This window comes from Micromonospora sp. WMMD961, assembly GCF_029626145.1.
Classification (GTDB): domain Bacteria; phylum Actinomycetota; class Actinomycetes; order Mycobacteriales; family Micromonosporaceae; genus Micromonospora.
Genome location: NZ_JARUBJ010000002.1, coordinates 2,887,501 through 2,944,994 on the forward strand (window position 1 = coordinate 2,887,501; position 57,494 = coordinate 2,944,994).

Annotated in this window: 50 protein-coding genes, 1 tRNA gene, 2 rRNA genes and 2 pseudogenes (2 of these 55 only partly in view); 40 read left to right on the forward strand and 15 right to left on the reverse strand. The window is 70.6% G+C overall.

The window, feature by feature from the left end; genetic code table 11:
* Positions 1-2,821: ribosomal RNA gene (locus O7614_RS13635) — 23S ribosomal RNA — on the forward strand (it extends 288 nt beyond the left edge of the window).
* An 87-nt stretch (positions 2,822-2,908) separates the two neighbouring features.
* Positions 2,909-3,025 (forward strand): 5S ribosomal RNA (gene rrf, locus O7614_RS13640).
* 90 nt (positions 3,026-3,115) lie between these two features.
* Here rrf and O7614_RS13645 read toward each other — a convergent pair.
* Positions 3,116-5,017, reverse strand: a complete 1,902-nt coding sequence (locus O7614_RS13645) for a hypothetical protein (RefSeq protein WP_278138815.1) — start codon at positions 5,015-5,017, stop codon at positions 3,116-3,118.
* On the opposite strand from O7614_RS13645, the gene O7614_RS13650 reads away from it, so the two are divergent.
* Positions 5,006-5,965 (forward strand): Replicase polyprotein 1ab, encoded by a 960-nt coding sequence (locus O7614_RS13650; protein ID WP_278142253.1) that lies wholly within the window; start codon positions 5,006-5,008, stop codon positions 5,963-5,965. The two genes, O7614_RS13645 and O7614_RS13650, sit on opposite strands and share 12 nt — an antisense overlap.
* Complete coding sequence (locus O7614_RS13655) at positions 5,962-6,993, forward strand: HAD-IIA family hydrolase (RefSeq protein ID WP_278138816.1); 1,032 nt, start codon at positions 5,962-5,964, stop codon at positions 6,991-6,993. The genes O7614_RS13650 and O7614_RS13655 overlap by 4 nt, the downstream gene beginning before the upstream one ends.
* 45 nt (positions 6,994-7,038) lie before the next feature.
* Here O7614_RS13655 and O7614_RS13660 read toward each other — a convergent pair whose 3' ends face one another.
* Complete coding sequence (locus O7614_RS13660) at positions 7,039-7,377, reverse strand: SCP2 sterol-binding domain-containing protein (RefSeq protein WP_278138817.1); 339 nt, start codon at positions 7,375-7,377, stop codon at positions 7,039-7,041.
* A 111-nt stretch (positions 7,378-7,488) separates the two neighbouring features.
* Between O7614_RS13660 and O7614_RS13665 the strand changes: the two genes are divergently transcribed.
* The 5 genes from O7614_RS13665 to O7614_RS13685 all read left to right on the forward strand — a co-directional run bounded on the left by O7614_RS13665 (position 7,489) and on the right by O7614_RS13685 (position 14,122).
* Positions 7,489-8,088, forward strand: a complete 600-nt coding sequence (locus O7614_RS13665; RefSeq protein ID WP_278138818.1) for a hypothetical protein — start codon at positions 7,489-7,491, stop codon at positions 8,086-8,088.
* Positions 8,085-8,360: a hypothetical protein gene (locus tag O7614_RS13670; protein ID WP_278138819.1), complete on the forward strand. Its 276-nt coding sequence runs from the start codon at positions 8,085-8,087 to the stop codon at positions 8,358-8,360. Before O7614_RS13665 ends, O7614_RS13670 begins: the two co-directional genes overlap by 4 nt.
* Before the next feature lie 38 nt (positions 8,361-8,398).
* Positions 8,399-9,265, forward strand: a complete 867-nt coding sequence (locus O7614_RS13675; protein ID WP_278138820.1) for a TlyA family RNA methyltransferase — start codon at positions 8,399-8,401, stop codon at positions 9,263-9,265.
* A gap of 91 nt (positions 9,266-9,356) precedes the next feature.
* A complete protein-coding gene (locus O7614_RS13680) occupies positions 9,357-10,241 on the forward strand; it encodes an NAD kinase (RefSeq protein WP_278138821.1) in 885 nt (294 codons plus the stop codon).
* 158 nt (positions 10,242-10,399) lie between these two features.
* Positions 10,400-14,122 (forward strand): S8 family serine peptidase, encoded by a 3,723-nt coding sequence (locus O7614_RS13685; RefSeq protein WP_278138822.1) that lies wholly within the window; start codon positions 10,400-10,402, stop codon positions 14,120-14,122.
* Positions 14,123-14,180: 58 nt separating this feature from the next.
* Here O7614_RS13685 and O7614_RS13690 read toward each other — a convergent pair whose 3' ends face one another.
* A complete protein-coding gene (locus O7614_RS13690) occupies positions 14,181-15,200 on the reverse strand; it encodes a helix-turn-helix domain-containing protein (protein WP_278138823.1) in 1,020 nt (339 codons plus the stop codon).
* 89 nt (positions 15,201-15,289) lie between these two features.
* On the opposite strand from O7614_RS13690, the gene recN reads away from it, so the two are divergent.
* From recN to O7614_RS13780, 18 genes are all read left to right on the forward strand, one after another.
* A complete protein-coding gene (gene recN, locus O7614_RS13695) occupies positions 15,290-17,047 on the forward strand; it encodes a DNA repair protein RecN (RefSeq protein ID WP_278142254.1) in 1,758 nt (585 codons plus the stop codon).
* A gap of 119 nt (positions 17,048-17,166) precedes the next feature.
* Positions 17,167-18,345: a putative cytokinetic ring protein SteA gene (gene steA, locus O7614_RS13700; protein WP_278138824.1), complete on the forward strand. Its 1,179-nt coding sequence runs from the start codon at positions 17,167-17,169 to the stop codon at positions 18,343-18,345.
* Between the two features lie 27 nt (positions 18,346-18,372).
* Positions 18,373-19,314, forward strand: coding sequence for a copper transporter (locus tag O7614_RS13705; RefSeq protein ID WP_278138825.1), 942 nt, complete (start codon positions 18,373-18,375; stop codon positions 19,312-19,314).
* Between the two features lie 73 nt (positions 19,315-19,387).
* A complete protein-coding gene (locus O7614_RS13710; RefSeq protein ID WP_278138826.1) occupies positions 19,388-20,254 on the forward strand; it encodes a hypothetical protein in 867 nt (288 codons plus the stop codon).
* Between the two features lies 1 nt (position 20,255).
* Complete coding sequence (locus O7614_RS13715) at positions 20,256-21,944, forward strand: lipid II flippase MurJ (protein ID WP_278142255.1); 1,689 nt, start codon at positions 20,256-20,258, stop codon at positions 21,942-21,944.
* On the forward strand, positions 21,941-23,110 hold the full coding sequence (locus tag O7614_RS13720; RefSeq protein ID WP_278138827.1) for a glycosyltransferase family 4 protein: 1,170 nt from the start codon (positions 21,941-21,943) through the stop codon (positions 23,108-23,110). The genes O7614_RS13715 and O7614_RS13720 overlap by 4 nt, the downstream gene beginning before the upstream one ends.
* Entirely contained in the window at positions 23,110-25,575 is a 2,466-nt protein-coding gene (locus O7614_RS13725; RefSeq protein WP_278138828.1) for a hypothetical protein, read from the forward strand. Before O7614_RS13720 ends, O7614_RS13725 begins: the two co-directional genes overlap by 1 nt.
* A gap of 163 nt (positions 25,576-25,738) precedes the next feature.
* A complete protein-coding gene (locus O7614_RS13730) occupies positions 25,739-27,490 on the forward strand; it encodes a CTP synthase (protein WP_278138829.1) in 1,752 nt (583 codons plus the stop codon).
* A complete protein-coding gene (locus O7614_RS13735) occupies positions 27,487-28,092 on the forward strand; it encodes an NUDIX hydrolase (protein ID WP_278138830.1) in 606 nt (201 codons plus the stop codon). The genes O7614_RS13730 and O7614_RS13735 overlap by 4 nt, the downstream gene beginning before the upstream one ends.
* Positions 28,093-28,432: 340 nt before the next feature.
* Positions 28,433-29,548 (forward strand): alanine dehydrogenase, encoded by a 1,116-nt coding sequence (ald, locus tag O7614_RS13740; RefSeq protein WP_278138831.1) that lies wholly within the window; start codon positions 28,433-28,435, stop codon positions 29,546-29,548.
* Between the two features lie 23 nt (positions 29,549-29,571).
* Positions 29,572-30,552, forward strand: coding sequence for a site-specific tyrosine recombinase XerD (locus O7614_RS13745; protein WP_278138832.1), 981 nt, complete (start codon positions 29,572-29,574; stop codon positions 30,550-30,552).
* Between the two features lie 180 nt (positions 30,553-30,732).
* The gene (locus O7614_RS13750; protein WP_030334877.1) at positions 30,733-31,656 is read left to right on the forward strand and encodes an AAA family ATPase; all 924 of its coding nucleotides are present in this window, start codon (positions 30,733-30,735) and stop codon (positions 31,654-31,656) included.
* A gap of 41 nt (positions 31,657-31,697) precedes the next feature.
* Entirely contained in the window at positions 31,698-32,711 is a 1,014-nt protein-coding gene (locus tag O7614_RS13755; RefSeq protein ID WP_278138833.1) for a segregation/condensation protein A, read from the forward strand.
* Positions 32,704-33,666 (forward strand): SMC-Scp complex subunit ScpB, encoded by a 963-nt coding sequence (gene scpB / locus O7614_RS13760; protein ID WP_278138834.1) that lies wholly within the window; start codon positions 32,704-32,706, stop codon positions 33,664-33,666. Before O7614_RS13755 ends, scpB begins: the two co-directional genes overlap by 8 nt.
* Complete coding sequence (locus O7614_RS13765; RefSeq protein ID WP_278138835.1) at positions 33,653-34,423, forward strand: pseudouridine synthase; 771 nt, start codon at positions 33,653-33,655, stop codon at positions 34,421-34,423. Before scpB ends, O7614_RS13765 begins: the two co-directional genes overlap by 14 nt.
* A 198-nt stretch (positions 34,424-34,621) precedes the next feature.
* Complete coding sequence (gene cmk, locus O7614_RS13770) at positions 34,622-35,302, forward strand: (d)CMP kinase (RefSeq protein WP_278138836.1); 681 nt, start codon at positions 34,622-34,624, stop codon at positions 35,300-35,302.
* A gap of 49 nt (positions 35,303-35,351) precedes the next feature.
* Positions 35,352-36,758: a ribosome biogenesis GTPase Der gene (gene der, locus O7614_RS13775; protein ID WP_278138837.1), complete on the forward strand. Its 1,407-nt coding sequence runs from the start codon at positions 35,352-35,354 to the stop codon at positions 36,756-36,758.
* A gap of 207 nt (positions 36,759-36,965) precedes the next feature.
* A tRNA-Pro gene (locus tag O7614_RS13780) sits at positions 36,966-37,039 on the forward strand.
* Between the two features lie 113 nt (positions 37,040-37,152).
* Here the strand turns inward: O7614_RS13780 and O7614_RS13785 are convergent.
* Positions 37,153-38,224, reverse strand: a pseudogene (locus O7614_RS13785) (tyrosine-type recombinase/integrase); the annotation flags it as partial.
* 185 nt (positions 38,225-38,409) lie between these two features.
* Between O7614_RS13785 and O7614_RS13790 the strand changes: the two are divergent.
* Positions 38,410-39,504: a hypothetical protein gene (locus tag O7614_RS13790; RefSeq protein WP_278138838.1), complete on the forward strand. Its 1,095-nt coding sequence runs from the start codon at positions 38,410-38,412 to the stop codon at positions 39,502-39,504.
* A 287-nt stretch (positions 39,505-39,791) separates the two neighbouring features.
* Here the strand turns inward: O7614_RS13790 and O7614_RS13795 are convergent, their stop codons facing one another.
* Positions 39,792-40,943, reverse strand: coding sequence for a low temperature requirement protein A (locus O7614_RS13795; RefSeq protein ID WP_278138839.1), 1,152 nt, complete (start codon positions 40,941-40,943; stop codon positions 39,792-39,794).
* Positions 40,944-41,387: 444 nt separating this feature from the next.
* On the opposite strand from O7614_RS13795, the gene O7614_RS13800 reads away from it, so the two are divergent.
* Positions 41,388-41,555: a hypothetical protein gene (locus tag O7614_RS13800; RefSeq protein WP_278138840.1), complete on the forward strand. Its 168-nt coding sequence runs from the start codon at positions 41,388-41,390 to the stop codon at positions 41,553-41,555.
* Positions 41,556-41,685: 130 nt separating this feature from the next.
* Here the strand turns inward: O7614_RS13800 and O7614_RS13805 are convergent, their stop codons facing one another.
* Positions 41,686-42,384: an alpha/beta hydrolase gene (locus tag O7614_RS13805; protein WP_278138841.1), complete on the reverse strand. Its 699-nt coding sequence runs from the start codon at positions 42,382-42,384 to the stop codon at positions 41,686-41,688.
* Between the two features lie 69 nt (positions 42,385-42,453).
* Between O7614_RS13805 and O7614_RS13810 the strand changes: the two genes are divergently transcribed.
* Complete coding sequence (locus O7614_RS13810; protein WP_278138842.1) at positions 42,454-43,056, forward strand: TetR/AcrR family transcriptional regulator; 603 nt, start codon at positions 42,454-42,456, stop codon at positions 43,054-43,056.
* 146 nt (positions 43,057-43,202) lie between these two features.
* Here O7614_RS13810 and O7614_RS13815 read toward each other — a convergent pair whose 3' ends face one another.
* The gene (locus O7614_RS13815) at positions 43,203-43,463 is read right to left on the reverse strand and encodes a tyrosine-type recombinase/integrase (RefSeq protein WP_278138843.1); all 261 of its coding nucleotides are present in this window, start codon (positions 43,461-43,463) and stop codon (positions 43,203-43,205) included.
* A 114-nt stretch (positions 43,464-43,577) separates the two neighbouring features.
* Between O7614_RS13815 and O7614_RS13820 the strand changes: the two genes are divergently transcribed.
* The 6 genes from O7614_RS13820 to O7614_RS13845 all read left to right on the forward strand — a co-directional run bounded on the left by O7614_RS13820 (position 43,578) and on the right by O7614_RS13845 (position 48,094).
* Positions 43,578-43,946, forward strand: coding sequence for a cyclic-phosphate processing receiver domain-containing protein (locus O7614_RS13820; protein ID WP_278142256.1), 369 nt, complete (start codon positions 43,578-43,580; stop codon positions 43,944-43,946).
* A gap of 274 nt (positions 43,947-44,220) precedes the next feature.
* Positions 44,221-44,664 (forward strand): CbrC family protein, encoded by a 444-nt coding sequence (locus O7614_RS13825; protein ID WP_278142257.1) that lies wholly within the window; start codon positions 44,221-44,223, stop codon positions 44,662-44,664.
* 199 nt (positions 44,665-44,863) lie between these two features.
* Positions 44,864-45,361 carry a YfbM family protein gene (locus O7614_RS13830; RefSeq protein ID WP_278142258.1) on the forward strand — a complete coding sequence of 166 codons (498 nt, stop codon included), beginning with the start codon at positions 44,864-44,866 and terminating at the stop codon, positions 45,359-45,361.
* A 387-nt stretch (positions 45,362-45,748) separates the two neighbouring features.
* Positions 45,749-46,483, forward strand: coding sequence for an SDR family oxidoreductase (locus tag O7614_RS13835; RefSeq protein ID WP_278142259.1), 735 nt, complete (start codon positions 45,749-45,751; stop codon positions 46,481-46,483).
* A 168-nt stretch (positions 46,484-46,651) separates the two neighbouring features.
* Positions 46,652-47,404, forward strand: coding sequence for an SDR family oxidoreductase (locus tag O7614_RS13840; protein WP_347404399.1), 753 nt, complete (start codon positions 46,652-46,654; stop codon positions 47,402-47,404).
* Between the two features lie 162 nt (positions 47,405-47,566).
* Complete coding sequence (locus O7614_RS13845; protein ID WP_278138845.1) at positions 47,567-48,094, forward strand: nitroreductase/quinone reductase family protein; 528 nt, start codon at positions 47,567-47,569, stop codon at positions 48,092-48,094.
* Between the two features lie 58 nt (positions 48,095-48,152).
* On the opposite strand, the gene O7614_RS13850 is transcribed toward O7614_RS13845, so the two are convergent.
* From O7614_RS13850 to O7614_RS13860, 3 genes are all read right to left on the reverse strand, one after another.
* Entirely contained in the window at positions 48,153-48,275 is a 123-nt protein-coding gene (locus O7614_RS13850) for a hypothetical protein (protein ID WP_278138846.1), read from the reverse strand.
* A gap of 639 nt (positions 48,276-48,914) precedes the next feature.
* Positions 48,915-49,820: a septum formation family protein gene (locus tag O7614_RS13855; protein ID WP_278138847.1), complete on the reverse strand. Its 906-nt coding sequence runs from the start codon at positions 49,818-49,820 to the stop codon at positions 48,915-48,917.
* A gap of 249 nt (positions 49,821-50,069) precedes the next feature.
* Positions 50,070-50,492, reverse strand: a complete 423-nt coding sequence (locus tag O7614_RS13860; protein ID WP_347404350.1) for a helix-turn-helix domain-containing protein — start codon at positions 50,490-50,492, stop codon at positions 50,070-50,072.
* Positions 50,493-50,579: 87 nt separating this feature from the next.
* Between O7614_RS13860 and O7614_RS13865 the strand changes: the two genes are divergently transcribed.
* A complete protein-coding gene (locus O7614_RS13865; protein WP_278138849.1) occupies positions 50,580-51,395 on the forward strand; it encodes an NAD(P)H-binding protein in 816 nt (271 codons plus the stop codon).
* A 97-nt stretch (positions 51,396-51,492) separates the two neighbouring features.
* On the opposite strand, the pseudogene O7614_RS13870 reads toward O7614_RS13865, so the two are convergent.
* Together O7614_RS13870 and O7614_RS13875 are read right to left on the reverse strand one after the other, a co-directional pair.
* A pseudogene (locus tag O7614_RS13870) lies at positions 51,493-51,692 on the reverse strand (hypothetical protein); the annotation flags it as partial.
* A 345-nt stretch (positions 51,693-52,037) separates the two neighbouring features.
* A complete protein-coding gene (locus O7614_RS13875; protein ID WP_278138850.1) occupies positions 52,038-52,943 on the reverse strand; it encodes an oxidoreductase in 906 nt (301 codons plus the stop codon).
* 131 nt (positions 52,944-53,074) lie between these two features.
* Between O7614_RS13875 and O7614_RS13880 the strand changes: the two genes are divergently transcribed.
* The 3 genes from O7614_RS13880 (at position 53,075) to O7614_RS13890 (ending at position 55,223) form a co-directional block, all read left to right on the forward strand.
* Positions 53,075-54,001, forward strand: a complete 927-nt coding sequence (locus O7614_RS13880) for a helix-turn-helix transcriptional regulator (RefSeq protein WP_278138851.1) — start codon at positions 53,075-53,077, stop codon at positions 53,999-54,001.
* A 101-nt stretch (positions 54,002-54,102) separates the two neighbouring features.
* Positions 54,103-54,651, forward strand: coding sequence for a hypothetical protein (locus O7614_RS13885; protein WP_278138852.1), 549 nt, complete (start codon positions 54,103-54,105; stop codon positions 54,649-54,651).
* Between the two features lie 179 nt (positions 54,652-54,830).
* A complete protein-coding gene (locus O7614_RS13890) occupies positions 54,831-55,223 on the forward strand; it encodes a VOC family protein (RefSeq protein ID WP_278138853.1) in 393 nt (130 codons plus the stop codon).
* A gap of 160 nt (positions 55,224-55,383) precedes the next feature.
* Here the strand turns inward: O7614_RS13890 and O7614_RS13895 are convergent, their stop codons facing one another.
* From O7614_RS13895 to O7614_RS13905, 3 genes are all read right to left on the reverse strand, one after another.
* A complete protein-coding gene (locus O7614_RS13895) occupies positions 55,384-56,139 on the reverse strand; it encodes a metallophosphoesterase (RefSeq protein ID WP_278138854.1) in 756 nt (251 codons plus the stop codon).
* 560 nt (positions 56,140-56,699) lie between these two features.
* A complete protein-coding gene (locus tag O7614_RS13900; RefSeq protein WP_278138855.1) occupies positions 56,700-57,239 on the reverse strand; it encodes an RNA 2'-phosphotransferase in 540 nt (179 codons plus the stop codon).
* A 108-nt stretch (positions 57,240-57,347) separates the two neighbouring features.
* Positions 57,348-57,494, reverse strand: partial view of a PIN-like domain-containing protein gene (locus tag O7614_RS13905; protein ID WP_278138856.1) — the end only. Its footprint extends 1,383 nt past the window's final position; only the last 147 of its 1,530 coding nucleotides appear in the window; the start codon falls outside the window, past its right edge; the stop codon is at positions 57,348-57,350.

A 57,494-nucleotide genomic window follows, 5' to 3' on the forward strand; every position in this document is an offset into this window, starting at 1 on the left:
GTGATACCTGTCAGGGGTTGCGTGGTCGGGGTTGTGGGACCCTGCTGAACAAGCTGACACTTGTTCGAGGAGTTACAAAGTCAGTGGCTAGTCGAACAGTCTGGAATGGCTGACCGTAGACGGTGAGAGTCCGGTAGGTGAAAGTTGCTGACCTTCTGTGGGTGTTCCCGAGTAGCGGCGGACCCCTGAAATCTGCCGTGAATCTGCCAGGACCACCTGGTAAGCCTAAATACTTCCTGGTGACCGATAGCGGACGAGTACCGTGAGGGAATGGTGAAAAGTACCCCGGGAGGGGAGTGAAATAGTACCTGAAACCGTTCGCCTACAATCCGTCGGAGCCTTGCGGGGTGACGGCGTGCCTTTTGAAGAATGAGCCTGCGAGTTAGTGGCATGTGGCGAGGTTAACCCGTGTGGGGGAGCCGTAGCGAAAGCGAGTCTGAATAGGGCGATTCAGTCGCGTGTCCTAGACCCGAAGCGGAGTGATCTAGCCATGGGCAGGCTGAAGCGCGGGTAAGACCGCGTGGAGGGCCGAACCCACCAACGTTGAAAAGTTGGGGGATGACCTGTGGTTAGGGGTGAAAGGCCAATCAAACTCCGTGATAGCTGGTTCTCCCCGAAATGCATTTAGGTGCAGCGTCGCGTGTTTCTTGCCGGAGGTAGAGCACTGGATGGTCTAGGGGGCCCACAAGCTTACCGAAATCAGCCAAACTCCGAATGCCGGTAAGTGAGAGCGCGGCAGTGAGACTGCGGGGGATAAGCTTCGTAGTCGAGAGGGAAACAGCCCAGATCACCAGCTAAGGCCCCTAAGCGTGTGCTAAGTGGAAAAGGATGTGGGGTCGCATAGACAACCAGGAGGTTGGCTTAGAAGCAGCCACCCTTTAAAGAGTGCGTAATAGCTCACTGGTCAAGTGGTTCCGCGCCGACAATGTAGCGGGGCTCAAGCACACCGCCGAAGCTGTGGCATTCACATTTTAACCACGCGTGCCCTTGATGGTGCGTGCAGGTGTGTGGATGGGTAGGGGAGCGTCGTGCCGCGAGTGAAGCAGCGGGGTGACCCAGTTGTGGACGCGGCACGAGTGAGAATGCAGGCATGAGTAGCGAAAGAAGGGTGAGAAACCCTTCCGCCGGATGACCAAGGGTTCCAGGGCCAGGCTAATCCGCCCTGGGTGAGTCGGGACCTAAGGCGAGGCCGAGAGGCGTAGTCGATGGACAACGGGTTGATATTCCCGTACCCGCGAAAGAGCGTCCCTGATGAACCTCGTTGTGCTAACCACCCGAACTGACGGAGACCTTCGGGTTGATGTTGGGGAGCGTGGGAACCTGGCGGGTAGTAGTCAAGCGATGGGGTGACGCAGGAAGGTAGCTGAGCCCGGCCGGTGGTTGTGCCGGGGTAAGCGTGTAGGCCGTGGTGTAGGCAAATCCGCACCACATGAAGGCTGAGACGTGATGCCGAGCCGATTCAGGTGAAGTCAGTGATCCTATGCTGCCGAGAAAAGCCTCTAGCGAGTTCTTAGCGGCCCGTACCCCAAACCGACACAGGTGGTCAGGTAGAGAATACCGAGGCGATCGGGCGAACTGTGGTTAAGGAACTCGGCAAATTGCCCCCGTAACTTAGGGAGAAGGGGGGCCGGAGACGTGAAGCCCCGCGCGGGTGGAGCGTTGTATGGCCGCAGAGAGCAGGGGGAAGCGACTGTTTACTAAAAACACAGGTCCATGCGAAGAAGTAATTCGATGTATATGGACTGACGCCTGCCCGGTGCTGGAACGTTAAGGGGACCTGTTAGCTCTTTGGGGCGAAGCGGAGAACTTAAGCGCCAGTAAACGGCGGTGGTAACTATAACCATCCTAAGGTAGCGAAATTCCTTGTCGGGTAAGTTCCGACCTGCACGAATGGCGTAACGACTTCCCCACTGTCTCAACCACAGGCCCGGCGAAATTGCAGTACGAGTAAAGATGCTCGTTACGCGCGGCAGGACGGAAAGACCCCGGGACCTTTACTATAGCTTGACATTGGTACTCGAATTAGCTTGTGTAGGATAGGTGGGAGCCGGTGAAGTCCATACGCCAGTATGGGTGGAGGCAATCTTGAAATACCACTCTGGTTGATTTGGGTATCTAACTTCGGACCGTTATCCGGTTCAGGGACAGTGTCTGGTGGGTAGTTTAACTGGGGCGGTTGCCTCCTAAAAGGTAACGGAGGCGCCCAAAGGTTCCCTCAGCCTGGTTGGCAATCAGGTGTTGAGTGCAAGTACACAAGGGAGCTTGACTGTGAGACTGACAGGTCGAGCAGGGACGAAAGTCGGGACTAGTGATCCGGCACTTGCGAGTGGAAGCGGTGTCGCTCAACGGATAAAAGGTACCCCGGGGATAACAGGCTGATCTTCCCCAAGAGTCCATATCGACGGGATGGTTTGGCACCTCGATGTCGGCTCGTCGCATCCTGGGGCTGTAGCAGGTCCCAAGGGTTGGGCTGTTCGCCCATTAAAGCGGTACGCGAGCTGGGTTTAGAACGTCGTGAGACAGTTCGGTCCCTATCCGCCGTGCGCGTAGGATACTTGAGAAGGGCTGTCCCTAGTACGAGAGGACCGGGACGGACGAACCTCTGGTGTGCCAGTTGTCCTGCCAAGGGCACGGCTGGTTAGCTACGTTCGGAAGGGATAACCGCTGAAAGCATCTAAGCGGGAAGCCTGCTTCAAGATGAGGTATCCCACCCACTTTGTGGGGTAAGGCCCCCAGCTAGACGACTGGGTTGATAGGCCGGAAATGTAAGCCCGGTAACGGGTTCAGTTGACCGGTACTAATAGGCCGAGGACTTGACTACTAAGCTGCTACGCGTCCACTGTGCAACTCTGAACGAGCGAACACCCGCGTGTGTGTGCCCGGGGGTTGTTTGATATGTTCATAGAGTTACGGCGGTCATGGCGGAGGGGAAACGCCCGGTTACATTCCGAACCCGGAAGCTAAGCCCTCCAGCGCCGATGGTACTGCACTCGTGAGGGTGTGGGAGAGTAGGACGCCGCCGGACAATCTTCCAGTCGAGGGCCGCCCCATCCGGGTCGGCCCTCGACTGCGTAGCGCCATTGGTGGCGCAATCAGGAAGGATGTACCTGTGAGTTCAGGACCGCAGGGCGGAGACCGTCCCCGTCGTTACGAAGACCGTACTGACGGTGCGGGCGGACGCGACCGCGGCCCACGCCGCGACGACCGAGACCGGCCCCCGTACCGGGGCGACCGCGACAGCAGCGGCGGCTACGCCGGCGGCCGCGACTCTGGTTTCCGTGGCGGCGACCGGGACGGGTCTCGCTCCAGCGCTCCGCGTGACGGTGGTTTCCGTGGCGGCGACCGCCGTGAAGGCGGCGGCTTCCGCGGTGGTGACCGTGAGGGTGGTTTCCGCGGCGGTGACCGTCGCGAGGGTGGTTTCCGTGGCGGTGACCGTGATGGTTCGCGCTCGGGCGCTCCGCGTGAGGGCGGTTTCCGTGGCGGCGACCGGGACGGGTCTCGCTCCAGCGCTCCGCGTGACGGTGGTTTCCGTGGCGGCGACCGCCGTGAAGGCGGCGGCTTCCGCGGTGGTGACCGTGAGGGTGGTTTCCGCGGCGGTGACCGCCGTGAAGGCGGTTACCGCGGCGGCGACCGGGACGGGTCTCGCTCCAGCGCTCCGCGTGACGGTGGTTTCCGTGGCGGTGACCGTGATGGTTCGCGCTCGGGCGCTCCGCGTGAGGGCGGTTTCCGTGGCGGCGACCGGGACGGGTCTCGCTCCAGCGCTCCGCGTGACGGTGGTTTCCGTGGCGGTGACCGCCGTGAAGGCGGCGGCTTCCGCGGTGGTGACCGTGAGGGTGGTTTCCGCGGCGGTGACCGTCGCGAAGGCGGCGGCTTCCGCGGTGGTGACCGTGAGGGTGGTTTCCGCGGCGGTGACCGTGATGGTTCGCGCTCGGGCGCTCCGCGTGAGGGCGGTTACCGCGGCGGCGACCGGGACGGGTCTCGCTCCAGCGCTCCGCGCGAGGGTGGTTTCCGCGGCGGCGACCGCCGCGAGAGCGGCTTCCGCGAGGGTTCGCGGCCTGGTGCGTCCCGCGAGGGCGGTGGCTTCCGTGGTGGCGACCGCGACGGTGGTTTCCGTGGCGGTGACCGCGATGGCTCTCGTTCCGGTGCTCCGCGCGAGGGTGGTTTCCGTGGCGGTGACCGTCGCGAGGGTGGCTTCCGTGGCGGTGACCGTGATGGTTCGCGCTCCAGCGCTCCGCGCGACGGTGGCTTCCGTGGCGGTGACAGTCGTGAAGGCGGTGACCGTGACGGTGGTTTCCGGGGTGGCGACCGTCGTGACGGCGGTGGCTTCCGTGGTGGCGACCGCGAGGGTGGTTACCGTAGTGGCGACCGCCGCGAGGGCGGCTTCCGGGGCGGCGACCGTGATGGTTCGCGCTCCAGCGCTTCGCGCGAGGGCGGCTTCCGGGGCGGTGACCGTCGTGAGGGTGGCTTCCGGGGCGACGACCGTCGCGAAGGTGGTTTTCGCGCGGGTTCGCGGCCTGGTGCGTCCCGCGAGGGCGGCGGTTTCCGTGGTGGTGACCGCGAGGGTGGTTTCCGTGGCGGCGACCGTCGTGAAGGCGGATTCCGCGGTGGTGACCGTCGTGAGGCCGGCGCTCCCCGTTCGGGTGGCTTCCGCGGTGGCGACCGTGACGGCGCGCGGCCGAGTGGGTCGCGCGACGGCGGCGGCTACCGGGGTGGCGACCGCGAGAGCGGCGGCTACCGGGGTGGTGACCGCGAGAGCGGCGGCTACCGGGGTGGCGACCGCGAGAGCGGCGGCTATCGAGGTGGTGACCGGGCGGGTACTTCCCGGGCCGACGAGCGGCCGCGTCGCGAGGGCGAGTTCCGCCGCGACGACCGCGCTGGCGGCTCCGAGTCGTTCGAGGGCGGGCGTAGCTCTGCTCCGGCGCTGCCGGACGACATCGTCGCGGCCGACCTCGACAAGGATGTTCGCGCTGAGCTGCTCTCGTTGAACAAGCCGGTCGCCGAGACGGTGGCTCGGCACCTGGTCGCGACAGGTCGAATGATCGACGAGGATCCGGCGGAGGCGTTGGCGCACGCGCTGGCCGCGCGGCGGCTCGCGTCGCGCATCTCCGCCGTCCGCGAGGCTGTCGGCCTGGCCGCGTACCACGCGGGGGAGTGGCAGACGGCGATTGCCGAGCTGCGCACGTACCACCGGATGAGTGGGCTGCAGAGCCACCTGGCCGTGCTCGCGGACTGTGAGCGGGCTCTGGGCCGGCCCGAGCGGGCCATCGACCTCTTCCGCGGCGCTGACCGGGACAAGCTGGACCAGGCCGTGGCGATCGAGCTCTTGATCGTCGCTGCCGGTGCGCGCGGGGACCTCGGGCAGAAGGACGCCGCGGTCGCGATGCTCCAGGTCCCGGACCTCACCAGCGAGGCGACGGTGCCGTGGACGGCGCGACTGCGGTACGCGTACGCGGACGCCCTGCTCGCCGTGGGCCGGCGTGAGGAGGCCCGCGAGTGGTTCTCCCGCGCTGCCGACGTCGACACCGAGGGTGAGACCGACGCCGCCGAGCGGCTGCTGGAACTCGACGGCGTCGTCATCGAGGGCGACGAGGAGGACGAGGCCGCGGAGGAGATCGCCGCGGGCCCGGGTGCTCCCGGCGCGGTCCCGGCCCAACCGGACGCCGACCTGACCGGCGAGGACCGCGAGGACTTCGACGAGGACGACGAAGACGACGAGGACGACGAAGACGACGACGACCGTGAGGACGGCGACGACTTCGACGACGACGAACGGGACGATGTCGTCGGTCGCTCCGGCGATGACGAGGGCTTCGACGACGAGGACGAGGACCGTCACCCGGACGAGGCCGCGCGCAACGCCGATCCGGACACCGATTCCGACGACAGCGCGACGTCCGACGCCGCGACGAGCGCCGACCGGACCGCTCTGGCCCGGGACGACGAGTCGGGGTCGACGCAGCGATGAGTGCGGACGCCGGGGAGCGGCTGGTCGACGGGTACACCCTGGTCGTCTTCGACCTGGACGGTGTGATCTACCTGATCGACCGGCCGATCCCCGGCGCCGTCGAGGCGGTGGCCCGGCTGCACGACGAGAAGGTGGCGGTGGCGTACGCCACCAACAACGCGTCCCGTCGGTCCAGCGAGGTCGCCGCCCTGCTGACGGGCATGGGTGTGCCGGCTCGACCGGAGGAGGTGCTCACCTCCGCCGCGGCGTCGGCCGAGGTGCTGCGCGACCGGCTTCCCGCTGGCGCGCCGGTGCTGGTGGTCGGCGCGGAGGCGCTGCGCGCGGAGGTGCGCGCGGTCGGCCTGACCCCGGTCACCCAGGCCGACGAGAACCCGGCCGCGGTGGTGCAGGGGTACGGCCCGCAGGTGGGTTGGGCCGAACTGGCCGAGGCCTCGGTCGCGGTGCGGGCCGGTGCGCTCTGGATCGCCACCAACACCGACCGGACGCTGCCCAGTGGACGTGGCCCGCTGCCGGGCAACGGGTCGCTGGTGGCCGTGTTGCGGACGGCGCTGGAGCGGGACCCGGACGTGGTGGTCGGCAAGCCGGAGTCGGCGCTGTTCGAGACGGCCGCTCGGCGCGGGGGTGGTGGCCGGAGCCTGGTGGTGGGTGACCGGCTGGACACCGACATCGAGGGCGCCCGCCGGGCCGGCCTGGACAGTCTGCTGGTGCTCACCGGCGTCAGCGGCGTGGCGGATCTGCTGGCCGCCGAACCGCGGCGGCGGCCCACGTACGTCGCGAGGGACCTGGCGGGGCTCTTCGACCCGGCGGCCGTCGTGCGGGTCCCGGGCCCGGCCGACGTCGGCGGCTGGTCGGTGACCGACCGCGACGGTGCGCTGGAGTTGGCGGGGTCGGGTCGGCCGCTGGACGCGCTGGCGGCGCTCTGTGCGGTGGCCTGGTCGGCGTCGGAGCCGACGCTGCCGAAGATCCGCCCGATCGGCGCGGACGCGACGCACGCCGTGGAGAGCTTCGGTCTGACCGCCGCTGCCTGATTCCTGGTCGCCACTGCCCGACCCGGGTCAGACAGGTGGCGTCCATCAGAGCAGTTTGCGCAGCTTCAGCAGGTCGAACGGGTTCGCCTTGATCGACACCCGGCGGGAGGCCACCGCGCCGGTGACGTCCAGGTCGCCGCGGACCAGGGCGAGCAGGTCGTCGCTGGACGTACTCAACGCGATCTTGGCTTTGGGGTCGTCGCCGTCGGTCAGCTCGACGAGTCGACCGCCGGTGATGCGGCCGTGGAACGCGGCGTCCAGGTCGGTGATCCGGCAGGCCAGCGTCCGGTCCAGATCGATCCGCTCGCGCACCGTCTCCGCGTTGCGGTCCAGCCGGGCGGCCAGCTCCTGCAACGCCTGCCGGCACTCGTCCACGCTGGCCACATGTCCCCCTCGATCATCGCCACGCCGTCCTCGGCACCGTACCGCACGGCACAGTCCGGGGTGCCCGGTAGCGTGACACCTGCACACTCCGCCCCGTGGAAGGACTCAGGCATGCAGGACGCGTGGCGCGCCTACCTCGAACTGGCCATGGGCCTCACGGAGGCGCCCCGGAAGAAGGCCCAGGACGTGGCACGTCGCCTCGTCGGCTCCGGTGGCGCGACCGCCGCCCAACTCCAGGCGCTCGGCGAGGAGCTGGTCACCACCGGCGCCGCCAACCGGGAGGCGCTGACCAAGCTGGTCCGCTTCGAGGTCGACCGGGCTCTCGGCGCGGTCGGCCTGGCCACCGCGGACGAGGTGGCCGAGCTGACCCGGCGGGTGCACGACCTGGAACGGCAGCTGCGCGAGGCGCGCGCCGCCGAGCCGGCGGACACGCCGAGCGCCGTTGCGTCGGAGCGACCCGACCCGACCCTCGCCGCGCGGCCGGGAGACCGTCTGGTGCCGTCCGACGGCCCGGCGGGCGCCCCGGTCTCCGCGCCGGCGGTCGCGAAGCCCGCAGCGAAGAAGGCAGTGGCGAAGAAGGCGGTCGCCAAGAAGGCCATCGCGAAGAAGCCACCGGCGACGATCAGCCGGACCGACGACGAGGCGCCCACTCCGGCGGCCATGCCCGCCAAGAAGGCGGTCCGTAAGCAGCCACCGGACGCCGCCGAATGAGCCGGCCCCACCCGCCGGCTGGCGGGTCGTTCCCGCCCCGGCCGGGTCCGCCGGCAGGTGGGTCGTTCCCGGCCCGCCCCGGTCCTGCGGCGGGTTCCCGCCCCGGCCCGCTGCCGGACGTGGGGGACGACACGGCGCGGCACCCGGCGGTGGACGCCGCCGTGCAGGCCATGACCAACGCGGCGACGCTCGCCCCGGCCGACCAGATCGCGCAGTACGAGGCGGCCTACGAGACACTGCGGGAAACCCTCGCCACCATCGACCAGACCTGAGCGGCACGGCCAGGACTGAGCAGACCGGAGAACCACCCATGGCACGTCGTAACCGGCTGGACGCCGAACTTGTCCGCCGCGGTCTGGCCCGTTCCCGGGAGCAGGCCGCCGGGCTGGTGGAGGCCGGCCGGGTCCAGCTGCGCGGGGTGGTCGCGCGTAAGGCCGCCGCGATGGTCGACCCCGCCGATCCGCTGCTGGTGACCGGCGAGGACCCGACCGAGGAGTACGTCTCCCGGGGCGGGCACAAGCTGGCCGGCGCGCTGACCGCGTTCGGCGCCGGTGGGCTTCGGGTCGCCGGCCGGCGCTGCCTGGACGCCGGCGCCTCGACCGGTGGCTTCACCGACGTGCTGTTGCGCGCCGACGCCGCCGAGGTGGTGGCGGTGGACGTCGGCTACGGGCAGCTCGCCTGGTCACTGCGCACCGACGAGCGGGTACGGGTGCTGGAACGCACGAATGTTCGTACCCTCGACCCGGACACGATCGGTGGGCAGGTCGACCTCACGGTGGCCGACCTGTCGTTCATCTCGCTGCGGTTGGTGCTGCCGGCGTTGGCCGGCTGCACCCGCGACGACGGTGACCTGGCGCTGATGGTGAAACCGCAGTTCGAGGTGGGCAAGGAACGGGTTGGCACCGGTGGTGTGGTCCGCGATCCGGAGCTGCGCGCCGAGGCGGTGCTGGACGTGGCCGCGGCGGCGGCCACGCTCGGCCTCGGGCTGGCCGACGTGGCGGCCAGCCCGCTGCCCGGGCCGAGCGGCAATGTGGAGTTCTTCGTATGGTTGCGCCGGGGCGCACCGCCGGCCGATCCGCAACGGGTGCGGGCCGTGGTGGCGGCCGGGCCGGACGGCCCGACAGCGGCCGGCGGCGTGCCGGACGTGACGGCGGCGGCGGAGGAGGTCGCAGGGTGAACGCGCGCAGCGGGGGCACCGCCACGACACGCGGTGGGAGCGGAGCGACGGTGGTGCGGCGCCGCCAGGTCCGGGACGGGCGGGCGACCCGATGAGCCGGACCGCTCTGCTGGTGACCCACACCGGTCGTCGCCGTAGCACGGAGCACGCCCGGTCGGTCGCGGCCGACCTGATCGACGCGGGTTTCGAGGTACGGGTGGTCGCCGACGAGGCCGAGGACCTCGACCTGCCCGGTGTGGTGCCGGTCGCGGGCCAGAAGGCCGCCGAGGGTGCCGAGATCGTCTTCGCGCTCGGCGGTGACGGCACCTTCCTGCGTGCCGCCGAGCTGGCCCGCCCGGCGATGGCACCGCTGCTCGGCATCAACCTCGGCAAGGTGGGGTTCCTGGCCGAGGCGGAGATCGACGACCTGGACGTCGCGGTACGTGACGTCGTCAGTCGCAACTACACCGTCGACGAGCGGCTCACCCTGGACGTCACCGCCGAGTTCGACGGCGGGCCGACCATCGAGTCCTGGGCGCTCAACGAGATCAGCATCGAGAAGGGCGAGCGGGCGCAGATGCTCGAACTGCTCGTCGACGTGGATGGGCGCCCGTTGTCCCGCTACGGCTGCGACGGTGTCGTCTGCGCGACGCCCACCGGCTCCACCGCGTACGCGTTCTCCGGCGGCGGCCCGGTGGTCTGGCCGGAGGTGGAGGCGCTGCTGTTGGTGCCGATCAGCGCGCACGCGTTGTTCAGCCGCCCGCTGGTGACGGCTCCGACGTCCACCTTCGTGATCACTGTCGACCCGTTCACCACCCTCGCCGTGCTCTCCTGCGACGGGCGTCGGGTCTACGACCTGCCGCCGGGCGCCCGGGTGACGGTGCGTCGGGGTGCCCTGCCGGTGCGTATCGTGCGGCTGCGACCCCGACCGTTCACCGACCGGCTGGTCGCCAAGTTCGGCCTGCCGGTGCACGGTTGGCGGGGCAGCCGCCGGTGACCGTGACGCACACCGACGGTGGACGTCGGTTGTCCACCTGACGACATGTCGCCGCTGCGGCGGCTGGTGACTAGTGACCTGGTGACAGGCTCCGACGCAGACTCCGATCGGCCCTCATCTACGGATGGCGGGCCTGGAGGAGTAGAGGAGCACATCGCATGCACTGGTCCCCACGCTGGCTCGCCGTCGGTGCGGTCGGCGCCTTGGTGGTCGGCCTCGCCGCACCGGCGTCCGCCGACCCGCCCGCCCGGCCCACCGGCCCGACATCGGGCACGCCCACCCCGCACGCCGCACCCGTCCGCATCACGCTGATCACCGGCGACCAGGTCGACCTGGTACCAGCGGCACCTGGTCGGGTCGCCGCCACCGTCCGTCCGGGACCCGGGCGTGAACGGATCGTCTTCCAGACCATGCAGGTCGACGGCACGCTACGGGTACTTCCCAGCGACGCCCTGCCCTACGTCTCCAGCGGGGTCCTCGACGCCGACCTGTTCGACGTGCAGGAGTTGGCCGCCGACGGCTACGGCGACGCCGCGCAGGGCGCGTTGCCACTGATCGTGCGCTACCAGGAGCCCGCTGCCGGCCGGGTGCGACCCCTCGCCGGCACCACCGACGCCCGGCCGCTGGAGAGCATCAACGGCGCCGCGCTGCGGGTCGGCAAGGGTGACCTCGGTGGCCTGTGGACCACGCTCGCCGGCACGCCGGCCAGCCGGAGCACGACTGCCGCCGCGCCCCGGCTGGGTGCTGGCGTCGCGCGGATCTGGCTGGACGGGCGCGTCCGCCCGGCGCTGGAGCACTCCGTGCCGCAGATCGGCGCCCCGACGGCCTGGGCGGCCGGCCGTGACGGCGCCGGCGTCAAGGTGGCGGTGCTCGACACCGGCGTCGACGCCACCCACCCCGACCTGGCCGGACGGATCGCCGAGGCGCAGGACTTCTCCGGCAGCGGCAGCGCCCGCGACGGGCACGGCCACGGCACCCACGTGGCGGCCACCATCGCCGGCAGCGGGGCGGCGTCCGACGGGCTGCGCAAGGGCGTGGCCCCCGGCGCGCAGCTGCTGGTGGGCAAGGTGCTCGACGACAACGGTTCCGGCTACGACTCGGCCATCATCGCCGGCATGGAGTGGGCCGCCCACTCCGGCGCGAAGGTGGTCAGCATGAGCCTCGGTGGCGACCCGACCGACGGCACCGACCCGATGAGCCAGGCGGTCAACGACCTGACCGCCGAGACCGGCGCGCTGTTCGTGGTCGCCGCCGGCAACTCGGGTGCTGCGCGTACCGTCGGCGCGCCGGGCGCGGCCGCGGCGGCGCTCACCGTCGGGGCGGTGGACCGCGACGACAATCTCGCCGACTTCTCCAGCCGTGGTCCGCGGCTCGGCGACAACGGCCTCAAGCCGGAGATCACCGCACCGGGCGTCGGCATCATCGCCGCGCGGGCCGCCGGGACCACGATGGGTACGCCGGTGGGCGACGCCTACACGACCGCGTCGGGCACCTCGATGGCGACCCCGCACGTGGCCGGCGCGGCGGCGATCCTCGCCCAGGAGCACCCGGACTGGGCTGCCGGGAAGCTCAAGGACGCTCTGGTCAGCACCACGAAGGCCAACCCGGCGTTGACCGTGTTCGAGCAGGGTGGCGGTCGGGTCGACGTGGCGCGGGCACTCGGGCAGCGGGTGTACGCGTCGGCCACCGCGGACTTCGGCCGGATCTCCACCGGCGGTGCGGCGGTCGAGCGGACCGTGACGTACACCAACGGCACGAAGACCGCGCAGACCCTGCGGCTGGCCCTGGAGTTGCGCAACCTGGACACCGGCGCGGTCGAGGCCGACGGGGTCGCCGTGACCTCCGGCGAGGTGACGGTTCCGGCGGGTGGCAGCGTGGCCGTGCCACTGCGGGCCGACCCGGCGAAGCTGGCCCGGGGCCCGCACGGTGGCTGGCTGGTGGCGACCGGCACCGACGGTGTCGCCGTGCGTACCCCGGTCGGGCTGACCGTCAGCGGTCCGCAGCACCTTGTCACCATCAAGCTGCTGGACCGGCAGGGTCAACCGGGCCTCTCGCCGGGGTTGACCTTCTTCGGTGAGCAGCCCGAGTCGGACTTCTGGGGCCTGTGGGGTGGCGAGGGCACCCTGCAGGTCGAGGAGGGCACGTACGTGCTGACCGCGCTGCTCACGCACGGCGTACCCCTGGACGAGCAGATGACCCAGATGATCGAGCCGGAGGTGACCGTCGACCGGGACCTGACCGTGGTGCTCGACGCGCGCAAGGGCACGCCGGTACGCATCGAGACGCCGAAGCCCAGCGAGCAGCGGGCCACGCTCAGCTACTACGTGCACCGGGTGCTGGGCAACGGCCGGCAGATCGACCACGGGGTGATGGCCTACAGCACCGTTCAGCAGGTCAACGTCACGCCGACCCGGCAGGTGCGTCAGGGTGAGTTCGAGTTCGCCTCGCGCTGGCAGCTCGTCGCTCCCATGGTGGACGCGAAGATCAGCGGGGTGTCCGGTGCGGCGGACATCAACCTGCTGGGCACGTCGCCGGCGCCGACCGGTCGGCGCAAACTGCCGCTGGTCTGGGCCGGCACCGGCACCCCCGGCGAGCTGACCCGGGTGCGGGGTGCCGCCGTGCTGCTCGGCGCGGATCCGAACCGCTCGGAGGAGGAGCAGGTGGCCGCCGCCGCGGCAGCCGGCGCCGCCGCGGTGCTGATCGTCCGTCCCGAGGACCAGAGCGCGTGGACGGTGTGGCGGCCCGCCGGTGAGCGGCTGCCGATCCCGGCGATGGTGGTCGCGTACGACGACGGGCAGCGGCTGATCGCGGCGGCGCGTAAGGGCCGGGCGACGCTGGACCTGACGCTGACCGTGGACAGCCCCTACCTGTACGACGTGTGGCAGGTGTCGAAGGGCCGCGTGCCGGAGCGGATCGTGCACACGGTGACCGCGAAGAACACCGCCGAGGTGACCGCGAGTTACGCCGACATGGGCGCGGGTTGGGCCACCGAGGAGCGGTTCGGCTGGCGTCCGTGGCAGGAGTACGCCTGGAACGACGACCAGCGGATGGTCCGCAACGGGACCACCCGGCAGGAGTTCGTCAGCGCCGGGGACTCCTGGTGGCAGCACCGGGTGCTGCACAAGTCCATGTTCATGCAGTGGGGGCAGTTGGCCGGCGGCCTGACCCAGGAGCCCCGGCGGTACGCCGCCGACGACCGGGCCACCGAGACGTGGCACGCCCCGGTGGTCCGCCCGGCCGTCCCGGCCAGCGGGGCGTCGGTGCCCACCCGGACCGGTGACAGCCTGGACCTGCGGGTGCCCGAGTTCGTCGACGCGCAGGGGCACTACAGCGTGGCCGGCAACAGTGAGGAGTCGGACACCGTCGAGGCCCGGGTCAGCCGCAACGGGCAGCAGATCGCCGATCTCTCCGACGGGTGGGCCCCGGTGCCCGCCACCCCGGGCCGGGCCCGCTACCGGCTGGACCTGACCACGAAGAGGTCCTCGGCCGAGTGGCGCTACGGCACCCGCACCGACACGGCCTGGGAGTTCACCTCGGCCCGGCCGGCGGGCGAGGCGGCTGCGCCGTTGTCGCTGTTGCAGGTGGACTACCAGGTGCCGGCGGACCTGCTCGGCACGGTACGCGGCAACCGGCCGCACCAGGTGGCGTTGACCCTGCGGCAGCCGGCCGGAGTGCCGGCGCCGACCGGCACCAGCGTCCGGGTGCAGGTCTCCTTCGACGGGGGCGTCACCTGGCGTACCGCGTCGACCAAGGGGTCGGGCACCCGGTACACCGCGACCGTGCCGGCGGGGCGCGGAACGGTGTCGCTGCGGGTGCACGCCGCCGACCGGGCCGGGAACACCGTCGACCAGACGGTGCTCCAGGCGTACGGGCTGCGCTGATCGGCGCGGGGTGGGGCGGCCCCGAGCCGTCCCACCCCGCCCGGGTGCCCGGAGGCGGTCAGAGCCAGCCGCGTCGGGCGACCTGGAACGCCAAACCGGGTCGGGTGTCCACGCCGGCGGCGGCCATCAGGTCGGCGATCCGGCGTTGCACGGTCCGGCGGCTCACCCCGAGCTGCGAGGCGATGGACTTGTCCGGTACCCCGGCCACGAACAGCGACAGCAGCCGTGCCTCGTCGGCGTCGGGCTGGTAACCGTCGCCCGGATGGTCCGCCGGTTCCGGCCGCCGACCCTCGGCTGCCGCGACGGCGAGGGGGTCGTCGAGCCGCAGTCGGGTGGCGACCCGCCAGTGGCTCTCGAAGAGGGCGAGCAGGGCGTCGAGCAGTTGGCTGCGGCCGATCACGGCGGCGCTCGGTTCCCCACCGTCGCGGTCCGGGACCAGCGGGCAGATGGCGGTGCTGGCGTCCACGATGGCCAGTCGGACCGGCAACCGGTCCAGCACCCGGGCCTGCTCACCGGCGGCGACACCCTTGGCCAGGTCGGTCAGCGCTCCCGGTTCCAGCAGCAGGTCACGCTCGTAGATGGCCCGGTAGCTCACCCCCCGGGCCAGCGCGTCGAACTCCTCGACGTTCTCCGGCCCGGCCATCGCGAGGGGATTGGCCCGGCAGAACCAGAGCACCTCGGTACGCGCCGAGTTCTGCAGGTCGCGCAGGCGGTCCCGGAGGACCCCGGCACCGGTGATCACCTCGACGAGGTGGTCGCCGTGGTGCCTCCGCAGCCCGGAGCGGTACTCCTCGGCCAGTTGGGTGACCCGGCGTCGGGCGGCCTCCAGGTCCTCCTGGCGGCGCAGCAGCGCCCCGCCGAGGGCGACGTCCGGGGCGGTCGGGCGCAGGGGCGCGTCCGGGTCGATGTCGGTGGGCTGCACGAGTCCCTTGGCGCGCAGCGCCTCGACCTGGGCGACGACCTGCTCGCGCGGTCGGTGCAGGCGGCGGACCAGGTCGTCGACGCGCGCCGCGGTGAGCTGGAGCAGGCAGCGGTAGAGCTCCTCCTCAGCCGAGGTCAGGCCGATCACGTCCAACACGGGGCAGAACTGTACGTCGGCCGGGTGTCGGCCGTGCCGGGGCCCGTCGGCTGGTCAAGTGTCGGCCCTCGCGTCTACTGTCGGTGGCTGTGCTGGAAGAGCTGCGCATCACCGGACTGGGCGTCATCGAGGACACCACGCTGCCGTTGACCGGCGGCATGAACGTCATCACCGGCGAGACCGGTGCGGGCAAGACGATGGTGGTCACCGGCCTCGGCCTGCTCTTCGGAGGTCGGGCCGACGCCGGGCGGGTCCGCGCCCAGCCCGGCCGTGCCGTGGTGGAGGGGCGGCTGCGGCTGCACGGGCGGGTCGCCGACGCCGTGCACGCGCGGATCAGCGAGGCCGGTGGGGAGCCCGACGACGACGGCTCGGTGCTGCTGAGCCGCACGGTGACGGTGGAGGGGCGCTCGCGCGCCCACGTCGGCGGCCGGAGCATGCCGGTGTCGATGCTCGGTGAGGTCGGTGAGCAGGCGGTCGCCGTGCACGGGCAGTCCGACCAGCTGCGGCTGCTGCGCCCGGCCGAACAGCGGGCCGCACTGGACCGGTTCGCCGGTCCCGCGCACGAGAAGCTGCTCGACGCGTTGCGTGAGGCGTACACGGGGTGGCGGCGGGTCGTCGACGACCTGGCCGACCGACGGCGCAACGCCCGCGAGCGCAACCAGGAGGCCGACCTGCTGCGGCTCGGCCTCGACGAGATCACCCGGGTCGATCCGCAGCCCGGTGAGGACGACGACCTGAAGACCGAGGCGCAGCGGCTGGAGCACGCCGAGGGGCTGCGGACGGCCGCGCAGATCGCCCAGCAGTGTGTGGCGGGTGGCGCGGAGGCCACCGACGAGACACCCGACGCGGCGGCGCTGCTCGGCACCGCCCGAAGGACCTTGGAGGCGCAGGCCGGCACCGATCCGGCGCTGGGTGAGTTGGCCTCCCGCCTGGAGGAGGCGGCCACCCTGGTCACCGACGTGTCGGCGGAGCTGTCGGCGTACCTGGCGACGCTCGACGCGGACCCGGCCCGGTTGCAGCACGTCTACGAGCGGCGGGCGGCGCTGCGCGCCCTGACCCGTAAGTACGCCGACGACGTCGACGGGGTGATCGCCTGGGCCGATCGGGCGCGGACCCGACTGTCCGACCTGGACACCTCCGACGATCTGCTGGACGAGTTGGAGCGGGAGGGTCAGCGGCTCGCCGTCGAGGTGGCGGACCTGGCCGGGCGGGTGTCGACGTCCCGGCAGGAGGCGGCGATCCGATTCGCCGACCAGGTGACCGTGGAGCTGGCCGGGTTGGCCATGCCGCACGCGCGGATCGAGGTGGCGGTGCTGCCGCGCCCGACGGGGCGGGCCGAGCCGACGCTCTCGGTCAACGGTGTCGAGGTGGGTGTCACCCCGGACGGCGGTGACGAGGTGGAGCTGCGGTTGCTGGCCCACCCCGGCGCGCCGTCGTTGCCGTTGCAGCGCGGCGCGTCCGGCGGTGAGCTGTCCCGGGTGATGCTCGCCATCGAGGTGGTCTTCGCCGGTTCGGGTGGCCCGCCCACGTTGGTCTTCGACGAGGTCGACGCGGGTGTCGGCGGTCAGGCGGCGGTGGAGATCGGCCGGCGGCTGGCCCGGTTGGCCCGCAGCCACCAGGTGTTGGTCGTCACGCACCTGCCGCAGGTGGCCGCGTTCGCCGATCGGCACCTGGTGGTGGCGAAGGACACTGGTGGCGCGGTGACGACCAGCGGCGTGCGGGTCGTGGAGGACACCGAGCGGGCCCGTGAGCTGGCCCGCATGCTGGCGGGTTTGCCGGATTCGGATCTGGGTATCGCTCACGCCGAGGAGCTTCTGGCCGTGGCCGCCAAGGAAAGGCGGTTGTGACGCCGCGTATTGTGAGCGCAAGCACACCGGCTTGTGCCGACGTGTGCTTCCCTGGGTAGGCGGCCCTGCTCAGGCATGTCGCGACAGAAAAGCCTGCCTCACATGCCAGGATGGTCACGATGCGTCTACCCACGTTGCGCCGGAACCGGAACCCCGACCCGGGCAGAGTCCTCGGCACCGCGCGCCTTGATCGCCGGACGAAACGCCTGGTCGGTCGGCTGCGACCCGGTGACATCGCGGTCATCGACCATGTCGACCTGGACCGGGTGGCAGCCGACTCGCTCGTTGCTGTCGGTGTCGGGGCGGTGCTCAACGCCAAGCCGTCGGTCTCCGGCCGTTACCCGAACCTCGGCCCGGAGGTGTTGATCGCCGCCGGCATTCCGCTCCTCGACGACCTCGGCGAGGGCGTCTTCGAGCGGATCCGCGAGGGCGACCAGGTCCGCATCGAGGGCAACACGGTCTTCGCCGGTGACGAGCCGGTGGCCCACGGCAGCCTGCAGGACGCCGAGTCGGTCGCCAAGGCGATGGCCGACGCCCGGGAGGGTCTGTCGGTGCAGTTGGAGGCGTTCGCCGCCAACACGATGGACTACCTGCGCCAGGAGCGCGACCTGCTGCTCGACGGCGTGGGCGTTCCGGACATCGAGACCCAGATGCAGGGCCGGCACTGCCTGATCGTGGTGCGCGGCTACGACTACAAGGCCGACCTGGACGTGCTGCGCCCGTACATCCGGGAGTTCAAGCCGGTGCTCATCGGCGTCGATGGAGGCGCGGACGCGCTGGTCGAGGCCGGTTACACCCCGGACATGATCATCGGGGACATGGATTCGGTCACCGACGACGTGCTGCGCTGCGGCGCCGAGGTGATCGTGCACGCGTACCCGGACGGTCGGGCGCCCGGCCTGCCCCGGGTCAACGGTCTGGGCGTCCCGGCGATCACCTTCCCGGCCGCCGCGACCAGCGAGGACCTGGCGATGTTGCTCGCCGACGAGAAGGGCGCCTCGCTGCTGGTCGCGGTCGGCACCCACGCGACCCTGGTCGAGTTCCTCGACAAGGGTCGAGGCGGAATGGCCTCGACGTTCCTGACCCGGCTCAAGGTCGGTGGCAAGCTTGTCGACGCCAAGGGTGTGAGCCGGCTCTACCGGCAGAGCATCTCCGGCTCGTCGCTGCTGTTGCTGGTGTTGTCGGCGATCGCGGCGATGGCGTCCGCGGTGGCCGTGTCGACCGTCGGGAAGGCGTACCTGGGCGTGGTCGCCGAATGGTGGGACAATCTCGTGTTCCAGCTGTACCGGCTGTTCTAGTTCCCGACCGATCAAGAGGCTGCAAGCGTGATCAACTTCCGCTACCACGTGGTGTCCCTCACCGCGGTCTTCCTGGCTCTGGCGATCGGCTTGGTGGTCGGCACAGCCGCCCTCAACGGCCCGGTCGCCGACTCGCTCGAGGGACAGGTCACCGGGCTGCGTAAGGACAACCAGAACTGGCGCCAGCAGGTCAACAACATGGAGAAGCAGCTCGCGCTGGAGGAAGACTTCGCCGAGGAGATCTCCCAGGTCATCCTCCCCGGCACCCTGACCGGGCGTCGCGTGCTGGTGCTGACGCTGCCCAACGGGCGCGACCACACCGAGGGTGTGCTCAAGAAGCTCCAGCAGGCCGGCGCCACCCTGACCGGCCGGGTCGAACTGCAGGACAAGTTCATCAACCCGGACAACAACACCAACCTGCTGGAGTTGGCCGTCACCGCCGCCCGCCCCACCGCGCAGACCACCGGTCTGCCGGGCAACGGGCACGGTGTGGAGACCTCCAGCGCGTTGCTGGCCAGCGTCCTGCTGGACCGTGCCCAGGGCGTCGCGCCGGTCAGCGACGCCGACCGTCGGGCAGTGCTCGCCGCCTACAACAACGCCGGCTACCTGACCACCGACAACAACAAGGTCACCGGCTCGGCGGAGGCGGTCGTGGTGGTCAGTGGCCAGCCGTACGTCGACAAGGACTCCGAGAAGCGGGACGAGTCGGTTGTCAAGATCGCCGAGCAGTTCGACCGGACCGGCTCGATAGTGGTGGCCGGCAAGGGTTCCGTCGGCGGCAACCTGGTCGCAGTGGTCCGTGGTGACCCGGTGCTCGCGCAGACCATCTCCACGGTCGACAACGCCAACACCGTCCAGGGCCAACTGGTCACCAGCCTCGCCCTGGTGGAGCAGCTCACCGAGAAGAAGGCCGGGCAGTACGGCGTCGGCGACAACGCCCCGTCCCTGCTGCCTAGACTGCCCCAGTGAGCGAACGACGTACCCCGGTGTCCGTAACCGACGCGCGTGAGCGAGCGCACCCGAGGCGCAGCAGGGTGGCGGCATGAGGACGCTGGGTCGGCTGCTGCTCGCCGGCGCCGGCGCCGCGGCGGCCCGGTACGCGCTGCGTGAGGTCCGCACGTCTCCGGCCGGTCCCGCGTTGGACCGCACCAACTTCCGTGGCCGCACGGTGAGCCTGGCCGCCGGGCCGGCGCTCGCCGCGGGCGCGGCAGCGGTCGGCGCGTTCGGTGCCACCAGCGGCGCCTCCGGTGGGGCGGCCCTGGTCGCCGGCCTCGGCGCCGGTGCCGTCGGCCTGTACGACGACGTGGTGGGCGCGCGGCCGGAGCAGAAGGCGGCGAAGGGCTTCGCCGGTCACCTCGCCGCGCTGCGCGAGGGGCGGGTCACCGCGGGCCTGGTCAAGGTCGCCGGGGTGGGCGCCGCCGGCCTGGGCGCCGCCGCGCTGCTGGCCGCCGACCACCGGGTCGCGGCGCATCCGCGCCGGCAGCGCCACGGCGCGATCGGCCGGGACACCGACCTGCTCCTCGGCGCCGGGGTCATCGCCGGCACGGCCAACCTGCTCAACCTTCTCGACCTGCGGCCGGGCCGGGCGATCAAGTCCGGGCTGCTGCTCGCCGCGCCGCTGGCCGGTGGCCCACACGGCGGGATCGCCGCAGGTGCCGCAGGTGCCGCCGCCGGTCTGCTCCGCGACGACCTCAGCGAGGACGTGATGCTCGGTGACAGCGGCGCGAACGCGCTCGGCGCGCTGCTCGGCGTCGCGCTCGCCGCCCGCACCGGTCCGCTCGGCCGGGCCGGTCTGCTCGCGGTGCTCGCCGGGCTCACCGCTGCCAGCGAGAAGGTCAGCTTCACGGCGGTGATCCAGCGGACCCCGGGGCTGCGTGAGCTCGACGCACTGGGCCGACGCGCCGACTGACGTGACCCGACCGGCCCCCCTCGCCGGCGCCGGCCGGCTGGCCGGGGCAGCCGCGCTCATCGCCGTCCTCACCGTGGTCAGCCGGCTGGCCGGCTTCGGCCGCACCGCCCTGTTCACCTGGAGTCTGGGTAACACCGACCTCGGCGGCACCTACGTGGTGGCCAACGCGGTGCCGAACTTCATCTTCGAGATCGTCGCCGGTGGCGCACTGGCCAGTCTCGTCGTACCGCTGCTGGCCGGCGCCGTCGCGGCCGGTGACCGGACGGCCGTGGCCCGGACCACCGGCGCGCTGCTGACCTGGACGCTGGCGTTGCTGGTGCCGCTCGCGGTGCTGGTGGTGCTGCTCGCCGGGCCGGTCGTCGAGTCGCTCGGCCACCACCTGACCGCCGCGCAGCAGCAGAGCGGCATCCGGATGTTGCGGGTCTTCGCACCGCAACTGCCGCTGTACGGGGTGGGCATCGTGCTCACCGGGGTGCTCCAGGCGCACCGGCGCTTCGCCTGGCCGGTGCTCGCGCCGCTGCTGTCCAGTCTCACCGTGATCGTCGTCTACCTGGGGTTCACCGCGACGCAGGGCCGCAACGCGACGGTCGGCGGGGTGAGCCCCGGTGGCGAGTTGCTGCTCTCCGTCGGCACCACCCTCGGGGTGGTGGTGCTGTCGTTGTCCCTGGTCATCCCGGTCAGCCGACTGCGCCTGGGGTTGCGGCCCGGGTTCGGGTTCCCGGCCGACGCGCGGGCCCGGGTCGGCGGTCTGGCGGTCGCCGGCGCGGTCACCGTCACCACGCAGCAGATCGCCCTGATCGTCAGCCTGAACCAGGTCACCGCCGGCGCGCGGAGCAACCCGGGCGTCTACAACCTGGCGCAGACCGTCTACCTGTTGCCGTGGGCGGTGCTGGCGGTGCCGCTGGCCGTCGCGGCGTACCCGACGCTGGCGGCGGCGCGGGCCGCCGGCGACGAGGACACCTACCGGTCGACGCTGGCACCGGCCGTACGCGGGGTGCTGCTGTTCAGTTGCCTCGGCACCGCCGCGTTGATCGGCACCGCCGGACCGGTCGGGCACTTCTTCTTTCCGGCGTCCACCGCGCCCACCGCCGCCGCCGCGATCATCGGATACGCCCCCGGGCTGGTCGGTTACGGGCTCTTCGCGGTGCTCACCCGGGCGCTCTACGCCCGCGGGGAGACCCGGGCGGCGACGGCCGCCACCGCCGTCGGCTTCCTGGTGGTGCCGGCCGTCGTCGTGCTGTTCGGCGCGCTGCTGCCGCTGCGCGACCGGGTGTTCGCGGTGACGTCCGCCAACTCGGTGGGGATGCTGGTGCTCGGGGCGTTGCTGATCCTGGCGGTGCTGCGCGGCGCCGGCCGAGCGGCGCTGGCCGGCGCGGCACGGGCCTCGGCCGCCGGAGTGCTGGCCGGTGTGCTCGCCGCGCTCGCCGGGTTGGGCCTCAGCCGCCTGCTCGACGCGTCGGCCGGCGGCACCCCGACGACGGCGGTGGCACTCGGTCAGGGCATGCTGTCCGGGGTTCTGGTTGGGGCGGTGTTCCTCGCCGTGGTCTGGTTCGTCGACCGGCGGGACGTGGCGCCACTGGTCGCCGGGGTGCTGCGGCGGCTGGGTCGACGCGGGCCCCGGGGTGGCGGTCCGACGCCCGGTGCGGTCTCCCCGGAGCGGGGCGACGGGAAGGAGACAGCTGCGCGATGACTGAGCCATCCTCGTCCGCCGGTTGGTCGGGCACCGTCGCGTTGGTGCTCGCGTCCAGCACCGGCGGGGTCGGCCAGCACGTCCGGTCGGTGGCGCGTGGCCTCGTCGCCGGAGGTGCCACCGTCCTGGTCTGCGGGCCGGCGGCGACCCAGGAGCAGTTCGACTTCACCGGGGTCGGTGCGCGTTTCGAGCCGGTGGAGATCCCGGCCAGCCCGACGCCGGCCGACGCCCGGGCGGTGCTCACCCTGCGTCGGGTGCTCACCACCTCCCGCGTCGACGTGGTGCACGCCCACGGTCTGCGGGCCGGGTTGGTCGCCGTGCTGGCCCGCCCCGCCGCGCCGCTGGTCGTCACGTGGCACAACGCGGTGCTCGCGGGCGGCCTGCGGGGCGGGGTGTCCCGACTCGTCGAACGCGTGGTGGCCCGGGGTGCCACGGTGGCCCTCGGCGCCTCCATGGATCTGGTGCGACGGGCCGCCGCACTGGGTGCCGCCGACGCCAGGCTCGCCCCGGTCGCCGCGCCGACGCTGCCCGCGCCGCGTCGACGCCCGGCGGCGGTCCGCGCCGAGTTCGGGGTCCGCCCCGAACAGCCGTTGATCATCTCGGTCGGCCGCCTGCACCCGCAGAAACGCTACGACGTACTGATCGACGCGGCGGCCCGCTGGCGTACCCGTACGCCACCGCCGGTCGTGGTGATCGCCGGCAGTGGGCCGGCGTACCTGCCGTTGGCCGCGCGGACCTCCGCGGCCCGCGCCCCGGTGACCCTGCTGGGGCACCGCACCGACGTGGCCGACCTGCTCGCCGGCGCCGACCTCGCGGTGGTGACCAGCGACTGGGAGGCCCGGCAACTCTTCGCCCAGGAGGCGCTGCGCGCCGGCGTACCGCTGGTCGCGACCGCGGTCGGCGGGTTGCCGGACCTGGTCGGCGACGCCGCCGCGCTGATCCCCGCCGGCGACGTCGACGCTGTCGACGCGGCGGTGCGGGCGCTGCTGGACGACCCGGCGGCCCGGGCCGAGCTGGGCCGGCGGGGCGCGGAACGGGCGGCCACGTGGCCGACCGAGACGGACACCGTCGCCGTTCTGGCCGCCCTCTACGCCGAGCTGGTCGCCGACCGCGCCGGCCCGGCAACCGCGCCGGGCTCCGACGCCCCCAGAACGGGACACCGGTGATGCTGCGCCGAATCACCCCCGCCCTGTTGACCGTCCTCGTGGTGTCGCTCGGTGTCGTCGCGCTCGCCGCCCGCCCGGCGCAGGACAGCCCGCGACGCACCGCCGACTTCGTGGTGCTCGCCGGGGTCGCGGGGCTGCGCTGGGAGGACGTGGATCCGCAGCGCACCCCGACGTTGTGGCGGATGGCCCAGGAGGGGTCGATCGGCTCGCTGTCGGTGCGATCCGCGCACCGGCCCACCTGCCCGGTGGACGGTTGGCTGACCCTGGGTGCGGGCAGCTTCGCCGCGTGGAACGGCGGCCGGTCGCCCGATGGCTGCCCGACGGCGGGGGTGACCGTCGAACAGCCGGACGGCATCGGCGCGAACCTGCCGGATCAGGAGAGCGTGGTCCAGCACAACCAGCAGCGGATGCCGTGGGGCGCCCTGCCCGGCTCGCTGTCCGAGTCGGTGCGCTGCTCCGTCGCGGTGGGGCCGGGTGCGGCGGTGGCCGCCGCCCGACCGTTCGGCCGCGTCGACCGGTACGCCCCGGCGTTGCCCGCCGACCCGCGCACGCTGCTCGGCGCCTGCGTGCTGAGCATCGTCGACCTCGGCACTGTCGAGGGGACGGACCCGGCGACCCGCGCCGAGGAGGCCCGAGCGGCGGACGCCCAACTGGCCCGGGTGCTGGCGGCCCGGCCACCACGGTCGTTGGTGCTGGTCGCGGGGATCTCCGACACCGCCCAGCCGGCGCGGCTGCACGTGGCGGTCGCCGACGGGCCGGGGTGGGAGCGGGGGTGGCTCACCTCGGCCAGCACCGGCCGGGACGGCTACCTGCAACTCGTCGACCTCGCGCCGACCGCCCTCGCCGCGCTGGGCCGGCCGATGCCGGAGCGACTCTTCCTCGGCCGTCCGGCGGTCAGCACCGGCGGCCGTCCCGCCGACCTGGCCGAGGCGATCGACGCACCGGCCGACGCCGATCGGGAGGCTGCTGCCCAGCGCGACGTCTCCGGCGTGTTCTTCACGGTGCTGGCCGGCGTGCAGGTGCTGCTGGCACTCGGAATCCTGCCGCTGCTGCGCCGGGCCCGCCCACACGCCGGCCCGGCCGGCCCGACGCCCGTCTCCGGGCGGATCACGGCGGTGGTGGAGCTGCTGCTCGTCGCCGCGGCGTTGACGGTGCCGGCGGCGCTGCTGGCCGACGCGGTGCCCTGGTGGCAGGGCGAGCACCCCCGGTGGATCTTCGCCGGGGTCACCGTGCTGCTGGTGGCCGCGGGCACCGCCGCGGTGCGGTTGGCCCCCGGGTACGCGGGCACCCTCGGCCCCCTCGGCGCGGTCGCCGGCCTCACCACCCTCGTCGTCGGGCTGGACGTGCTCACCGGGGCCAGCCTGCAGCTCAACGGCGTGGTCGGCTACTCCGCGTTGCAGGGCGGCCGGTACTCCGGACTGAGCACGGTGGGGCTGGGGGTGTTGCTCGCCGGGGCGTTGCTCGCCGGCGGCTGGCTCGCCCAACGGGTGCACCGGGTGTGGCGGCCGGCGGTGACGGTGGCCGTGGGCGGCCTCGCCGTGGTGGTGGTCGGCAGCCCGTACCTGGGAGCTGACCCGGTCGGCGCGATCGCGCTCACCGCCGGGGTGAGCGTCGCCGCCGTGATCAGCGCCGGGGGCTGGTTGACGATCAGCCGGCTGGCCTGGGCCACCATGGCCGCCCTGGCGGTCGGTATCGGCTTCGGAGTGGTGGACCTGCGCCGTCCCCCGGCGGAGCGGGGCAGCCTCGGGCGGTTCCTCTCCGCGCTCGGCGACGGCACCGGCGGGTTCACCGTGCACCGGTCCAGCACGGAGAACTTCGAGACGTTGGTCAACAGCCCGATGACCGTGTTGGCGCTGACCGGCGGGCTGCTGGTGTGGTTCGCCCTGTTGCAGCCGTGGGGTGGACTGATGCGGCTGTTCGGCATCTACCCGGCGGTCCGGGCCGCGTTGGCCGGGACCGTGGTCGCCGCGGTGCTCGGTGGCCTGCTCGACGGCGCGGCGCTGGACGTGATGGGCGCCGCCGCCGCGCTGGTGGTGCCGATGGCCGTCCTGGCGTCGCTGCGGGTGCTCGGGCACGCCGCCGACCGGACCCGCCCGGTTCCGGGCCGGTTGCGCGCCAGCGGCGCCGACGACGACTCGGGCTCCGGCGGGGTCGGTCCGACCGGTGGGGGTGACGGGCCGACCGGCGGCGGTCCGCTGGGCGCAGCTCACCCGCGGCCGATCAGCGGCCCGCCCTCGACCGAGCCCTCGGCGGTTTCGGACGCCTCGACCGAGCCCTCGGCGGTTTCGGACGCCTCGACCGAGCCCTCGGCGGTCTCGGACGCCTCGATCGAGCCCTCGGCGGTCTCGGACGCCTCGATCGAGCGCGGCGTCGACGCTGACGGCCCGGCGGAGCCGACCGCGGGTGGGCCCGCCGTAGCGCCCCGGCAGGCCACCCGGTCATCGACCGAGGTTGCCGCCTCCTGAGCGCCGGGCCGCGTCCGGATGACCCGCAGGTGTCGCAGCCGGGGTGCGGCCTGCGGGTACCCGCCCGGGAGGTGTTACCGTCGAATCCCGTGGATCGCGTGATCACTTTGCTGATCAAGCACGGCGGTCTGCATGACCGCGACAGACGACACGGGAGCAGGCCTTGGCCCCATCAGCACGGACGACCAGGCACATTTTCGTCACCGGGGGCGTCGCCTCCTCGCTGGGTAAGGGCCTCACCGCCTCCAGCCTCGGCAACCTGCTGACCGCGCGCGGGCTGCGCGTGGTGATGCAGAAGCTCGACCCCTACCTGAACGTCGACCCAGGGACGATGAACCCGTTCCAGCACGGTGAGGTCTTCGTCACCGAGGACGGCGCGGAGACCGACCTCGACGTCGGGCACTACGAGCGCTTCCTCGACCGGGCGCTGTCCGGCAAGGCGAACGTCACCACCGGTCAGATCTACTCCGACGTGATCGCCAAGGAGCGGCGCGGCGAGTACCTGGGCGACACCGTCCAGGTCATCCCGCACATCACCAACGAGATCAAGTCGCGGATCCTGGCGATGGCCGACCCGGACGAGGACGGTCAGCTCCCCGACGTGGTGATCACCGAGGTCGGTGGCACGGTCGGCGACATCGAGTCGCTGCCGTTCCTGGAGGCGATCCGTCAGGTCCGCCACGACCTCGGCCGGGACAACTGCTTCTACCTGCACGTCTCCCTGGTGCCGTACCTGGCGCCGTCCGGTGAGCTGAAGACCAAGCCGACCCAGCACTCGGTGGCGCAGCTGCGCAACATCGGTATCCAGCCGGACGCCATCGTGTTGCGCTGCGACCGGGAGATCCCGGTGAAGCTCAAGGAGAAACTGTCGCTCTACTGCGACGTGGACGCCGAGGCGGTCGTCGCCGCACCGGACGCCCCGAGCATCTACGACATCCCGAAGGTGCTGCACCGGGAGGGGCTCGACGCGTACGTGGTGCGCCGGCTCAACCTGTCCTTCCGGGACGTGGACTGGGCCAGCTGGGACGACCTGCTGGAGCGGGTGCACCGGCCCCGGCACACTGTCACCGTCGCGGTGGTCGGCAAGTACGTCGACCTGCCCGACGCGTACCTGTCGGTGAGCGAGGCGATCCGGGCGGCCGGCTTCGGCCACCGCGCCCGGGTGCAGCTGCGCTGGGTGCCCAGCGACGAGTGCGTCACCCCGGCCGGCGCGGCGGCGGCCTTGGCCGGCGTGGACGGCGTCCTCATCCCCGGCGGCTTCGGCGTCCGCGGCATCGAGGGCAAGATCGGCACCGCCCGGTACGCCCGGGAGAACGGCATCCCGCTGCTCGGCCTCTGCCTCGGCCTGCAGTGCATGACCATCGAGGTGGCCCGCCACCTGGCCGGTCTGGACGGCGCCAACTCGGCGGAGTTCGACGAGAAGGCCGCGCACCCGGTGATCGCCACGATGGCCGACCAGGAGGACATCGTCGCCGGCAAGGGCGACCTGGGCGGCACCATGCGGCTCGGGGCGTACCCGGCGACGCTGACCGAGGGCTCCATCGTCGCCGAGGCGTACGGCAGCACCGAGATCAGCGAGCGGCACCGGCACCGGTACGAGGTGAACAACGCCTACCGGGACGCGCTGACGAAGGCGGGCCTGCACATCTCCGGCACCTCGCCGGACGGCCGGCTGGTCGAGTTCGTCGAGTTGGACCGCAGCCTGCACCCGTTCTTCGTGGCCACCCAGGCGCACCCGGAGTTGAAGAGCCGCCCCACCCGCCCGCACCCACTGTTCGCGTCGTTCGTCAAGGCCGCGGTGGCGTACTCGCAGGCCGACCAGTTGCCGGTCGACCTGGACGCGGCGACGGACGCCCCGACGGCGCGCAAGGCCGCCCGCAACGGCGCCGCGACGAAGGCGGCTTCCGCCTCGTGAGCGCAAGCGAGCACCGCTACGAGGTGCGCTCCCGCGAGGAGCGTTACCGAGGGCGGATCTTCGACGTGGTCACCGAGGAGGTGACCATGCCGGGCGGCGGAACGGGGGTGCGTGACCTCGTTCGGCACGTCGGGGCGGTCGCGGTGGTGGCGCTCGACGACGCCGGTCAGGTGGTGCTGATCCGGCAGTACCGGCACCCGGTCGGGCGGCACCTGTGGGAGCTGCCCGCCGGGCTGATGGACGTGTCCGGCGAGGAGTTGCCGGCCGCCGCGTTGCGGGAACTGGCCGAGGAGGCGGACCTCACCGCCGGGCAGGTCGACGTGCTCGTCGACCTGCACAGCTCGCCCGGGTTCACCAACGAGGTGGTGCGGGTCTTCCTGGCCCGCGACCTCGCCGACGTGCCGGCCGACGAGCGCCACGAACGCCACGACGAGGAGGCCGACCTCCAGGTCGTCCGGATCGACCTGGACGAGGCCGTCGCGATGGTCCTGGCGGGTGAGATCACCAACGCGTCCGCGGTGGCCGGGCTGCTCGCCGCGGCTCGCTCCCGCGAAGCCGGTTGGGCGACGGTGCGTCGGGCGGACGCGCCGCTGCCCCGCTGAGCAGCGCGGCCGGCCCGCTCCGGCACGGGAGTACGCGCCCACGGGGCCCCGCGGTCAGCCGCGGGGCCCCGTGCCGTCCGCCCCGAGCGGCATCCGGCAGATGGGGAGATAATGGCCGAACGCTGTCCCGACGGCAGGGGTGATCATCCGCCGGCGGATCCCGGTGTCGCCCTGACACTCCGTCAGGACACTCGGGCACCGATTGCCACTCTGCTGGCGCTCGGCGGCGCCGGGCGCGCCTAGACTGCCGCCGGCGGGACCGGTGGACCGCGGCGGCAAAGGGGCCACCGCGGCACCGAGCAGTCGGGGGAGAGCAGCCCCGAAGAGAGGTGTCTGCATCGTGAAGGTCGGAATCCCACGCGAGGTCAAGAACCACGAGTACCGCGTGGCGATCACGCCAGCGGGCGTCAACGAGTTCACCCGCAGCGGCCACCAGGTCTTCGTCGAGGCCGGCGCCGGTGTCGGCTCCAGCATCACCGACGAGGAGTTCGCCGCCGCGGGCGCGAAGATCCTGGCCACCGCCGACGAGGTGTGGGAGACCGCCGAGCTGGTGCTCAAGGTCAAGGAGCCGGTCGCCGAGGAGTACCACCGCATGCGCGAGGGGCAGGTGCTCTTCACCTACCTGCACCTGGCCGCCTCCAAGGAGTGCACCGATGCGCTCGTCGACCGCAAGGTCACCGGCATCGCGTACGAGACGGTGGAGATGCCCGACCGGTCGCTGCCGCTGCTCGCCCCGATGTCCGAGGTGGCCGGCCGGCTTGCCCCGCAGGTGGGTGCCTTCTACATGATGCGTACCGGCGGCGGTCGGGGTGTGCTGCCCGGCGGTGTCTCCGGCGTGTACGCGGCCAAGACCGTGGTCATCGGCGCCGGTGTCTCCGGCCTGAACGCCGCCGCCATCGCGCTGGGCCTGCAGTCCGAGGTGCTGCTGCTGGACAAGAACGTCGCCCGGCTGCGTTCGGCCGACGCCATCTACCGGGGTCACCTGCAGACCATCGCCTCCAACGCGTACGAGGTCGAGCGGGCCGTGCTCGACGCCGACCTGGTCATCGGCGCGGTGCTGGTGCCCGGAGCCAAGGCCCCGAAGCTGGTCTCCAACGAGCTGGTCTCCCGGATGAAGCCGGGCAGTGTGCTCGTCGACATCGCCATCGACCAGGGTGGTTGCTTCGAGGACTCGCGCCCCACCACCCACGCCGACCCGGTCTACAAGGTGCACGAGTCGATCTTCTACTGCGTGGCGAACATGCCCGGCGCGGTGCCGAACACCAGCACCTACGCGCTGACCAACGTCACCCTCCCGTACGCGCTGGAGCTGGCCAACCAGGGTTGGCGCGAGGCGCTGCGCAACGACTCGGCGCTGGCGCTGGGCCTGAACACCCACGACGGCCGGGTCACCTACGGACCGGTCGCCGAGGCGCACGGGATGGACCTGCTCCCGCTGGCCGACGTCCTGGCCTGAGCGGTGGCGGGCTGACCGGCAGCATGGACTCCGCCGGCGTGGGCGAGGTGCCCACGTCGGCGCTGCGCCGTGCCGTGCGCGGTTACCTCGACCACCTCACCGTCGAACGTGGCCTCTCCGCGAACACGCTCACCTCGTACCGGCGGGATCTGGACCGGTACCTCGCGACCCTGGCCGACGCCGGCGTCGCCGACCTCGCGTCGGTCGACGCCGGCCTGGTCGAGTCGCACCTGGCGCGGCTGCGCGCGGGCGACGACGCACACCCGCCCCTCGCCGTCTCGTCCGCCGCCCGCGCGGCCAGCGCGGTCCGTGGCCTGCACCGCTTCGCGATGCGCGAAGGGCTGGCCGGCGCCGACCCCAGCCGCGACGTCCGCCCACCCACCCCACCACGGCGGCTGCCCCGGGCCCTGCCGGTCGATGACGTGGTCCGGTTGCTGGACCTCGCCGGCCCGACCACCGCGACCGGCGAGGACGCCCCCCGTACGCTGCGTGACCGGGCGCTGCTGGAGTTCCTGTACGGCACCGGCGCGCGGATCTCCGAAGCGGTCGGCGCCGCCGTGGACGACCTCGACACCGACGAGGGCACCGTGCTGCTGCGCGGCAAGGGTGGCCGGGTCCGGCTGGTGCCGATCGGCGGTTACGCCGTCGACGCGGTCCGCGCCTACCTGGTGCGGGCCCGCCCCACACTGGCCGCCGCCGGCCGGGGAACCCCGGCGGTCTTCCTCAACGCCCGCGGCGGCGCGTTGTCCCGCCAGGGCGCGTGGGGCATCCTGCGTCGTGCCGCGGAGCGGGCCGGGTTGCCGGTCGACGGGCCCGCCGCCGTCTCCCCGCACACCCTGCGCCACTCGTACGCGACGCATCTGCTCGACGGCGGCGCCGACGTCCGGGTGGTCCAGGAGCTGCTCGGCCACGCGTCGGTGACCACCACCCAGGTCTACACGTTGGTCACCGTCGAGCGGCTGCGCGAGGTGTACGCCACCGCCCACCCGCGCGCCCGGGGCTGAACCCGGTCGCGGTCGGTCCCGACACGCCGGGCCGGTGCCGAACCCCCTGCTGGTCGGTGGCGTACAGTCGGCATCGGCGCGGACCTCCTGGGGCGACACGACCGGGGTGCGCAGCGGCGCCGCGAAGGACGTCGGACGGCTCCGACGCCGGGTGGGTCGTCGGGAGGGGGCAACGAGGACATGGCTGGCAACGGTGACCGTGCCGAGACCTGGACGTCGGAGCTCCGCGAGCAGCAGGCCACGCTCGGCGCGGATCTGGGTCCGGCGGATCCGGCTGCCTACACGATGCGCAAGCCCATCCCCGAGCCGATGCCCACCGACCGGCACGGCCCCGCCCGCATCATCGCGATGGCCAACCAGAAGGGCGGCGTCGGCAAGACCACCACCACGATCAACCTGGGCGCGGCCCTCGCGGAGTACGGCCGCAAGGTGCTGCTCGTCGACTTCGACCCGCAGGGCGCCCTCTCGGTGGGGTTGGGCGTCAACCCGCACAACCTCGACCTGTCCGTCTACAACCTGCTCATGCAGGACGACGTGACAGCCGAGGACGTCCTGATCAAGACCGACGTGGCCGGCCTGCACCTGCTGCCGGCCAACATCGACCTCTCCGCCGCCGAGATCCAACTCGTCAACGAGGTCGCCCGGGAGATGGCCCTGGCCCGGGTGCTGCGCACGGTCCGCAAGGAGTACGACTACATCCTGATCGACTGCCAGCCGTCACTCGGCCTGCTGGCGATCAACGCGTTGACCGTCGCGCACGGCGTGCTCATCCCCCTCGAATGCGAGTTCTTCAGCCTGCGCGGGGTGGCACTGCTGCTGGACACCATCGACAAGGTGCGGGAGCGGCTCAACTTCGACCTGGAGCTCGAAGGCATCCTCGCCACCATGTACGACAGCCGCACCACGCACTGCCGCCAGGTGCTGCAGCGGGTGGTGGAGGCGTTCGGCGACAAGGTCTACCAGACGGTCATCACCAAGACGGTGAAGTTCCCCGAGTCCACCGTGGCCGGTGCCCCCATCACCACGATGGACCCGGCCTCCTCCGGGGCACGCAACTACCGTCAGCTGGCCCGCGAGGTGATCGCCGCCCAGTCGGAGCGGTAGCCGGAACGCCCGGTGCCGCTCTCGTGGACTACGGTCGTCCGGTGACCGCGCCACCCCTTGACCCGCCCGAGGCCGCCGCTGCGGCCACGGTCGACGGTGTGCCGCCCGCCGACCCCGCCACCACCGGGTTCACGGTGCGGCTGGCCAACTTCACCGGCCCGTTCGACCTGCTGCTGCAACTGATCGGCAAGCACAAGCTCGACGTCACCGAAGTGGCCCTGCACACGGTCACCGACGAGTTCATCGCCTACATCCGGGCCATGGGCGACGACTGGGACCTGGACGAGGCCAGCGAGTTCCTGCTCATCGCCGCGACCCTGCTCGACCTGAAAGCGGCCCGGCTGCTGCCCTCCGCCGAGGTGGAGGACGAGGCCGACCTCGCCCTCCTGGAGGCCCGGGACCTGCTCTTCGCCCGGCTGCTGCAGTACAAGGCGTACAAGGAGGCGGCGGCGCACATCGCCGAGTTGGAGGCCGTCGGCGGCCGGCGCTACCCGCGCGCGGTCAGCCTGGAACCCCGCTACGCGGAGGCGCTGCCCGACCTGGTGCTCGGCATCGGCCCGCAGCGACTGTTGAAGCTGGCGGTGAAGGCGATGACCCCGAAACCGGTGCCGGAGGTGTCCATCGCCCACGTGCACATGGTCCGGGTCAGTGTCCGCGAACACGCGGCGATCCTCACCGCCCGGCTGCGCCGGGCCGGCACGGCCACGTTCACGCTGCTCTGCGCCGACTGCGAGGCGACCCTGGAGGTGGTGGCGCGCTTCCTCGCGCTGCTGGAGCTGTACCGGGAGGGCCTGGTGTCCTTCGTCCAGGAGCAGGCCCTGGAGGAGCTGACGGTGCGCTGGACCGGCCCGGCCGACGGGGACACCGAACTGCACGTCGACGAGTACGCCGGCACCCCAGCCGTCCCGGAGCCGACGAGGGCTGAGCTGGCGGGGGCTGAGCCGATGGGCACTGAGCCGGTGGGGGCTGAGCTGGTGGGGGCTGAGTCTGGGCCGCCGGGGGAGGCCGGCGGGCCGGACGGGACGGGGACCACGGAGGATGAGCGGGATGAGTGACGAGCAACGTCGGGACTCGCTGGCCGACCAGGCCGCCGCCTGGGTCCCCCCGTGGGAACGCCCCCGCCCACCCGCGCCCGAGGCCACACCCGACGACCGCGAAGTCCCGCCAGACGAGTCAGCCACGGCTCCAGGGCCGGACCAGGAAGATCTTGGAAGGAACGCGCCCCTCCAGGGGCCGGAACCTTCCAAGATCTCTCCCGGGCCGGGCGCGGGCGCCCGCGCCGGCTCGGGCTCAGGCGCGAGCTCCCGCGCGGGGGAGTCGGGGGAGTGGGGCGGGGGCGGGGTGGGGGAGGCTGCCCCGGAACCGGTTGCGGCGGCGGAGTCGGACGGGGCTCGAGACGTACCCCCTCGGCAGGCGGCCGGACGGCGGCGGGTGACGGCCGCGCCGGAGCCCGCACCCGAATTGTCCGACCCAGAGCTGCGCGGTGCCCTGGAGGCCATCCTGCTGGTGGTCGACGAGCCGGTCAGCGAACTGGTGCTGGCCCAGGTGCTGGAGCAACCCGTCGAACGGGTCGGCCCGGTGCTCGACGACATCGCCGCCGGCTACACCGCCGCCGGGCACGGGTTCGAGTTGCGCCGGGCGGCCGGCGGGTGGCGGCTGTACACCCGGCCGGAATACGCTACGTACGTCGAGCGGTTCGTTCTGGACGGGCAGTCCGTACGGCTGACCCAGGCGGCGTTGGAGACGCTCGCCGTGGTCGCCTACAAGCAGCCGGTGACCCGTTCGCGAATCTCAGCCATCCGGGGTGTGAACTGCGACGGGGTCATCCGTACGCTGGTCACCCGCGGCCTCGTCGAGGAGTGCGGCACCGAAACGGACAGCGGGGCGTTCCTGTACCGGACCACCACGCTGTTCCTGGAGAAGCTCGGGCTGAACACCGTTGACGAGCTGCCGCCCCTCGCACCCTTCCTGCCCGACGACGTAGAAGAGCTTGCTGATGCGACCCGATAACCGTTCCCCCAAACCCGACGCCCCCGTCTACGAGGGGGCGGAGCGCCTGCAGAAGGTGCTCGCCGCCGCCGGCGTGGGTTCCCGGCGCGCCTGCGAGGACCTGATCTTCCGCCGCCGGGTCACCGTGGACGGGCGGGTCGCCAAGCTCGGCGACAAGGTCGACCCGGCCACCGCCGTGATCCACGTGGACGGCGAGCGCCTCCAGGTCGACGTCCGGCTGGTCTACGTGGCGATGAACAAGCCACGCGGGGTGGTCACCACCATGGCGGACGACAAGGGACGCAACGAGCTGGCCGAGTTCATCGGCAACCGGGTCGAGCAGCGGGTCTACCACGTCGGGCGGCTCGACGCGGACAGCGAGGGCCTGCTGCTGCTCACCAACGACGGCACCCTCGCGCACAAGCTCATGCACCCGTCGTACCAGGTACTGAAGACCTACCTCGCCGAGGTGGTCGGGCCCATCCCGCGCAACCTGAGCAAGCGGCTGCTGGCCGGCGTCGAGCTGGAGGACGGGCCGGTGACTGTCGACTCGTTCCGGGTGGTGGACACCCTGGGCAAGAGCGCCCAGGTGGAGCTGAGCCTGCACGAAGGGCGCAAGCACATCGTCCGGCGGCTGATGGACGAGGTCGGGCACCCGGTCACCCGGCTGGTGCGTACCTCGATCGGGCCGATCCGGTTGGGTGACCTGCGCACCGGGCGGATCCGGCGGCTGACCAACGCGGAGGTCGCCGCCCTGTTCAACGCGGTGGGTGACTGACCCCCGGTTCCGGGGTACGGCTGCCGGTAGGCTCCACCGACGGCCGGGACGCGGCCACCGGAGGGTGGCGTGGGTCGCCTCCGGTGGCGGCGCGCGTGGGTCCGCCAGCGGACCCGGGCATGATTGATGACGATTGACAAACCGCTTGCGGCGCCGAATCACCGGGCGATCCGTGAGGTACGGGCTGAGGAGGACACGGTGGAGGAAAACGTACGGGCCGGGCGATGTGTGGTCGCTGTGGACGGGCCGTCCGGTTCGGGTAAGTCCACCGTGTCGCGGCGGCTCGCCGCCAGCATCGGTGCGCGCTACCTCGACACCGGCGCGATGTACCGGGCGATCACGTGGGCCGTGCTGCGCTCCGGCGTGGACCTCACCGACGCCGCGTCGGTGACGAAGGTCGCCGGCGAGGTCGACCTGCGCATCGGCACCGACCCCCAGGGGTACGCCGTGACCGTCGACGGTGTCGGCGTGGAAGCCGAGATCCGGGGCGCCGAGGTGACCGGGGCGGTCTCCGCTGTCGCCGCGGTGCCGGCGGTCCGCGAGCTGCTGGTCGCCCGCCAACGCGAGATGATCGCCAACGCTGGTCGGATGGTGGTCGAAGGCCGTGACATCGGCTCGGTCGTGGCGCCGGACGCCGACCTGAAGGTCTTCCTGACCGCCTCCGAGGCGGCCCGCGCCGCCCGGCGCAGCGCCGAGGACGCCGCCGACGTCGCGGCCACCGCCGCCGACCTGGCGCGACGGGACCGGCTCGACTCGACCCGCAAGGTCAACCCGTTGGCGCAGGCGCCCGACGCCGTGGTGCTCGACACCACCGAGCTGGGCATCGACGAGGTCGTGGCACGACTGAGCGACCTGCTCACCGAGCGGGGTGTGGCGTGAGCGGTGCGGTTGTTTTCCATGGCGGTCCGGAGCGCAGCGGAGGAGCGGCATGAGTAGCGATCCAGGCGGGTGGGTCGAGCTGCGGGAGCCCGACGTCGCCGTCGAGGAACCGAGCGGCCCGCAGCCGGTGGTGGCCGTGGTCGGTCGCCCCAACGTGGGCAAGTCCACTCTGGTCAACCGGATCATCGGCCGCCGACAGGCGGTCGTCGAGGACGTCCCGGGTGTGACCCGGGACCGGGTGCCGTACGACGCGCAGTGGAACGGCCGGGCGTTCACCGTGGTGGACACCGGGGGCTGGGAGCCGGACGCGAAGGACCGCGCCGCGGCCATCGCGGCGCAGGCCGAGACGGCGGTCGTCACCGCCGACGTGGTGCTCTTCGTGGTCGACGCGATGGTGGGCTCCACCGACGTGGACGAGGCCGCGGTGAAGATGCTGCGCCGCAGCGCCAAGCCGGTGATCCTGGTGGCGAACAAGGCCGACAACAACTCCATCGAGATGGAGGCCACCTCGCTGTGGTCCCTCGGCCTCGGTGAACCGTTCCCGGTGTCCGCGCTGCACGGGCGAGGCTCCGGCGACCTGCTGGACGCCATCCTCGCCGCGCTGCCGGAGGCACCGGCGATCGTGGAGAACCGTCCGCGCGGGCCGCGCCGGGTGGCGCTGGTCGGGCGGCCGAACGTGGGCAAGTCCAGCCTGCTCAACCGGTTCTCCGGCGAGGAGCGGGCGGTCGTCGACTCGGTGGCGGGCACCACTGTGGACCCGGTGGACAGCCTGGTCGAGATCGGCGGACAGACCTGGCAGCTGGTCGACACGGCCGGGCTGCGTAAGCGGGTCGGCAAGGCCAGCGGCACCGAGTACTACGCCAGCCTGCGTACCGCCGGCGCGATCGAGGCCGCCGAGGTGGCCGTGGTGCTGCTCGACTCCAGCGAGCCGATCAGCGAGCAGGACCAGCGGATCCTGTCGATGGTGACCGAGTCGGGCCGGGCGCTGGTCATCGCGTTCAACAAGTGGGACCTGGTCGACGCCGACCGTCGGTACTACCTGGACAAGGAGATCGACCGGGAGCTGCGCCGCATCCCCTGGGCGATCCGGCTGAACCTGTCCGCGATGACCGGGCGTGCGGTGGACAAGCTGGCCCCGGCCCTGAACAAGGCCCTGGCCAGCTGGGAGACCCGGGTTCCGACCGCGCAGCTCAACCAGTGGCTGACCGCGCTGGTGCAGGCCACCCCGCACCCGGTGCGCGGTGGACGGGCGCCGCGCATCCTGTTCGCCACCCAGGCCGGTGTGGCGCCGCCACGGTTCGTGCTCTTCACCACCGGCCCACTGGACGCCGGCTACCAGCGCTTCGTCGAGCGCAAGCTCCGTGAGGAATTCGGGTACGAGGGCAGCCCGATCGAGATCTCGGTCCGCCCGAGGAAGAAGCTGGGCCCCGGCGGCCGAGGCAAGGCACACGGCTGACGTTCTGAGATAGCCGGATGGGAGATGTCCCTCCCCCCGGCATTTCTCAACCCCACCCTCCTAGGACGCTTTAGAGGGTGTGCGGTGGCCCGGCCGCGCGGTGTGCGGCGGTCCGGACGGTTCGCGACGCGGGTGGGGCCTGTGCGAAAGGCCCGCGACTACTGCGCTAAGCTTTAGCGGCTGTCGCGGTGGGAAACCACGCGAGGGCGGGACGTGGCGCAGCTTGGTAGCGCACTTGACTGGGGGTCAAGGGGTCGTCGGTTCGAATCCGGCCGTCCCGACAGAGGAAAAGCCCTGACCAGCGGAAACGCTGGTCAGGGCTTTAAGTTTGTCTATGAGGTTTTGAACCGCCCCCCGAAAACCCCCCATTTACCGGGGTCGGCGACCAGGTTCGTCATCCCTGCGCATCGTTGGGCAATGCGCGTGTGGGACGTCGCCCGCGGTCGGTGCCGAGCCGCTCGAGGATGTCCGAGACGTCCGGGGCTTGGGCGGGCTTGGCGATGTAGTACGTGGCGGTGACCTCCTCGCTGGAGTGGCCGAGCTGCGCTGCGGCGCTTTTCGTGTCGGTCTCTTCCTTGATGAGGGTGGCGACGGTCTTGCGGAAGGTGTGGGGAGTGACCCAGGCGAGGTCGGTGTCGGCGCGAGCTTCACGCCACTGACGGCGGACGTTGTTGGGTGACAGCCAGGTGCCGCGTCGGGAGGCGAAGATTGCGTCGTGGGGGTTGTCGGCGGCGACGAGCTTGCGGGCCATGATCATGCCGACGGCGAACCGGGGGAGGACGACCATCCGCCAGCCGGCGTCGCTCTTGGTCCAGGGTTGGCGGAAGAAGCCCTGGCCCTTGACGAAGACGAGCGTGCCGCAGATCGTCAGGGTGGGGCGTTCGGCGGCGAGGTCGAGGTCTTCCCATCGCAGGGCGAGGATCTCGCCGATGCGGGCGCCGGTAGCGAGCATCAGGTCGACGACGTCCGCCAGGTCGCCGCGGTCCGGGCTTCCCGGGGACGGGTCGCTGCCAGTCGCGGATAGCCGTCCGGACGGCCTGGAGATTCTCGTCAGTGAGGGCGACGACAGCGCGGCGGGGTTTACGGAGCCGGCCGGTGTCGCGTACCGGGTTGGTGGGGATCGCGCCGTGGCGCACCGCTAGGGCGAACATCTGGCTTAGGACGACCTTCGCGCCTTTGGCTGCCGAGGGCCGGTCCTTCGCGATGTCCCGCAGGAACCGATCCAGGCGCCCGACGCTGGCCTCTCTGATTCGGAGGTTGCCCAGGGCGGGCAGGATCGCGTTGCGAGTGCTGGTCTCATATCGCTGGATGGTCTGTGCTGCGATCCGCTCCTCGGTGGTGATCTCTTCGATCCACAGGTCGGCGAGTGTGCTGACGCGGGTCTCCCGGGTGATCTCGTCGTCGTTGGGGGTGGTGCGGTCACGTAGGTTGACCTTCAGTGCCCGTTCAGCGGCCGGGCCGGTGCTTGAAACAGCACGTCGGCGTCCTTCTAGCACCCGTGTTGTTTCGGCGCGTGGAAGCACGCGCCCCGGAACTGGTCTTTGGCCATGCCTACCCTCTGGGTCTCGTAGGCGTGGGCCGCCAGTCACCGACGGTCCAGTTGGGCTAGGTTCCTCACTTCGGTCGACGCCGGAGGACACAATCTACGTCTATGAGGATTGGACGGGTCGCCGTCGTCGCGTTTTCTGTGGCGGCTCTCGTGTTGGCGGGTGTCGCGGCGGTGTGGATGTTCGCTGGCGACGCGGCCGATAGTGCCCTTGTCGGTAACGCGAACGTTGTCGGTGGGGTCACGGGCCTCGTGGGCCTGGGGCTGGCGATCGTCACGACCGCACTGAGTTACCGGCCGAGGCGGGACACGGCGGACGAGGCAGTAGAAGGCTCGACGTCGGTACCCACGGATGCGGCGGTTGACCTGACCGCTGTGGTTGTGGCTCACCCCGCGCGATCAGATGGCGCACCGGCGTTGCCAATGCAGAAGGTGACCGGCGAGGCCGATGCCGGTCGGGCTCGTAGCGGTGCCGTGGCCGGGCATCTGTTCAGCGCTGACTGGCGTCCGATGCTGGGCGATGGCGACGAATATGCATTTGAGCCGACCGGTGAGGTCGCCATGGCGTCCGTCGAGGTGCCCGTACTGTCAGATTGGTTGGCAAGCGAAAGTCGGCGGCTGTCCGTCGCCGATGTTCCCGACTGGATGCGGCCGCAACTGCTGAGGCCCGTCAGGAGGGCACAGGACAAGCTTCGGAAGCTTGGCCCAGAATTGAGCTGGTTGGCTGGAGCCACGCGCCAGGCCAGGTACACCGACGCCGAGACGCGGCTGATTCTGGATCGGGCCCTTTCTCTGCAGGTCAACTACCTGCTGGCCCGTACCGAGTATCCGGTGCGGTCGATGTCCCTGGAGCCTCATGCTATGGCGGCCTTCACCTTCGGATACGCAGAGGAGGACCTCGTCGAACTTGGCTTCGACGGCGGCAAGGGCGATGGTGGGTGCGTGGCGTCGGTGCCTCGTCGGATCCTGATGGAGTCGCCGGAGCTGATGGCGGTGGGTGAAGCTCTTGCACCCGCTGGCGCCTCAGCGTCCACGAAGCTCTTTACCGCCTGCCAGTTCGCCCAGGACTTCTCCTTCGTCGGACTCGTCGATCAACGGCGTCTCTGGAAGGAGTTTGTCCTACCCCAGACATTCGTCCGGTACCCATTGGAGCGCTTGATCATGGACGTCGGCCGGATTCAGCGATTCGGCCTCCCCTGAGAGTGTCCTGGAGCCCGACTTCTCTTCGTGATCACGCCCGCTGTACCCCGGTCGGGTGACGAGACGGCATCTCGTTGAGCGCAGGTGACGAGGCTCGCTGAACTCTACCGGGCCGCGAGATCATCGGTTTCAGCTGACCGCTGTGCTGCGGGTGAAGAGGCTTGACAGAGGCTCATCCAGGTTTAAGGCTCCTCGTTTCCACGAGGGCTGCTCCGGCGACTATCGCGCCTCACGGTAGGGGTCTCGATCGCCACGCCTAACCGCCGCCTAACTGAACGGCGTTGGTACTAGTCCGCCAGGGCGGCGCGTCGGAGCCGCCGCACGTCGGTGATCGTCATGCCGACCAGGACGGCCGCGCTCACGATCATGACGAGCCACGGGGCCAGCATGGTCAGCAGCGGCGTCGAGGCGAGTAGCAGCGCCAGCCAGGCCACGCGGGTGGGCGGGAGTTGGTCGAGGAGCACGTACTCCGAGCTCATCCGGCCGAGCACGTACAGGACCGGTCCCACGGTGAGGAGAGCGACCCAACTCGCCGGTGTGGTCCCCTGCGGGTCGTGCAGGACGAGGTCCACACCGCCGGACGTGGCGATGATGCCGGTAACGACGAAGGCGTAGATGTACGGGGCCAACAAGATCGAGGTGTGCGGACGCAGGTGCGCCGACCGGTCGACCAGCTTGTTGCTCTGTAACACGTAGAGTTGCCAGAACAGCAGCGCAATGACGACCGCGGTGAGGAACGCGACGGCACGGGCTGGGGTGTAGCTCGCGCGGCTGAATATCAACGTGGACATCAGTGCCAGCTCGCCGAGGGCGAGAATGGCGATCTGCTGGTAGCGCTCGCCGAAGTGCGTGCTCAACCGTGTGATGGGTAGCCGGCCCCGTCGAGGCGTCGGGTAGCGCAGTCCGGCGGCCAGGTAGTCGACAGCGAGCGCGCCGGCCCACAGGCCGGTGCGCCACGCGGGTCCGGCGAACCCGCCGGCGAGCCACAGGATCCCGGAGAGGACGAACCAGAAGAGGACGCGTTCCTCCCGGGCGTGCGCACGGCGTGGGCGCAGCGCGACGATCAGCAGGATCCCCCGGAGCAGATGAATGCCGACGTACGCGCCGGCGAAGAGCAGCCCGCGCCCGCCGTAGGCGGCCGGTACGGCGACCGCCATCAGGGCCACGCCGAACACCGTGCCGGCGACCACCGCCTGGACCGCCCGGAGTTGGGGATCGTAGAACTCGGTGGCGTTCACCGTCACCGACCAGGTCCACCAGGCGGCCAGCAGCAGGATGAGGGTCTGTCCCAGGCCGCCCCAGCTCGGATTCCGAGCGAACTGCATGGAGAGCTGCGCGAACACGGCGACGTAAAAGACGTCGAAGAACAGCTCCAGGAGCGTCGCCCGATTCGACGACTTGGGGCTACGTCGCGGCCCGGTCGGCTCTGTGCTCGTCATCGGTCCGCCGTTCCCGGCGCGCCCTCTGCCGACGCTTCCGCGCGAGGTCGTGACGATCCCGAGGCGACGCCGTGAGACCCAACGCCGAGGGCTTGTCGCACACGGCGATCAACGAGCGAGGTAACCGGAGGTTACCCGCCGGTCCTGGAGCTGCCGCATCGTCGGCACGGTGCCGCTCGGCATGTTTCCGAAGTCGAGGACGATCATGCGGGTGGGCGTTGTGGCGGAGATCGTGTCCGCCTGCCAGGTGTGGCCGGTCGGGGTGCGCGCGGCACCTTGTCCGGTCCGAAGGTGCGCTGGGATGCCTACTCGTCACGAGCGGAATGGCCGGGATCTGGGGCTCTTCGACTCGGCGTGGTAATCAACGAAGAGGGTGTCCCTGCCGGCGGCTTCGATAGCCGTGACCAGGTCACACCGTAGAGCGCGATCCAGTCGGTCGGCTGCGTGCAGATCGACGTACGGGGAGGCTTGCCGCTCTACGCTCCCGTCCTCCGTCTCGGTGACGACGCCGACGCCATGCCTCTCTCGACGCTCGGCTCGTACTCGCGGCAGGACGCCGAGCGCGTAATCGAACAGCTGCGGAGCCTCAAGGTCGGCGCCACACCATCCTGAACGGGATGCAAAGGCGGGCGCCCGACCAGCGGCATGAGAGTGCGCGTGGAGCCTTTGGCGCCGGTGGGCAGGGTCGACAAGGATTTTGGGTTATCCGCAGGTCGCTGCGGCCTCGTGCCGGCGGTGCCGGTTATGTCGACAGGATTGCTTTGGCTAGGGACTCCGGGCTGGTCAGCAGGGCCTCGTGGCCGCCGGGCACGAGGACCGGTTGCACACCGACCCGGGCTGCGAGTTCGGTGCCGGGGGCGGCCAGCGCTGTGTCGTCCTCAGCCAGCACGTAGGTGATCGGCAGGCCGAGCGTGTGCACTCCCGGAAGATCCAGCGCGTCCAGCATGTAGCCGCCGGGTTGCGGCATGAGCTGGTCGAAGACGAGCCGCTGCAGCGGCTCGGGCTGGCCGGGCATCAGGCTCTGCTGAAAGGTGACGAAGTCAAGTCCGATGGTGCCGTCGGGTGAAGCGGCGACAGTGTCGGTGATGAAGCCCTCCATCGGTCCCATCGCTGCGGCCATCGATTCGCCCGGCCGCGGAATGAAGGCGCTGAAGTAAGCGAGGCCGGCGAGCCGGTCGCCCAGCCTGTGGGCGGCGCCGGTGATCGGGATGCCGCCCCAGCTGTGTCCGACCAGGACTACCTCCCGCAGGTCCCGGCGTTCGACCTCGGCGACGATGTGGTCGACTGCGTCGCTCAGCCGTAGTCCGGCCGTGTCGTCGCCCAGGCTCAGGCCGGGCATGGTGAGTGCGGTGGCGCCGTGGCCGGCCTCGCGGATCCGGTGTCCGACCGGGTGCCAGGACCAGCCACCGTGCCAAGCGCCGGGGATGAAAACGTAGTGCATCAGACCTCCCATGATTGATCAGAGCGCACTCTAGCGAGTGAAGGCCGCTACATTGTTATGATGAAGGTCATGTCGCCCACCCGCCGCGCCGAATACGCCGCCCAGACCCGACAGGCGATCCTCGAAGCGGCCCGGTCCCTGTTCACGACTCAGGGCTATTTCGCGACGAGGGTCGAGCAGATCGCCGGCGCCGCCCGCGTCGCTCCAGCCACGGTGTACGCCGTCGGCGGCGGCAAGAGTGGCCTGCTGCGCACACTGATCGAGTCCGCCGTGAATTCGCCGGAGAATGCCCGGATCCTCGCGGAGATCGAGTCCGCCACCGATCCGCAGGGCCTGATAGCTCTGATCGTCGCCACGTCCGGGGCGAAGTTTGGACAGTGGGCACCGCTGATGCGCCAGGTCGTCGCCGCAGCGCCCCAGGAACTGGCGGTCCGCGAGAGCATGGAGATCGCCCACGGGGGGCTGCGTGGTGGACTGCGGCATACAGCCGGTCGCCTGGCCGCACTGGGCGCCCTCCGCGACGGCCTGGACGCGGCTCAGGCCGCCGACATCCTCTGGCTCTATCTGTGCAACGCCGCCTATTTCGTCCGGACCGACGACCTCGGCTGGCCGCTCGAGAGATCTGAAGCCTGGCTCAACGCGGTGCTGCGCCGCGAACTCTTGCGCCCCTGATCAGCCTGGCCGCTCGGCGGTCATGGACACCGGGCGCTCGAGTGCCTGGTCAACGCTGAGATTTGCAGGTCCGATCCGGCGAACCGCTCGGAGCGCTCATGCCGATTACGACACGTCCGCTTATCGGCAAAGCCGTGAGCGGCTAATCACGTTCCGGAGGCCATGTAGGCGGCGAGGATGTAGTTGGGGTGCCGGTCGAGGTTCTTGCGGGCCCGGTCATAGCGCATGGTGGTCCGTGGGTCGGCGTGGCGGGCGGCAATCTGCACATCGCGGAGGCTGACGCCGGCGTCGAGCATGGTCGTCACGAACGTGTGCCGCAACATGTGGGGGTGCATCCTCGGCATCCGGATGCCCGCTGTGTGGGCGAGGTGCGAGATGCGCGGTGGCGGATAGCGAGGCCAGATCATCAACCCGCGAGCTTCCGCCTGGGCTCGCTCGGGGCCAGCGTACGGTCACCGCAAGCGCGCGACCTGCGGCAAATCCGGATGTCGGATCGTGAGGGTGTCAGGCATCATCATCGCGTGGATAGCCGCCGAACGATCGTCCTGGTCGATGACCTCCGCTCGTTCGTGGATGGCCGTAGCGCCGAGGTGGCCCGCACCAGCACCGCCGGAGTTCAACTCCTCGATCGGTACCGGGACCGGCGCCTGGACGAACTGTGGCTTGACCACGATCTAGGCGGGGACGACACGATCTGGCCGGTCGTGGAGGTCCTGGAACGGGCCGCCTTCGACAAGCGCCCCTTTGACGTCGGCGTCATCAGCGTCCACTCCGCCAACCCGGCCGGCGCCGCGAAGATCGCCCAGGTCTTGCGGCACTGGGGATATCGCGTCCACCTCGCGTCGGGCTCCACAGACGTCGGCTATCTCGACGCCCCGGTCGTGAGCTGACCAGCCCGAGGGCGCCGCCCGACAGCTGTCACACCCGGACGGCGGCAGATGCCGGCGTTCAACGAGTTGGTTTCGTCGTCGACGATTAATGGGTAATGGTCCATCCATCAGATCTCCTCGGCTTGAATGATGATCGCGAGCTGGCATGATTGACGTCGTGCCCGAGCCGGTGTTCCGCTACCATGCCGATCCCCTATCGACAGGTTCGGCAGTGCGGAGCGACCACATCTGCAGTGCTTGCGGCCTTCATCGGGACGTGCGCTAAAACGGCCCCATCTATGGCAGGCAGCCTGAAAGCCTATGCATGCACTGCATCCGCTCCGGCGAAGCGGCCACGGCTCTGGGAACCATCGCCCCGGCGATGGACGAAGGCATGAACGCCCAGTTCAGCGATGCCGTCGATGTGCCGGACGACGTACCGGTTCACATAGTCGAGGAGGTCACGCAGCGGACGCCCGGCTTCTACGGATGGCAGCAATCATCGTGGCTGTACCACTGCGGTGACGCCGCTGCGTTCCTCGGACCAGCCGGCTACAGCGACCTAACGACCTACCCAGATGCCCTCGCCATGGTTCGCGACAGCTGCTATCAGCTCGGCTGGTCACAGCAAGAGACCGAGGCGTTCCTGCCTCAGCTGGACCGCGCCAGCGAGCCGACGGCGTACCTCTTCCGGTGCCTGCATTGCGGTGCTCATCTCGCGTCTTGGGATATCGGCTGACCGCACTTCACGCCAGGGCAAGCCCCGGGGACGGGGGCGCGCCGAGAACGACCGCAAGCTCCGACGCCCGGCGCGCCGTACGACCGGCGGCAGATCCGGATGTCCCGGTGGACGGAGAGGCAGTCGGGGCTACCGTGTCAGCTGCTGATCCGCCCCGCCAGCACGCCCAGTGTTGCAGTGGAAGGAATTACATGTGGGTATGGAGTTGATCGGTCGCCGGCTGTCGAGCGACGAGTTGCAAGCGGTGCTGAATAATCCGGAGGCTGTCGGCGCCCTGCTCTATGGCGATCTGGACGATGACGATGCGGAGATGCCCGATCCCGAGCTGGATCTGGGTAAGTCCTGGCACGCCGTCCACTACCTAATCACTGGTTCTGCTTGGGGCCTCGGCGACGGTGCGGCCGGTGCGGCGATCCTCGGCGGTGCCGAGATCGGCGAAGACGGTGGCTATGGTCCGGCCCGGCTGCTCGGCCCGGATGCCGTCCGCGCCGTCGCCACCGAACTGAACGCGCTGGATGTCGAGACACTTCGCACCCGGTACGACGCGGATGCGATGGCGACCGCCGACATCTACCCGATCGGCTGGACCAATGACGAAGCCGAGTTCGACAACCTCGTCGTGCACCTCGTCGAGCTGAGCCAGTTCTATCGGACCGCAGCCGACAACGGCCAGGCGGTGCTCCTCGCCATCACCTGACCCCCTCGAACGGGTTCGGCGAAGCTTGCGGACCAGCATCCATCGGCCATGACCCCAGGCCGTTGTCCACCGCCGAGGCTCGAACGCCCTCAACTCGGGTTCGACCGACGACGGTAAGTCCGGCCACGAAGCGTGACGGCTCCGAGTGGGCGGTGTGCTCAGTCGGCGGCGTTTCCGGACGTCGGCCGACAACGAAGGCGGACCACGGGGCGTGACGGCTGCCGACGGGGCTGGCGCACACGATCGGCGGCAGATCCGGATGCTTGGTCAAACCGGCCAGTTGCGCCGAGGCGATGGTGATGGGCCGTGTCCGCTTGCGTCTCAGACGGCAGGAACGTGGGTAGGAAGATCCGACCACGACGGGCGACTTCAGGGGAGAGCGTGATCATGGTTCGCACCGCGATCGTTACCGGCGCCGGCAATGGATTGGGACGCGAAGTCGCGCTTGGCCTTGCCCACGCTGGTTATGCCATCGTCGTAGCCGATCTCGATGAGCGAGCCGCGCAGGCGTGTGGAGGCCTGATCGAGGCGCGCGGATTGCCGGCACAAGCGTTAGGCGCCGATGTACGAGAGCGTGGTGACATGAACCGCATCGTTGCGGCAGCCCAGAAGCTCGGCGGGCCTCACGTGCTCGTCAACAATGCCGGCGGCTGGACCCCGCAGCGGCAGTATCCGCAGGCGGCTCCCGCCGAGTGGGCCGCGACGATCAGCCTGAACCTCACCGCCCCGATGCTCCTCAGTCAGCTCGTTCTGGACCCCATGCGGGAACAGGGTGGTGGCGCGATCATCAACATCGCATCCAGCGGGGGCATTGGCTTCGAGTCCTACGGCTCGCCCGAGTACGGGGCCGCCAAGGCTGGTCTGATTCGCTTCACCGCCAGTCTGGCCAGCTTGGAAAGTAGCCATGGGGTCCGGATGATGTGCGTAGCGCCAGACTGGATCGGGCTGAGCCGAGCCCAGGCCCAGTGGGAGCGCATGAGTGCCGACGAACGTGCGGCATCTCGCCCATTGATTCCTCCGGCCGAAGTTGTCTCCGTCGTCTTGAATCTCATCCAAGCGGGAGTCGGTGGAACCGTGGTGGAAATGTGGGGAGGCGATCAGCCTGTCGTGCACGCCCCGTAGACCCGCGTTGGGGCATCCGCAATTCGACACGAGCGGACGCCTCACCCAGCGGCAGCTGGCTACGCTCCGTGACGGACGGTTGGCGGCAGATCCGTGCATCGGCGGCTAGGACGCCGATCGATGTGGCAAGATCCGGCCGTGAATAGATTCGCGCAACCGCTCGACGGCATGAATGCACTGGTTGTCGGAGGTGGGGGCGCAGGAATCGGGCGTGCAGTCTCGCGTGCGTTCGCCGGGGCTGGTGCGGCTGTCGCTGTCGCTGACATCGATCCGGGCCGGGCGAGAGGGGCCGTCGAGGAGTTGACCGGATTGGGCGCCCGTGCTGTTCCGCTTGTCGGCGACGTACGGTCCCGATCGACGGTCGACGCATTCGTTGCCGGCGCCGTCGCCGAGTTCGGCCGGCTCGACACGCTCGTGACCGTCGTGGGCGGGCAGGTCGCGTTCGTGCCGGCGGTACGGCTGCACGAGATGAGCGACGATGACTGGGATCTGGCGTATGAGATGAACCTCGGCTATGTGGCGCGCGCGGCCCGCGCGGCCATCCGTGCCTTCCTGGCCCAGGGACAGGGCGGATCCATCGTGAGCATCGGTTCGGTCACCGGCGTCATGGCCGCGCCCATGCAGGCCGGGTACGGGGCGGCCAAAGCCGGCCTCGCCAGCCTCGCCAGGACCGTCGCTGCGGAGTACGCCGGCGACGGGATCCGCATGAACGTCGTGGCGTGCGGCGCCATCGCAACGGCGGTGGCAAATGCCACGCAGCCCGCCGAGGGGGTGCCCGAGATTCCGATGCGCCGGCTCGGTGTTCCCCACGACGCCGCGGCGGCGGCTGTCTACCTGGCCTCGCCGCTTTCGTCCTACGTGACCGGGCAGAGCCTTGTCGTCGATGGGGGTGTGACGGTGCGAGGCCCGTTCTCCGCCTGACGCGGTCTCCGAGGAGACGTTGCGGCCGGTCGACCCCACGTGCGGAGGCGGTCCGGCCGCCCACCATCCGTGGCGATGAGCGTACGACGTGATCGGGCGGGCCGGCGGCCGGCTGTCAGCAGACCGTTCGGCGCTACCGGGCTGTCGCTCTGGCTGCCGTTGGTGCGTGACAGCGTCCAATACGATGCAGGAGTGACCGAGTCGGACCTGCGCCCTGCCAAGAAGCCGTGGTTGCCGCCCCGTTGGTTCATTCGGATGTTCTGGTCGGCCCATCGGGGCGTGTTCCGCCGATCCGGCGGCCGCGTCGGACTGTCGCGTCCGCGCGGTAACCGTTACGGAATGCTGCGCCTGACCACCGTCGGGCGGCGCACCGGCCAACAGCGCAGCGTGATCCTCGGATACTTCGAGGACGACACGAACCTGGTCTCGCTGGCCATGAACGGGTGGGGGGATCCCGAGCCAGCCTGGTGGCTCAATCTGCAGGCGCACCCGGACGCGACCGTCGACCTGGTCGACGGGCCGCGGCTGGTGCGCGGCCGTGCTGCGACAGGCGACGAACGGTCGCGGCTGTGGGCCCGCTGGCGTGAGATCGACAAGAACCTGGATGGATACGCCGCGCGGCGGTCATCCGAGACTGCGGTGGTGGTCCTGACGCCCCGGCCCGACACGGCTGAGGCGTCACGGGACTGAGGTTCCCCCGGTTTGCCGGAGGGTTGGTTACCTGGCGCTGGTGGGCTCAGGCTGAACCTTAGCCGTCTGGCCTTGTCGGGCCTCGTGCGCCGGCCGCGATGTGCTCGCCAACCTCGTACAGCGCGACGTACAGATCCTCGGCGGTTGCGCGGTCGAGCCGCAGAACGATGTCGTCCCCCATGCGCAGACCCTAAGCGCACGCCGGGCGGCACCGGCTGGCCAAAGTCGGGTGCGAGTGTCTGCCGTGATCCACGCCTGCGGATGCCGTGTTAGATCACTCCAAGCAAGGGCTAGCGGACTCCGCGTCGTCCCACTTCTTTGTGGACGCGGAAGGCAAGGGCGTTCCGGATCCACGAGCCAGATGAACGTGACCTAGTTGAGTTAGAACAAGACAAGTTCTCCCGGCATCGGCTCATCCGACGGGCCGCCGAGGGCGCCGGCAGCTCTCGGGCCGCGATGACAGTCGGGTGATCCGCTTCTTTGACGGCTTCTAGCCAGGGCGGCATCGGCCGGAACCGGTCGCCCCGCTTGTTGATCGGCCGATAGCTGATGTCCGCCGCTGCGGCATGCAACGACCGTAGGAGCGCGTCGTCGAGCGGCGGTAGCCCGAGAGCCTCCCGCGGGCGGTTACGGTCGTCGTCGAGTTCGGGCCAGCGCGGGACTGGGGGAGCGGGGCGGTTCTGCACTGCGATCGACATCGCTCTATGTTGCCTGGCAACCCCGCAGTGCAGAGCAGTACGTCGATGCCTTGTGACCTTCGTGAATTCCGGCAACAGGCCGCCGGACACAGCGAGCACCATTCAGGCGGCGAGGAGCGCGCTCAGCGGACCGGCAGCGCCCTTGTGCCACCGCCCTTGATCGAGCGAGTCACCTTCGGGCCTCCTGACCAGTAGAAGCATCGGATTCCCCGGTCGCCGCGCGCCCACGCCTCCTCGGCCGGCACCAGGTACGAGGTGCCCGTGCGGTAGCGCAGCGTGCTGTCAACCGGGACCTTGGCATACCGGGCCACGAGGGTCCGGCACTTCGCGTGCACGCCGTCCTCGTCGCGGTCCGCGTCCGCGTACGAGGTGTCGGGCGCCGTCCATGAGCCGACGTACTCGAAGGTGTGCGGCCGGGCGCAGGTGCTCTGCTCGAATTTGCCGTACCGGTCCTCGTTCAGGCACCCGAAGGCCAGCGGTGACGTGCCCTTCAGTTCGTCCCGCAGGCTGCCGGTGTGCTGCACCGGGTGGTCGTCCGGATGCCGTTGCGCCGAGCCGCCGTCGGCGGTGTCCAGCTCAAAGATGTCGCACCGGAACCAGCGACTGCCACCCTGCCATCCGCCCGGAGACGGGGGCGCGACCTGTACCGTCAGACGAGCGCCACGCCAGTCGCCACCGACGAACGCGGTCGCCTTCGCGTCGCATTCGGCAAACGCCGGTCGCAGCACTGCCGAGCCCACCGGCGGCGGGGTTTCCCGTTCGGCTACCGCGCCGGTGAACGTGCCCAGGTGAAAGGTCTCCAGCAGGTGCTGCCGCGCACAGTCGACCGGGTGGTAGCTGGTCAGGTAACTCGACGGTTCGGGATCCACGTGGCAGTCGCCCGCCTTCGGGGTGAACTGCACGGCCGCCGCGGCGGGCGGCCAGTCGTCGGTCAGGTCGCCGTCCAGCCCTGCCGGTGCCCGGCACCCCGCCATCGCCGTCACCCCGGCCAGGGCGGCCACCGCCACCCATACCCGCCACCGTCGCATGTCGCCCTCCCCGTCGTGCCGCGGCAGCATATGCCACCCGGAGGCATCGCTAAGGTCCCCGTCCGCCGTGCGAGCGCACCAGCGCTCACAGCCCTTGAAAACCATCAGTTCGCGAAGATCCAGGGCTCAGGCGATGGCTGACCGCAGGAGCGGGGGAGACGGCCGAGCGGTGCCCGCCCCCGGAACGTGACCACGGCGGGCAGGTCGACGAGTTGTTGCGGGTCAGGACGTTTCAAGGCGCGCTGCGCGTCACCGGATCTCGTTGTGGGGGTGGTCGCTGTCGTAGGCCTGGCGGGCCTGGGAGATGGCTGTGCGGTGTGCCAGTGACCAGTCGGCGAGTGCTTTGACGAGGTGGGTGAGGCTCGCGCCGGTTTCGCTGAGGCGGTAGTCGACCTGGGTGGGCACGGTCGGGTACGCGGTCCGAAGGACGAGGCCGTCTCGTTCCAGGCGGCGCACCGTGAGGGTCAGCATGCGCTGGGAGATTCCGTCGATGGCGCGCTGGAGTTGGCGGAAGCGTCGCGGTCCGTTGGCGAGTTCGACGATCACGAGAACCGACCACTTGTCGCCCACCCGGTCAAGAACGTCTCGGATGCCGCAATCTGGGTGATCCGGCTGTCCGCATGGTTCGAGCTCGGCGGCTCCCGCGGTTACTTCGGTGTGCGTTAGTGACACGAGACTGCCTCCTTGTGAGCCGCCGGGCGCGGGTTCAGGATCTCACCGTAGTTACTGAAGAGAACCACGGTGGGAGACCGAACAGTAATGATCATGGTGACCGGCGCCAACGGACAGCTCGCATCCCGCACACTCGCAGCGCTCGGCGAGCGAGAGGTGCCCGCCCTGGCAGGCAGTTCCACTCCCGCCGGCGCGCAGCGCCACCTTGACTTCGACGATCCCGCAACCCTCGACCTCACCGGCGTTTCGACCCTGGTCCTCGTCTCGGCCGGGTATGCCGAGGACGACCAGGTCATCGCGCGTCACCGGACTCTTCTCGACGCTGCGGCTCGCGACGGCGTGGCCCACGTGATCTACACCAGCCTGACCGGCGCGGGGGACCACCTCGGGTTCGCACTCGCCCATCGGGTCACCGAGCAGATGATCAAGTCCAGCGGGCTCGCGTGGACCATCCTTCGCAACGGGCTCTACGCCGAGCTCTTCGGTGCATTGCTCGCCTGGACTCCTGACGGCCTGGAATCAGCGTTCGGGACCGGCGCACTGTCTGCGGTAGCGCGGGCCGACCTGGCAGCTGCCGCAGCGGCCGTGGCAAGCGAGCCCACCGCGCATCTCGGCAAGGTCTACGACCTGGTCGGGACCCCGATTACCGCTGGCGACATCGCCGACCGTCTCGGCGCCTCCCATCGCACGATCGGGCTGGGTGAGTACCGTAACCGCCTACTCGGCGACGCCAACCTGTTGCCATTTCAGCCGCCGATGCTCGTCTCAATCGCCACCAGTGTCCGCCACGGGTTGCTCAACAACACCAGCCCCGACCTCGTGCGCCTGCTGGATCGACCGCTCATAGATCCACTCACCGTCGCTGCGGATGCCGCGGCCGCCATGCGCCCAGGCACGCACTGACACAGACACTCACGGCAATGCACCTTGCGCCGCCACTGAGAACGGGCGGCCGGCGCGCGGAGACGGCTCTGGCCGACGTTGCAACCTCGGGCCACAGTTCGTCCTCGGGGTCGAGGATCCCAAGGGCCACGGCGCGGGGACCAGGAGATCTGGATGCCCGTACGGCGCCGGCGGGGTGCGGGAGCCGGACACGAGGTGCTCGATGTCCCGTACCAGCACGCACTGATGCTGCTGCAGCCGCAGGTCCCGCCCGGCTCGCCACGCCGCCTTGCACAGTGACCCGCGAGAAGGCGCGGGCGACCCCACCGGGGGCACGCGGCGTCTCGTGTCGTCTAACGCCGGGCCCACAGGTTTCTGTGGATCGATGTAGAGCGTTGTGGAAAGCGGGGTGGACTCCGCCGCAGTTCCGTCATCTGGGAGACCGATCCCACGGGCGGCGTCCTGAGCGGGCACTTCAGGCTGGAGATTTCTTCGGCGGACCCGAAGGCGTCAGCGTTGGCGTCCCCGCAGAGGCGGTAGGGCAGTTTCCGCTCATGGCCAATGGGCGGACGCGCGATCGTGGCTGGCAGCCGCGCGAAGGCAGGTGCGGCGGCTGGTCGCGACGCTGCGGATTGCTGCCGGCCAGCCGGTGACCGTCGTCGGTCAGAGGTAGTTGACGCCAGTCAGGTCCGCGGCTGCCGCCCACAGCCGCGTGCCGACAGCCGGGTCGACGGCCTCCTGGCTGAGCCGGGCCTCGGTGACTCTGCCTCGCGTCTCCCAGAGTCCGGACGGGCCGAAGAACTGGCCACCCCGCACAGCGGGCTCGGTCGCAGCGCGTAATTGCGGCAGCGCGCCCTGCGCCACCGGCTGTGTTGCCAGCAGGCCGGCCGACGCGATCAGTCGTCCGAATCGGCCACGGTGTTCCCAGGCACGCGGAGTCAGGTTGGTGCGGGTCAGACCGGGGTGGGCCAGGGCGCTGACGATCGGCGTTCCGGCGGCGCGCAGGCGGCGGTCCAGTTCGATGCCGAAGATCGTGGTGGCGAGCTTGGACCGGCCGTAGGCGGTGGCTGCCCGATAGTCGTGTTCGAACATCAGGTCGTCGAAGTCCAGGTGCGCGTTCTTGTGGGTGATCGAGCTGAGACTGACCACGCGGGCTTCCCGCGCCGCGGCCAGGTTGCCGAGCAGCAGGCCGGTCAGTACGAAGTGACCCAGCATGTTGGTGGCGAGGTGCAGCTCGAATCCGTCGGCAGAGGTGCGACGTGGGCCGAGCAGCACCGCGCCGGCGTTGTTGACCAACAGGTCGATCGCCGGGTAATCGACAGCCAGCTTCGCCGCGAAGGCCCGCACGGACGCGAGGGAGGCCAGGTCCAGCTCGCGTACCTCGACGTCGCCACCGATCCGGCGGGCGGCCTCCTCACCAGCGGGAGTGCGGCGAACGGCGAGCACGACGTGGGCGCCGTGGCGGGCCAGTTCGGTGGCGGTGACCAGGCCGAGGCCCGAGTTCGCGCCGGTCACGATGGCAATCCGCCCCTGCTGGTCGGGGATCTGGTCGGTGGTCCATCCGGTCATCTGCTGCTCCTAGGGGTGTCGGGGCGCTGCCCCACTGACGTTAGGAGCCTTTTGGGCCGGTTCGGTCGTTCTCGGTTGCCTAGGTCTGAGGGACCTACCTTCGGCGGTCCGGGCCGCTGCACACTTGCGGCATGAACAGCGTTCATCCGTACGCTCGCGAGCTCGGCGACTTCCTTCGCGCTCGGCGTAGTCGGCTGCGTCCGCACGACGTCGGCCTGGAGCCGGGCGGCCGGCGCAAGGTCACCGGGCTACGGCGCGAGGAACTGGCCCTGCTGGCCGGGCTGAGCACTGACTACTACCAGCGGATCGAACAGGGCCGGGAGGTACGCCCGTCCGACGACGTCCTGGACGCGCTTGCCGGTGCGCTCGGCCTCGACGACAAGGAACGCCGGCACCTGTTCACCCTGGCCCACGCCGCCCGCCGGTCGATGCCCGCCCGGGTGAGCCGCGATCCGGAGCGGGTGCCGGAGGGCACACGGCGCCTGCTGCGGGTGATGGACACCCCTGCGGTCGTACTCGGCCGGCATCTCGATCTGCTCGACTGGAACCCGATGGCGCAGGCGCTGCTCGGCGACCCGGACGCCTACCCTGCCGGCCGGCTCAACATGCTCATGTTGCTGTTCGACGACACGCTGACCGGAGAGCGTGGCTGTCCGGACTGGGAGCGGCAGGCTCTGGACTACATCGGCATGATGCGCGCCGCCGTCGCCACCGACCCCACCCACCCGCGGGCCACCGCGATCGTTGGCGAGCTGAGCATCCGCAGCGCCCAGTTCCGGCGGCTGTGGGCCCAGCACGACGTACGCGACTCGGTCAGCGGCACCAAGACCTTCCGCATTCCCGGAGTAGGCGACATCGTCCTGGCCTGGGACACCTACCCCCTACCGGGAAACCCCGGCTCCGTCATGCTCGTCTTCACCGCCGAGCCGGGCAGCCCCGACGTTGACCGGCTGCAGCTCCTGGCATCGTTGCACGCGACCCGCGCAGCGCTCACCAACAAGCACCCCTCCTGGACGGTCGGGATCGCCGCCGACCCCACCTCTAGCGCGACTTCATGATCGGACGCACGCTCATGCCGCTGGTCGCGCGGTCACGCCGACGGTCGGGCGCCTTGCCGGGCAGACGCATACCGGTTGTGGCGCCCGTGCACCATCAAGGCATGAGCGCGTTGATGGACCAACTGCCGGCTTTGCTCGGCGTCCTCGTCGGAACAGGCGGGACCATCCTCGCCACCTTGATCGCGGACCGCTCGCGGTGGCAGCGCCAGCAGGCGGCGCGGTGGGACGAGCGCCGGCTTCAGGCGTACGTCGAGTTCGCCAACGCAGTCAAGGAAGTGCACACGTACGCGCTCCGGCTGGCCAACCTGAACGCGCTTCGTCACGGTGTCGATCGTGAACACGCCGTGGCCAGGATGGAAGAGGCCGATATCCGGCGCACAAAGACATGGGAGAGTGTCCTCCTCCTGGGCGACGCCGCATCGGTCACTGCGGCCCGCGAGTGGCGCGCCGCAGTGACGGACATCGCCCGTTACGCCCGCGGCATGACTTCCGCGGGGTTCGAGCTGGCTGCTGGGCTCGGCCATGCAAACGAGACACGCGATCGCTTCTACCAGGCGGCCCGGGCGAGTCTCGGCATCCGGGGATCGGCCGTGCCCCAGTCGGACTGGCTGGCGGGAAAGTTGGACATCCGCACACAGCAGGACGCCTGAGCGAGCGGTACGCGTCGGCTCTCGCCCTGGAGAGCCCGTCGGGATCGACTCTTCGTTGCGGCGGTCTCCTGCCTGATGGCAGAGCGAGCAGCACGGCGTAGCACACCAAGGTCACATACACGCTTCTGCCGCTCTCGGCGCGGGCGGCGAGCAAGACGGACCCTGCGTACGCTGCCGTGGTGCAGATCGACTTGGTTGCCCTGATCGTTGACGAGTACGACCCCGCGATCGCGTTCTTCACTGACGTACTCGGCTTCGGTCTCGTCGAGGATTCCCCATCGCTGACCACTGACGGGCGGCCCAAGCGGTGGGTCGTCGTCCGGCCGCCGGGTGCCCAGACCGGGATTCTCCTCGCTCGCGCCGACGGAGAACGCCAAGGTGCCGCAACCGGTAACCAGGTAGCCGGCCGGGTCGGGTTCTTCCTCCGAGTCGACGACTTCGACGCCGCTTACCGACGGATGGCCGAGGCCGGTGTCACCTTCGTCCGGGAGCCACGGGCAGAGCCCTATGGCCGCGTGGCGGTCTTCCTCGACATCGCCGGCAACCGGTGGGACCTCCTCGGATCCGCATGACGCCGCCGTAGTTGCCAGTCGAGGCGCCCAGTTCAGACGTCCTGATCTGCCGCGAAGCGCTCGCCACCGAAAGGTGGTGTCGGCCGGTGTGCGCGGTCCGAACGAGCCGACGAACGGCTGTCGGGGACGCTCGTGAGAGGTGACATCTGTCGCCGGTAGGTCACGCGAGCAGGGTGGCGTCATGAAGTATCAACGGTGACCACTGTTGCGCGCCGTCGCGTCCGTGTTGCGGATCGACGCCAATGAAGCGACTTGCGCTGACGCGGGTGAACGTGTGGCGGGAGTCCCAGTCCACTGTCGCTCGCTGGCGGATTTGTTCGGCGCACCGCCACGCTCGGCGGCGAAAATCGGCGATTGTCGAGTGTCCGTGCACTTGGCCGAACGGCGGGGGTTCCGCGGCGTGTAACCAGGAGTCGTACAGGTGAGGGCCTGCCTCGGCCCACAGCGGTCCGCGTTCGTGCCACAGGATGTCCTCGGGGCGGGTATTGAGCAGATCCGCGGTGGTGGCAGCGGTGACCGGTTCACCCAGTTGCCGCCAAGCATCGAGAGCGAGACCTGCGTGGGTGATCAGGAACTCCTCTCCCTCGGCGGTGCGTACCGCAGCCGCGACTCGCAGATACTCCCGCAACCACCAGCTTCTCAGGAGCGCGGCGTCTTCGTCGGACAGTTGCTGTGGCCAGAACCTCTCGGCACCCAGGTACTGCGATTCGTGATTGCCGATGAGCTGGATCCATCGCCGCGAGTCCGCCAGTCGCTGCCGAACGAAGGCGAGCACGCCGGCGCTGTCCGGCCCGCGATCGATCAGGTCGCCGACCTGAATCACCACGGCATCTGGATCCGTCAGCACAGGTGCCACGGCCTGGGACAGCTGATCGGCACATCCGCCGACGTCACCAATGATCACGATCTTCGCCATGTCGACCTCCGTAGGGCCGATGCTAGCCACCATCGAGGCACCTATCAGAACGCGCACATCTGCCGCGATCCGCGGCTCTGCAGCTGACTGATGGGCCTCGGTTGAGCCGCTTCGGGAGCCCGCTCACGATGAGCGGGCTCCCCGGAGCCTGGCCCGGCTCGAACGGTGCTGCCATCCCTGGGTCGGTGACGTGCGGTACCCGGCGCCGCACGTTGGGCAGGCCGGCCTTTGAGGCTAGTGCGTCCAAGCCCGGGTACGGGAACCCTTTCGCGCACGTGCATCTCCTCAAGTCCGAGCAGGCCCTAGTTGCGGTCACCTGGTTGAGGCCCTGACCCTCGCCGCGCACCTGCTCAGCTCTTTCAGGCCGCAGCTCTTCGTGTCCGCACGGTGCAGACCGGCGGCGGGAACCTCGACGGGGTGAAGCGGGCCTTCGCAGAGCGGTCGTGTTGGCCGCCGTCTCCTGCTCCCGGCCCAGGGGCGCCGCGCCGGATGTCTCGTGCCGCATCCCGTTCGGGGCCGTACGCACTCCGCCGGATCAGCGGCCCGGGACAGGCCGGGGCTCAGTCGAGCAGATACCTGGCGGGGACCGCGTCGGTGAGCCAGACGCCGTTGGCGCTGCGGTGGAACACGTGCCCGTCGGCGGCCATCGTCGCCGCGTCGATGGTGAGGATCACGATGCGACCGGCCCGTCGGGCGCCGACCCGGCGGGCGGTCTCGGTGTCGGCGGAGAGATGGACGTGGTGCCGTCCGCCGCGGTGCAAACCGGTGGCCCGGATCGACTCCAGCGCACTGGCGCCGGTGCCGTGATAGAGCCGCTCCGGTGGGGTCACCGGGGGCAGCCCGAGGTCCACCGGGACCGAGTGGCCCTGGTTGGCCCGGATCCGCAGCACCCCGTCGGTGCCGGGCTCGACAGCGAACCGCTGCTTGTCGTTGCCGGCGACGACCGCGTCCAGCTCGGCCCGCTCGATCCGTAGGGCGGCGAGCACAGCGTCGACGGGAGTCCAGCCGGCCGGGTCGAGCACCAGGCCGGCGCTGTCGGGATCGTGCCGGAGTGCCTTCGACATCCGTTTGCTCAACTTCACCAGGTGCTCGCGTTCCACGGTGGCATTGTGGTCGATCCTCGTCGCTCGACGGCTTCCACCTGCTGAGCAGGTCAGGCCTGGGTGTGAAGAGGGCCAGGGGACTGTACAGACAGACTCCCGCAGGACTTAGCCCTGTCGGCGAAAATCTGCCGTCTCAGCATCAATGCGTACGCCGCGCGGCCTGAAGCCGGCCGCAGCGATCGCCTTGCCGAGAGAGTTCTGCGATGAGTACCAGTAGGGGAGGTGCTTTCTGGCAGAGGGTGCCAAGGCGTC

Coding starts and splice junctions, on each gene's coding strand:
- O7614_RS13655 (WP_278138816.1), top strand. CDS start 5,962: ATGAGTGCGGACGCCGGGGAGCGGCTGGTCGACGGGTACACCCTGGTC.
- O7614_RS13665 (WP_278138818.1), top strand. CDS start 7,489: ATGCAGGACGCGTGGCGCGCCTACCTCGAACTGGCCATGGGCCTCACG.
- O7614_RS13670 (WP_278138819.1), top strand. CDS start 8,085: ATGAGCCGGCCCCACCCGCCGGCTGGCGGGTCGTTCCCGCCCCGGCCG.
- O7614_RS13675 (WP_278138820.1), top strand. CDS start 8,399: ATGGCACGTCGTAACCGGCTGGACGCCGAACTTGTCCGCCGCGGTCTG.
- O7614_RS13680 (WP_278138821.1), top strand. CDS start 9,357: ATGAGCCGGACCGCTCTGCTGGTGACCCACACCGGTCGTCGCCGTAGC.
- O7614_RS13685 (WP_278138822.1), top strand. CDS start 10,400: ATGCACTGGTCCCCACGCTGGCTCGCCGTCGGTGCGGTCGGCGCCTTG.
- steA (WP_278138824.1), top strand. CDS start 17,167: ATGCGTCTACCCACGTTGCGCCGGAACCGGAACCCCGACCCGGGCAGA.
- O7614_RS13710 (WP_278138826.1), top strand. CDS start 19,388: ATGAGGACGCTGGGTCGGCTGCTGCTCGCCGGCGCCGGCGCCGCGGCG.
- O7614_RS13720 (WP_278138827.1), top strand. CDS start 21,941: ATGACTGAGCCATCCTCGTCCGCCGGTTGGTCGGGCACCGTCGCGTTG.
- O7614_RS13725 (WP_278138828.1), top strand. CDS start 23,110: ATGCTGCGCCGAATCACCCCCGCCCTGTTGACCGTCCTCGTGGTGTCG.
- O7614_RS13745 (WP_278138832.1), top strand. CDS start 29,572: ATGGACTCCGCCGGCGTGGGCGAGGTGCCCACGTCGGCGCTGCGCCGT.
- O7614_RS13750 (WP_030334877.1), top strand. CDS start 30,733: ATGGCTGGCAACGGTGACCGTGCCGAGACCTGGACGTCGGAGCTCCGC.
- scpB (WP_278138834.1), top strand. CDS start 32,704: ATGAGTGACGAGCAACGTCGGGACTCGCTGGCCGACCAGGCCGCCGCC.
- O7614_RS13765 (WP_278138835.1), top strand. CDS start 33,653: ATGCGACCCGATAACCGTTCCCCCAAACCCGACGCCCCCGTCTACGAG.
- der (WP_278138837.1), top strand. CDS start 35,352: ATGAGTAGCGATCCAGGCGGGTGGGTCGAGCTGCGGGAGCCCGACGTC.
- O7614_RS13790 (WP_278138838.1), top strand. CDS start 38,410: ATGAGGATTGGACGGGTCGCCGTCGTCGCGTTTTCTGTGGCGGCTCTC.
- O7614_RS13795 (WP_278138839.1), bottom strand. CDS start 40,943: ATGACGAGCACAGAGCCGACCGGGCCGCGACGTAGCCCCAAGTCGTCG.
- O7614_RS13805 (WP_278138841.1), bottom strand. CDS start 42,384: ATGCACTACGTTTTCATCCCCGGCGCTTGGCACGGTGGCTGGTCCTGG.
- O7614_RS13810 (WP_278138842.1), top strand. CDS start 42,454: ATGTCGCCCACCCGCCGCGCCGAATACGCCGCCCAGACCCGACAGGCG.
- O7614_RS13815 (WP_278138843.1), bottom strand. CDS start 43,463: ATGATCTGGCCTCGCTATCCGCCACCGCGCATCTCGCACCTCGCCCAC.
- O7614_RS13830 (WP_278142258.1), top strand. CDS start 44,864: ATGGAGTTGATCGGTCGCCGGCTGTCGAGCGACGAGTTGCAAGCGGTG.
- O7614_RS13835 (WP_278142259.1), top strand. CDS start 45,749: ATGGTTCGCACCGCGATCGTTACCGGCGCCGGCAATGGATTGGGACGC.
- O7614_RS13840 (WP_347404399.1), top strand. CDS start 46,652: ATGAATGCACTGGTTGTCGGAGGTGGGGGCGCAGGAATCGGGCGTGCA.
- O7614_RS13850 (WP_278138846.1), bottom strand. CDS start 48,275: ATGGGGGACGACATCGTTCTGCGGCTCGACCGCGCAACCGCCGAGGAT.
- O7614_RS13855 (WP_278138847.1), bottom strand. CDS start 49,820: ATGCGACGGTGGCGGGTATGGGTGGCGGTGGCCGCCCTGGCCGGGGTG.
- O7614_RS13865 (WP_278138849.1), top strand. CDS start 50,580: ATGATCATGGTGACCGGCGCCAACGGACAGCTCGCATCCCGCACACTC.
- O7614_RS13875 (WP_278138850.1), bottom strand. CDS start 52,943: ATGACCGGATGGACCACCGACCAGATCCCCGACCAGCAGGGGCGGATT.
- O7614_RS13880 (WP_278138851.1), top strand. CDS start 53,075: ATGAACAGCGTTCATCCGTACGCTCGCGAGCTCGGCGACTTCCTTCGC.
- O7614_RS13885 (WP_278138852.1), top strand. CDS start 54,103: ATGAGCGCGTTGATGGACCAACTGCCGGCTTTGCTCGGCGTCCTCGTC.
- O7614_RS13895 (WP_278138854.1), bottom strand. CDS start 56,139: ATGGCGAAGATCGTGATCATTGGTGACGTCGGCGGATGTGCCGATCAG.